Here is a 57,671-nt window from a genome sequence, read left to right on the forward strand (position 1 = left end):
CGGACGATCCCTCGTCCAGGCCCGCCACGACGCGGCACCACCACCCACCCCGCCCACCCAAGGCGACCACGCGCCGTCGGGCATGACCACGGCTCTACCCCGCGAAACCAGGGCTCTACTTCGCGCAACCACGGCTCGGCCTCGGCCGACCAGGGCTCTAACTCGCGCGACCAGGGCTCTAGCTCGGCACATCGTGCGGTCGGTGCGGGTCAGCGGTCGGGGGTCACCTCGGAGCGCCGGGCGGCCTGCTGGCCCGCGGAGCCCGCGGCGGTGGGGAGGGGGCGGGTGGCGCCGACGACCAGCAGGCCGACGACCACGGGCACGGCGATCACGAGGAGCGCGGCGCGGTAGCCGACGTGCTCGGCGAGGAACCCGATGAGGGGCGGGCCCATGAAGAACGCGGAGTAGCCGATGGTCGCGACGACGCTCACGCGCACGGCGGCGCGCGCCGGGTCGTCGGAGGCTGCGCTCATCCCGACGGGGAAGCCGAGCGCCGCGCCCATGCCCCACGCGACCACGCCGAGCAGCGCGAGCCAGATGCTCGGCGAGAGCGTGAAGAGGAGCAGCCCGACGAGGGCGAGCGCGGCGCCGAGCCGTAGCACGGTGACGCGCCCGTAGCGGTCGAGCAGGCCCGTGCCGAGGAGGCGCATCCCGGTCATGGCCGTGAGGAACACGGCGAGGCCGACGGCGCCCATCGCGTCGGACGTCTCGAAGCCGTCGACGACGGCGAGGCTGACCCAGTCGTTCGCGGCGCCCTCGGTGAGCGCGGCGGCGAGGACGACGAGCCCGATGAGGAGCGTGCGCGGCTCGGTCCACGCGCTGAGCGCGCCGCGCGCGTTCTCCGACGCGGTGAGTGGTGTGCCGCTCCCGGCCGCGGCGGCGGGGTCCGCGCCCGCGGCGTCCTCCGACGCGTCGACGACGGCGTGGTCCACCTGCCCGGCCGGGAGGAAGAACCGCACGCACCACAGCACGCCGAGGAGGCTCAGCACGACCGCGGCCGTGAGGTGCGCCTGGACCGGGACGTGGAGCGCGGCCATGAGGGCCCCGACGCCGGCGCCCGCCATGGTGCCGAACGAGAAGCCGGCGTGGAAGCGCGGCATGATCGCCTTGCCGAGCCGCTGCTCGACGGCGGCGCCCTCGAGGTTCATCGCGGCGTCCCACACGCCCGTGCCGATGCCGGCGAGGAAGAGCCCGGCGCGCACGACGACGTCCTCCCCCGCGGCCACGCCGGTGACGGCGGTGACGAGGCCGACGACGTTGGTCACGGCGAACAGCGTGACGGCCTTCGACGCGCCGAGCCGCTGCACGACCATGCCGGAGAGGGGCAGCGCGAGGAGCGACCCGACGGCCATGAAGAGCAGCAGGAGACCCATCTGCGCCTCGGTGAAGCCGAGCGAGTCCCGGACCGCGGGCAGGCGGGACGCCCAGGTCGCGAAGTTGAAGCCGTTGAGGAAGAAGACCGCGAACACGGCCCAGGTGGCGAGCGCGACGACGCGGCGGTCGGTGCGGGCGGTGGTCATGCGGAGGTCTCCTCGCGGCGGTGCGACGGGCGGGTTCGGGGGCGGCGTGCGGAGGCACGGTGGACGGTGGACGACCCGGTGCGGGACGTCGCGCGAGGTCGGCGGAGCCGGCGGGGGCGGCGTGCGTCGTCGGCCTCGTCCGGGACGGCGCCGGTCGTGCCGTCCTGGTCGGGGTCGCCCGTCCGCTCGGCGGCGTCCGCGGCGACCGCCGCGTCGGTCTCGGGACCATCCTCCACCCCGTGGGGCACGTCGTCGTCCGCACCCGCGGCGGGTCGCGGCGTCCGGGCGGCGAGCGCGGCCGGGGTGCGCAGGGGCGTGACCTGGCGCGCGAGGAGGACGCTGAGGACCATCGCGGCGACGATGAGCACGAGCGCGTGACGCGCACCCATGGCCTCGGCGGCGAGCCCGAGCAGGGGCGGTGCGGCGAGCGACGCCATCGACGCGAACGCGGAGACGACGGACACGCGGCTCGCGGCGCGCAGCGGCTCGTCGGACGCGGCCGCGATGCCGACGGGCACCGCGAGCGCCGCGCCGAAGCCCCAGAGCACGACCCCGGCCCCGGCGAGCGGGAGCGTCGGCGCGAACCCGAAGAGGAGCAGCCCGGCGATCGACGCGACGCCCGAGGCGCGGAGCACGGTGACGCGGCCGAAGCGGTCGATGAGGCGCGTGCCGGCGAGGCGCATGACGGTCATGGCCGCGACGAACGTGCCGAACACGACGGCGCCGACGGCCTCGGTCTGCGCGAACCCGTCGACGACGGCGAGCGAGAGCCAGTCGTTGGCGGACCCCTCGGACAGCGCGGCGGAGAGGATGACGAGGCCGATGAGCAGCGTGCGCGGCTCGCGCCACGCCGAGAGCGCCGCCCCGAGCCGGGCGCCGCGGCGGGCGAGGCGCGCGCGGAGCCCGGCCGTCTCGACGTCGACGACGGCGTCGCCGAGCGCCTCGACCGGTGCCGGGGCGTCCGTCGGCGCGCGCGTCGGGAGCGTGTCGTGGACCGTCGCGGGGATCGCGGCGAGACGCCAGACCATGGCGACCGTGCCCGTGGCGACGAACTGGACGAGCACGGGGACCTGCGCGTGGGCGCACGCGGCGCCGACGAGCGACCCGACGACGGCGCCGATGGAGAACGCGGCGTGGAACTGCGGCAGGATCGTGCGCCCGACCCGCCGTTCGATGCCCGCGCTCTCGACGTTCATCGGGACGTTGCCGAGCGAGAAGGCCATGCCGTTGACGAAGATGCCGGCGGCGAGCAGGGGGACGGAGCCGGTCGCGGGGCCGAGGCCGAGCAGGAGGAACGCGACGCCGAACAGGACCGCGGAGACGGCGAAGGCGACGCGGCCGCCGAAGCGCGTGACGAAGGGGCCGGCGGCGGTGACCGTGGCGAGGGCACCGACGGCGCCCGCGAGCAGCACGACGCCGAGGTCGGCGGGGGTGAGGTCGAGCGCGTCGCGCACCGAGGGGATGCGCGCGAGCCAGCTCGACATCATGACGCCGTTGAGCGCGAAGACGCCCAGCAGGACCCAGCGCGCCCGGGTCAGGGCGCGGGGGTCGGACAGGAGGTCGGTCGGTGACTGCGCAGCACCTCCTCGAATCGATTCGATCCGACGGCCGAGGGTGCGCTTCGAATCGATTCGACGCATGGTCACCAGTGTGCGGGTACGCTGGCCGCGCGTCAATCGAGAATCCCGCGCGCGCGGGAGGCAGGGAGCGTGATGAGCGACACCCCCGGAAGCCGGGAGCCCGCGGCGACCGCCGCGCCGGCCCACCGGCCCACGCTCGCCAAGGTCGCCGAGCTCGCGGGGGTCTCCGTCTCGACGGCGTCGCTCGCCTTCTCCGGTGCGGGGCCGATCACCCCGGAGACCCGGGCCCGCGTGCTCGACGCGGCGAAGGAGCTCGGGTACACGGGTCCCAACCCGCTCGGCCGCCAGCTCCGGTCGGGGCGGTCCGGAGTCGTGGGCGTCGTCGTCGGCGACCAGCTCCGCCGCGCGTTCCGGGACCCCGTCGCCGTCCAGGTGCTCGACGGCCTCGTCTCGACCCTCGGCGAGAACGGCCTCGGCGTGCTCCTCATCCCCGGCATCCCGTCGGACGACCCGGCCCGCGCCGTCGACCCGCTCGTCGAGAGCGCGGCCATGGACGTCGCCGTCCTCGTGTGGGGCGTGGGGTCCGACGACGCGACGCTCGCCGCGCTGCAGCGGCGCGGGGTGCCCGTGGTCATCGGGGAGGGGCGCGCGGTCGAGGGCACCCCGCTCGTCGCGATCCGCGACCGGGTCGGCACGGCCGACGCCGTGCGGCACCTCGTCGACCTCGGCCACACGCGCGTCGCGGAGGTCTCGCTCCCCCTCGACAACTCCGACCGCAGCGGGCCGATCGACGCGCGACGGCTCGCCCAGGTGGACCGCACGCCCACGGCGAACCGGCTCGCGGGCGTGCGGGACGTCGTCGAGCCCGTCGCGAGCTGGGAGACCGAGGCGTCGCTCGTCGAGCACGGCCGCTCCGCGACCCTGGCCCTCCTGGGACGCCCGGGCGCGGACGGGACGACCGAGCCCGCCGACCCCGCCACCCGCCCCACGGCGGTCATCGCCCACTCCGACCTGCTGGCGGCGGGCGCCCTGCTCGCCGCGCGCGAGCTCGGCCTGCGGGTGCCCGACGACGTCTCGGTCGCCGGGTTCGACGGGCTCGACCTGCCCTGGCTCGCCCCGGACGTCCTCACGAGCGTCCACCAGCCGCTCGCCCGCAAGGGCTCCGAGCTGGGTCTCGCCGTCATCCGCCAGCTCGCGGGCGAGAGCCCGACGACCGTCGAGCTCGACGTCGAGCTGGTGGTGGGGACGACGACGGGCCCCGCCCCCACCACCTGACACCGGCGCGTCAGCCGAGGCGACCGGGCTGCAGCGGGTTCGCCCGTGCGGCCGCCAGGAGGTACCAGGACGTCGCCCCGACGTGCTGGACCTGGAAGTACCCGAACCCGAAGCCCGAGTCGATCAGGCTCGACGCGGCGACGACGCCCGCGCGTTCCGGCAGCGCGGCGCCGCCGATCGTCTGACCGGCCCCGACGCCCTCCTGCACGCCCTGCACCTCGCGCAGCAGGCCGTCCGCGCGGACCCGGTCGTCGTCCCGCTCGCAGCCGCGGCGCCCCCGCCGGCGGTCGTCGCGGCCACCGCGCCCGCGCGCCCCGCGGTCCGCGAGCGCCGACGCGAGCTGCGCCGTCCCCTCCAGCCACACGCCCTGCTGGTGGACGGGCAGCCCGTTGTACGACGCCGTCGACGTCAGGCTCCCGCTCGAGAACGTCACGCCCTCGACGACCGCCCCCGCGGGGAGCTGTGACACGCCCTCGCCCGCGACGTCGCGCGCGGCCAGCGCATCGTCCGCCCAGTCGAGCGCGCGGGCGTAGCGCCGCTCGCGCAGCGCGAGCCAGCCCCACGTCTGCGGGTCGAGCGGGAGCGGGTCCCGGTTGATCTCGGTGCCGTCGTTCGTGCCGGTGTACAGGTAGCCGCCGTCGGGCTCCCACATGCGGTCGACGAACGCGCGGGCGTGCTCGGCGGCCCGATCCCAGCGCCGGTCGCGCGTCACGGACCCGAGCTGGCGGAAGAACGCGACGCAGTCGATGTTGTGCTCGGTCGAGCCGTTGGGGATCGGGACGTTCGCGCCGTCGACGCCGAACGAGAACCCGCCGAGGGGAGCCTGCGACCACGTGTTCGCGACGATCCACTCGCCGATCCGCAGCGCGGCGTCCCGGTAGCGCCGCTCGCGCGTCACCGCGTGCAGGTGCAGCAGCGCGATGCCCGGCCAGGCCATGTCCCCGACCGCCGTCCCGAGGAAGCCGAACTGCCACCCGACGTTCGCCGTGCCGTCGGGCAGCACGAGCCCGTGCTCCTGCGGCGTGCCGTCGTAGAAGGTGTACGGCCCGACGTTGTACGCCTGGCGCAGGCGGCCGTCGTCGTGGTCGGGGTCGTTCTCGAGCGCGAACACGAGGCCGTCGCCGAGCGCCCGCGCCCGGTCGAGGTGTCGCCGGCCGGCGGTGAGCGTCGCGAGGATCGCGAGGGCGTTGTCGTAGACGAACGCCGTGGAGAACAGGCCGAGCTGGTCGGCGTACGACTGGGCGATCCGCGGGCCGGGGTTGACGTCGGGGTACGCGTCGGTCGCCGCGGCGAGGAAGCCGTGGGCGCGCTGGACCGACGCCGCGCGGCCCCGCGCCGGGCTACCGGCTGTCTGCCCGACGGCGCCCGCCGCCGCAGGCAGGGTCGCGCCCGGGCGGGCTGCCGCCGGGGTCGCGGTGAGACCCGCGAGCGCGAGCGCACCGCCGAGCGCGAGGACGGCGCGGCGGTCGAGCCCGCGCGGAGGCGCGGGCGTGGGGTCGTGATCGCGAGGTTCGTGGGGTGCGGGTCGGCCACCGTGCTGGGTCATGAGCGTCTCCTTCGACGTCGTGAGGGGCGCGACCCACCGTAGTGGGAGCGTTCCCATGGCGAAAGGGGGCAGGCCGTGGCGAACGATGTCGAATCGTGCGCCCCACCGCCGCGCGAGACTCAACCTTCCGGGGGCGTCGTGCGTGTGACAGTCATGACCGTGGACGCGATCGCCCTCTCGGCCGACGACGAACCCGACGAGAGCCCACCCCCCGACGCCGTCCTCCCCGTGGTGCGGGCCGCCACGTCGCACGAGCAGGAGTTCAGCGACTTCATGGCGAGCGCCGCGCCCCGGCTCGCACGCACCGCGTGGCTGCTGTGCGGCGACGTGCACCTGGCCGACGAGCTCGTCCAGCAGGCCCTGACCCGCACGTACCTGCACTGGCGCGCGGCGCGGGAGCGCGACCCGTACGCCTACGCCCGCCGCACGCTCGCGAACCTGCGGGTCGACACGTGGCGGCGACGACGCCGGGAGGTGCTCGTCGCCCCGCCCGACCTCCCGGAGACCGCGAGCGACGCCCGGGCCGACCAGCACACCGAGCGGGACGTCCTCGTCCGCGCGCTCGCGACGCTCACGGCCCGCCAGCGCCGCATCGTCGTGCTGCGCCACCTCGTCGGGCTGAGCGAGAAGGAGGTCGCCGACGACCTCGGCGTCTCTGTCGGGACCGTGAAGTCCACAGCCTCGCGGGGGCTCGCCCAGCTGCGCTCGGTCCTCGGCGCCGCCGATCCCGCCGACGCACGGGGCCGCGCGCAGTGGCCTGCCCCCGCGCCGCACCCCCTCTCCACCGACCGGACCGACAGGAGGCAGCCATGACCGGCACCCTTCCGACCGACGACGAGACGTTCGCCCACGCGCTGCGCGCGCGGGTCGACGCGCTCGCCCCCCGCATCGACGTCGACACCGACCGCGTGCTCCCGACGGCCCGCCGCGGCCGACGACGGCGCCGCACCGTCGTCTCGGGCCTGTGCGCGCTCGCGGTCGTCGCCGGCGGGGTGGGCGCCGCGAGCTACTGGGCGGAACCCAGTCCCACCCACCCGTCGCAGCTCGCCCCGGCGAGCGGCGGCGACGCCACGGCCCTGGGTCCTGACGGGAGACCGCAGGGCAACGGCCCCTCCGACGGGCCGTACTGGCGCGTCCGGACCCTGACGACCACGACGAACACGACCATCGACGGACGGACGGAAGAGAGCACGCAGGGCATCACGTACTGGACCGCCCGCGACCCGGAGGGCGACTCGTACCGGGCCTTCGAAGGGGTCGAGGCCCTGGACCCCTGGCCCGGCTCGACGTTCGGGTCGCTCGTCGTCGACGGGGAGCTCGTCCGGCTCAGCTGGGACGCAGCCGCCACGCTCCCGACGGACCCTGCGGAGCTCGACGCGCTCCTGCGCGACAGCATCCGCGCGGAGCTCGGGTCGGTGAACGAGGACGCGCTCGCCCAGAAGACGTGGAACCTCCTCAAGAGCGGGCCCACGTCGCCCGCCGTGCGCGACGGGCTGTGGGCGACGCTGACCGGGCTGACGGGCAGCACCCCGCTGGGTGCCGTCCAGGACACGCTGGGTCGCGCCGGGGAGGGCCTCGAGTGGGTCGGCGAGGACCAGAGCAACCGGATCGTGCGCTTCGTCTACGACACCGCCGAGCACCGGCTCCTCGAGCTCACCTTCGACGTCGACCTCAGCGCGTTCGGCAACGAGCCCACCGACGACGACCCGACCGCGGGGACGAGTGACGAGGGTGCCGCGCTGCAGCACGTCGTGGATCGCACCACGTACCTCGACGAGGGCGAGGTTGCCGGGCCGCCCCCCGAGAGCGGCGGCCCCGACTGCTGGAAGACCTGCTGAGTCCGCGCGAGACGACGAGGGCGCCGTACCCGGCCGGGTGCGGCGCCCTCGTGGCGTCAGGAGCACGGTGTCGCCCGCCCGGGGCGACGCGGTCAGAGGCGGACGACGGCCTGCGTCTTGCCGAGCACGCGCGCGCCCTCGGACGTGACCGTGAGGTCGACGCGGACGGTGCCGGCGTCGGCGTCGATCACGCCGACGGTCCCGGTGACCTCGAGCGTCGCGACGCCGGGGTTCGGCACGGGCACGGGGCGCGTGAAGCGCGTCTGGTAGTCGACGACGGCGCCCGGGTCCCCGGCCCAGTCCTCGACCAGAGCGACGGCCGCGCCCATGGTGAACATGCCGTGCGCGATGACGCCCGGCAGGCCGACCTCGGCCGCGAAGGCGTCGTTCCAGTGGATCGGGTTGAAGTCGCCGCTCGCACCGGCGTAGCGGACGAGGCGCGCGCGGTCGACCTCGACCGTGCGCGTGCCGATCACGTCGCCGACGGAGAGGTCCGTGAGGACGGGGCGGGTGACGTCGGTGCTCATGCGCCCTCCCCACGGACGGCGAGGGTGGAGGTGACGGTCGAGACCGGCTCGGTGCCGCCGTCGGGCAGGACCGCGGCGATCTCGCAGCGCGTGGTGACCATGGCGAGGCCGGCCCGCTCGACGATCGAGTCCACGTGCAGCACGGTCACGAGCTCGTCGCCCGCGACGATCGGCCGGTGGTGCGTGAAGCGCTCGTCCGCGTGGACGACGCGCGAGAAGTCGATGCCCGCCTCGGGATCCTCGATGAGCTGCCCCTCCGCCCGCTGGGCGACGACGACCGCGAAGGTCGGAGGTGCGACGAGGTCCGGATAGCCCGCACCCCGCGCCGCCACGAGGTCGTGGTGCACGGGGTGGGTGGCGCCGACGGCGCCCGCGAACTCCCGCAGCTTCTCGCGTCCCACCGAGTACGGCGCGTTGGCGGGGTACTCGCGGCCGACGTAGGCCAGGTTGACGCTCACTGCGGTGCGCGGGCGCGGAGCCGGAGGCTCAGCGGGTCTCGCGGTGCGCGGTGTGCTTGCCGCAGCGCGGGCAGAACTTCGCGAGCTCCAGGCGGTCCGGGTCGTTGCGACGGTTCTTCTTCGTGATGTAGTTGCGCTCCTTGCAGTCCACGCAGGCCAGCGTGATCTTGGGGCGAACGTCAGCGCTCTTGCTTGCCACGGTAGTGAGCCACCTCTCGCGCCTCCGGAGGGCGCATGTGCTGTGCAGGTCGCACGACGCCGGCCGTCGTGCGAGGTTGTCGAAAGTGGTAGCGGAGGCGGGGATCGAACCCGCGACCTCACGATTATGAGTCGTGCGCTCTAACCATCTGAGCTACCCCGCCGCGTGACTGAACGCGAGGTCGTCTCGCCAGTATTCCAGCAAGACGACCCCGCGTCACCACAGAGCCCCGAAAGGGAATCGAACCCTTGACCTTCTCCTTACCATGGAGATGCTCTGCCGACTGAGCTATCGGGGCAGCGCGGAAAACTTTACACGGAACACGGCGTCGAACGAAATCGGCGCCGTTCCGCCGTTCCTGGGCCCTCCAGCACCGCTCGCCGCCGGCGTCGCACGCCGTCCGACGGCACCGGACGGCGCAGCGCGCCGGGAGAGCCGGTGCCGACGACGACTCCGGGCAGACGACGACGGGGCGCCACCCGTGGGTGGCGCCCCGTCGCTCCGGTGGCAGGTGAGGGATTCGAACCCCCGAAGGCTGAGCCGTCTGATTTACAGTCAGATCCCTTTGGCCGCTCGGGCAACCTGCCGTGTGGAGTTGTCGCACGCCGAGAGCGGCTGCACCAGGTGCAGCCCCTGCCGTGCGGGCGTGCCAACGATACAGCCCGACCGGACCAGGTGCGAAATCCGCGTGTGGGCACCCGTCCGTACAGTGATGCGGTGACCCACCCCGCCCCCGCGCCGGACCACCTCCCCGGCACCGGGACCCCCGGCCCCGCGCCCACCGGCGCACCGTCCTCGCCCGCCCCGGCCGCGCCGTCCGCCCGCCCGCCCGGCGCCCCCGCCCCGACCGACCGCTGGGGCCTCCTGCTCGGTGCCGGCGCGTTCTTCCTGTGGGGCGCGATGCCCCTGTACTTCCCGCTCCTGGTGCCCGCGGCGCCGCTCGAGATCATCGCGCACCGGGTCGTGTGGAGCCTGCTCTTCTGCCTCGTGCTCCTCGCCGCGACGCGCCAGCTCGGCGGGTTCGTCACCGCGCTGCGCACCCCACGCCCGCTCGGCGTGCTCGCCGTCGCGGCCGTCCTCATCGTCACCAACTGGACCGTCTACGTGTACGGCGTCCTCAGCGGCCACGTGCTCGACGCCGCGCTCGGGTACTTCATCAACCCGCTCGTCACGGTCCTGCTCGCCGTCGCCGTGCTGCGCGAGCGGCTGCGCCCCGCGCAGTGGGCGGCCGTCGGCATCGGCGTCGCCGCCGTCGTCGTCATCAGCACGGGCGCGGGCGGCCTGCCGTGGATCGCGCTCGCGCTCGCGGCCTCGTTCGGCCTTTACGGCCTCGTGAAGAACCGCGTGGGCCGCACGGTCGAGGCGCTCCCTGGCCTCGCCGTCGAGACGGCCGTGCTCACCCCCGTCGCCCTCGCGTACCTGGTCTGGCTGGGCACGACCGGCGCCGGCACGTTCGGCGCCGAGGGCACCGGCCACGCGCTCCTGCTCGCGTCCGCCGGGATCGTCACGGCCCTGCCGCTGCTCCTCTTCAGCGCCGCCGCGCGACGGCTCCCGCTGAGCGTCGTCGGGCTGCTGCAGTACCTCGGCCCGGCGCTGCAGTTCCTGGTCGGCCTCCTCGTCTTCCACGAGCCCATGTCGCCGACCCGGTGGGCCGGCTTCGCGCTCGTCTGGGCCGCGCTCGTCGTGCTCTCCGTCGACGGGCTGCGGGCGGCGCACGCGACGCGTCTCGCGACCCGAGCCTGAGCCCGCTCGACTACGGTGGGACCCAGCACCCGTTCCGGCCCGAGAGAGGACCACCCATGGCCGACTCCTCGTTCGACATCGTCAGCAAGGTCGACCGCCAGGAGGTCGACAACGCGCTGAACCAGGCCGCCAAGGAGGTCGCGCAGCGCTACGACTTCCGCAACGTCGGTGCCTCGATCGCGTGGAGCGGCGAGAGCATCGTCATGGTCGCCAACTCGGCGGAGCGCGTGCTCGCCATCCTCGACGTCTTCGAGACCAAGCTCATCAAGCGCGGCATCTCCTTGAAGTCGCTCGACACGGGCGACAAGGAGCCCAAGGCCTCGGGCAAGGAGTACCGCCTCGCGGCGACCCTCAAGGAGGGCCTGTCGAGCGAGAACGCGAAGAAGATCACCAAGATCATCCGCGACGAGGCGCCCAAGGCCGTCAAGACCCAGATCACGGGCGACGAGGTGCGCGTGACGAGCAAGTCGCGCGACGACCTGCAGACCGTCATCGCGCTGCTCAAGAGCGCCGACCTCGACGTCGCCCTGCAGTTCACCAATTACCGGTGAGCCTCCCGCGGGTCGTCGCGACGGACCTCGACGGCACGCTCCTGCGCTCCGACGGGACCGTCTCCGACCGTACGCGCGCCGCGCTGCGCGCCAGCGAGGACGCGGGCGTCGAGGTCGTGTTCGTCACGGCGCGCCCGCCCCGCTGGCTCGGTCAGCTCGCCGACGTCGTCGGCGGGCACGGGCACGTCATCTGTCTCGGCGGCGCGGCGGTGTGGGACCTGGCCACCGCGAACCCGCTCGACGTGTGCGGCTTCGCCGCGGACGAGGCGGCCGCGCTCGTCACCGACCTGCGGGCCGCCGTGCCGGGCGTCGCACTCGCGTTCGAGAGAGTCGACGGGCCGACGTTCGACCCGGGCTTCCGCTCCACCCCGGACGACGACGCGGACGTCGTCGCCGTGGTCGAGTCGACGCTCGCTGCGCCCGGTGCCGGCACCGGCACCCGGTGGCCCGTCGGCAAGATCCTCGCGCGGGATCCCGGCGCGCCGGTCGAGGACGCCCCCGCGACGCAGCCCGTGGTCGTCGCGGACGGGCAGACGACGGCGCAGGAGGGGTTCTTCGCGCGCGTGCGCGGGGCCGTCGGCGACCGCGCGCACCTCGCCTACTCGGGCGCCGCGGGCCTCGCCGAGCTGCTCGCCCCCGCCGTGACCAAGGACGCCGCGCTCGCGCGCTGGTGCGCCCGGCTCGGCGTCGACGCGCGGGACGTCTGGGCGTTCGGGGACATGCCCAACGACCTGCCCATGCTGCGCTGGGCGGGCCGCTCGTTCGCCGTCGCGAACGCGCACCCCGACGTCCTGGCCGCGGCGACCGACCGCACCGCCGCGAACGACGACGACGGCGTCGCCGCCGTCCTCCTCGACGCGCTGGGGGTCAGCGCGCCGGGCGGCGCCTCCGCGCCGTGACCGCCAGCCCGACGTGGAGGGCGACCGCGGCGTACGCGGCGAGCAGGCCGACCCAGCCCTGCGCGAGCGCCTGGTCGTCGAGGACGCGCCACGTGCCGACCCCCGCCCCGACGGCGGTGAAGACCCCCACGACGACGTAGAGCGCGGTCTCGCGCGCGACCGGGCCGGGCGCGCGCCGCGTCAGCGCGAGACCGACGGCCGCCGCCAGGCACACGAGCCCGGAGACCGTCACGGCCGTCACGACGTCGTCGACGATCCACCCCCGCCCGTGCCGCTGCCGCAGGACGAGCGCCGGGCCGCCGAGCGCGAGGAGCACGAGGGCGAGGTCGCGCGCGAGATGCGTTCGGCGGCGGGGCACGGGGTCATCGTGCCACCTGCCCCGCGCGTCGGCGCTGCGCGTCTGCCGCGCCCGTGGCCCCGCCCGGCACGCCAACCACGCGCCCGTCAGTGGTAGGTGATGCCGCCGTAGCCCGGGCCGTGCCCGGCCATCGTCTCGAGCCGCTTGATGCGCTCCGCCATCGGCGGGTGGGTCGCGAACATCTTGGCGACGCCGGCTCCCCGGAACGGGTTCGCGATCATGAGGTGCGAGACGTCCACGAGGTCGCGGTTCTGCGGGAGCGGGGCCCGTTGCGTGCCCGCGTCGAGCTTGCGCAGCGCGGACGCGAGGGCGAGCGGGTCGCCCGTGAGCTTCGCGCCGTCCTCGTCGGCGTCGTACTCGCGCGTGCGGGAGATGGCGAGCTGGATCAGCATCGCCGCGACGGGCGCGAGGACGACCATCGCGATCGCCGCGAGCGGGTTGCCGCCGCGGTCGCGGTCGCCCCCGAAGATCAGCAGGAACTGCGCGAGCGAGGTGATCACCCCGGCGAGCGCGCCCGCGACCGACGACGTGAGGATGTCGCGGTTGTACACGTGCATGAGCTCGTGCCCCAGCACGCCGCGCAGCTCGCGCTCGTCGAGGAGGCGCAGGATGCCCTCCGTGCAGCACACGGCCGCGTTCCTCGGGTTGCGGCCCGTCGCGAACGCGTTGGGCGCCTGCGTGGGCGAGACGTAGAGGCGCGGCATCGGCTGGCGCGCCTCCGTCGAGAGCTCGCGGACGATCCGGTACATGGCGGGCTGCTCGAGCTCGCTCACGGGGCGCGCGTGCATCGCGCGGATCGCGATCTTGTCGGAGTTCCAGTACCCGTAGAACGTCGTCACGAGCCCGATGCCGACGAACAGCCACAGCAGGTTCGCCCTGGCGCCGAACAGCGCCCAGAGGCCGAGGACGATGGCCCACATGACGCCGAACAGGCCGGCCGTCTTGAGACCGTTGAAGTGCTGACGCCCCACGCTGTGCTCCCTTCCGCGCCCCGGGCACCCGCGTGGTCCGCCGGGCACCCGACGGGCGCCGACCCCGTCGACGCCCACCTGATGAACGCCCGAGGCGACCGTCCCGTTCCCGGGCACGACGACGACGGCGCCCCACCCGGAGAGGGTGGGGCGCCGTCGTGCTCAGGGGCTCGGGCGCGACCGGCGGGTCAGCCGACCTGCGACTCGCCGCGCGCCACGCGGATCATGTCCTCGCGGGGCACGACCTTGATGCGCTCGCGCCCGTGCGGCTCGCCGAGGGAGCGCTCGTACGCGTCCAGCAGCTCCCAGCCCGACCACTCGATGTGGTCGACGCCGCGCTCGCGGAGGAACTCCACGACGGCCTCGGGGTCGCCGAGCGGGGCGACGCGCCCCGCGGAGAGGTCCGCGGCCGCCACGTCGCCGCCGTCGCCCGCACCGGTGACGTCCTCGACGAGGTGGCGGACCGTCTCGGAGGCGTCCGACTTGGTGTGGCCGATGAGGCCGACCGGCCCGCGCTTGATCCAGCCGGTCGCGTACACGCCGGGGATGTGCTCGCCGTCGATGTCGATGACCCGGCCCTCGCGGTTCGGGATGACGCCCTTGAGCTCGTCGAAGGGGATCTCCGGCAGCGGCGACCCGAAGTAGCCGACCGCGCGGTACACGGCCTGCACGGGCCACTCGTGGAACTCGCCCGTGCCGGAGACGGTGCCGTCGCCGTTGAGCTGCGTGCGCTCGGTGCGCAGCGCCTCGACCTTGCCGTCGCCGAGGACGGCTGCCGGGGCGTGGAGGAAGTGCAGGTGCAGGCGGCGCGAGGCCGTGTTCTCGCTCGGGTCCTTCAGCGTCCAGTCCGCGAGGGTCTTGACGACCTGCTTGGTCTGGTTCGACGAGCTGATCGCGGCCATCGAGCCCTCGTCGAACTCGAAGTCCTCCGGGTACACGATGACGTCGACGTCGGGGACGTGGCCCAGCTCGCGCAGCTCGAGCGGCGAGAACTTGGCCTGCGCCGGCCCGCGGCGGGCGAAGACGTGCACGTCCGTGACCGGCGAGGACTTGAGGATCTCGTAGACGTTGTGCGGGACCTCGGTCGGCAGCAGGTCGTCCGCGTGCTTGGCGAGCACGCGCGCGACGTCGAGCGCCACGTTGCCCGCGCCGAGGACGGCGACCTGCTGCGCCTCGAGCGGCCACGCGCGCGGGACGTCCGGGTGGCCGTCGTACCAGGACACGAAGTCGGCGGCGCCGTACGAGCCCGGCAGGTCGATGCCCTCGATCGGCAGAGCCGCGTCGCGGATCGATCCCGTGGAGAAGATCACCGCGTCGTAGTACTGGCGCAGGTCGTCCAGCTTGAGGTCGACGCCGTAGTCCACGTTCGCGAGCAGGCGGATGTCACCGCGGCTCAGCACCTTGTGGAGCGCCACGATGATCTGCTTGATGCGCGGGTGGTCCGGGGCGACGCCGTAGCGCACGAGGCCGAACGGCGCGGGCAGACGCTCGAACAGGTCGATGCTCACGTCGAGGTCGGTCTTGGACAGGATGTCCGCGGCGTAGATCCCGGCGGGACCAGCGCCGACGATCGCGACGCGCAGTGGACGGATGCTGCTCACAGGACGGTGCGCCTTCCGGTCGAGGACGGGGGTCTCTCCCGCGCGGCCGACGGGCCGTTCCGCGTCGACCGGTTCGGGTACCGGCCGCAGGAGACCTCTCGATTGTACGACTGGGGTGAGGGTTGCCTCACTCGGACCCTCTCCTCCATGACCAGGGTCTCACCGGTCTCGCCAGGTGGATACCTCGTCTTGTGATCCGGGCGAATGTAACGCTCGGATCAGCGGTCGATCCGGAGGCTGTCCTGCACCGCGCGGATCTCGTCGGCGGCCCACGGGTGCTGCAGGAGCGTGCACGTCCCCGTCGTCTGGACGAGGTCCGCCACCGGCCCGCGCGGGACGACGACCGTCCGCACCGACTGCACGAGCACCGCTCCCCCGCCGCCCTTGAAGGACGCCTCGACCCATCGCCCCGGCAGGCCGTCCACCTCCACGTCGCCGCCGTCGAGCTGGCGCAGCCGCGGCAGTGGCTTGAGCTTGCGCAGCACCTCGGCGTGCGCGTCGTCGAGCGTCTGCTCGGCCCGGATGCGCGAGACGACGACGATGACGTTCGGGTTGAACTCCCCCTCCTCCACCTCGCGCCCCAGCGCGAGCGGCAGGGCGACGTGCGGCAGCGGGACCCAGCGGTCCGGCGCGTCGACCCGCACCCCCACGCTCGCGGGGAAGTCGTCGCTCGGGTAGCGCAGCACGGCCATGCGTCAGGTCCTCTCGTCGCTCTCGTCGCGCTCCGACGGGGCGGGGGCGCGCCAGCAGTCTCGCAGACCCGTTGCGTCCGCGATCCCCGGCGGCCGCGGCCGTGACCGCCCGGCCCCGGACACACCGAGGGCGCGGGACCCGTCCTGGGTCCCGCGCCCTCGGTGGAGCTCAGCGGATCAGCTGTTCGAAGCCTGCTCCTGCTGCTGCGCGTTCTGCGTGGCCTTCTGGCCCGCGTCCGTCAGCGTCTGCGCGACGTTGTTGAGCTGCGTCTGCGCGGCCGGCCAGTCGCTGCCCTTGAACTGCTGGGCGTCGGGGCCCTCCCACGGCACGCTCTGGATCTGGGAGTTCAGGTTCTGCATGGTCGTGCGGATCTCGTCCGCCTTCTGCTGCAGCGTCTGACCGAGCCCACGCAGCTCCTCGACGTTCGCGCCCCACATGCCACCAGCCATGGTGTTCTCCTTCTGTGTCTCGACCCCCACCCTGCGTGGACGTCGTCCCGTTGTCGATGGCCTTACTCAACCATCGGCCCGCGAGCCCCGTCGATGGGGAGGTGTCCCCATGAGGTCCCCGCGGGCGTCACGTCGCTACCGCGGGAGCGCGACGTGCAGCTTGCGCGCCCTCCCGGAGACGACGAGGAAGCCTCGTCCCGGCGGGAAGTCCGCGCGCCGGATCCGGCCGAGACCGGTCCCGAGCAAGGTGTCGCCGTCGAGGTCGCCCGGCGTGAGGAGCAGGCCGCTGCGTCCGGCCTTGAACGGCTGCGCGATGGCCCACGCCTGCCCCCAGGTCGACGACTCGGCCTCGCCCACGACGAGCTGCTCGGCACGCGTGGCGGCCCGCACGAACGCGACGAGCGGCTGCTCGGCCGGCGTCCCCGTGAACTCCGTCACCGACTCGACGAGCACGGTGAGCGCACCGGGACGCAACGACCCGCCGTCGAGCGCCTGCGTGAGCGACTCGAGGAGCGTCACGACCTCCTCGGGCGACGTGGCCGCCGTGTCCCACACGTCGAGCGCCGAGATGCTGGTACGGCGCGGCGAGAGGTACACGACCCGGCCCGCGCGCGCCCGGCGCACGGCCTGGGCGATGGTGACGAGGGCCGTCGTGCGACCTCCCCCGGGCGGGCCCGAGAGCATGAACGTCCCCCGGGCGGGCAGCGCCACCGGGGCGATGTCGAGGTCGTCGAGGCCGATCGTCGGCCGACCCCCCGTGACCTCGGGCAGCGTGTCCAGCGCGAAGCCGTCGGGCAGCCGCTCGACGCCCGGCGCCTGCTGGATGCCGAGGCGCGTCATCGCGTCGCGCAGCTTGCCCAGCTCGCGCGCCTGCAGCGCCACGTTCGGGTCGCCGCCCAGGACCGCGATCTGGACCTCGTTCTCGTCGAGCACGCCGCGTCCGGGCGGGGACGTGAGCGACAGGACGTCCTTGGGGACACCGAGCGTCAGGTAGTCGTCCTCGCTCGCCAGGCGCAGCACGAGCCGCTTCTGGATCGTCGACCCCAGCGACGTCGGGACCGACGCCGCCCGGTCGCCCGCGACGACGACGTGCACGCCGACCTGGCGGCCGTCGGTCGCGATCGCCGTGAACGCGCCCCACACGGGGAACGCGTGCGCGGGCCGGAACTCGTAGGACTCGCGGAACGCGCCGATCCCGTCGACCAGCAGCAGGATGCGCGGCTCGTCGGGAGCGTTCGCGAGGCGGCGGTACTCGTCGAGGCTGCCCGCACGGACCGAGGCGTACCGGGCCGAGCGCTCGTCGACGAGGTCGCGCAGCGTGCGCAGCACGCGCTGGACGCGCTCCTCGTCGTCGCCCGTGATGACCGCGCCGACGTGGGGCAGGTCCTCGAGCATGCGCAGCCCGCTCGCGCCCGCGTCGATCGCGTAGACCTGGACGGGACCGCCGCGCGCCGTGATGGCCGCGGAGACCGCGATCGTCCGCAGGGTCGCGCTCTTGCCCGAGCCGCCGGTGCCGTAGATCGCCATGTTGCCGTCGCGGTCGGGCTCGTAGAAGACCGTGGGCTGCGCCTGGGTCGTCGGGTCGTCCTCCACCCCGAGCAGCAGCATGGTGTCGGTGCGGGGGTTGGGCAGGCGGGCGAGGTCGTACGTCGGGGCGAGCTCGGCCAGCCACGGCTTGCGCGGCATCGGGACCGCGGCCTCCGTCGCGGCCCGCGAGATCGTCGACACCACGCGGGCGATGTCGTTGGGGCCCGGGTCGGTGACCTCCTCGACCTCGGGCTCCGGCAGCTCCCAGCGGATGTCGGAGCCGAACGCCATCTCCTGGATGTCGATGCGCGACCGCTCGGGCTGCGACGTCGTCCAGCCGCCCGCGTAGCCGGTCTGGAACGGCGTGATGCGGCCGGGGCCGGTCTTCACCGCGCCGCGGCCCGGGATCGACGGGTCGAAGTGCGCGGCCATCGGGATGCCGAGGATGTCCGTCGAGTCGTCCTCGTCCGCCATGCGCAGCGCGACGCGCAGGTTCGTGTTCGCGCGCAGGTTGTCCTTGATGACGCCGGCGGGGCGCTGCGTCGCGAGGATGAGGTGCAGGCCGAGCGAGCGACCGCGCTGGGCGACGTCCACGACGCCGTCGACGAACTCCGGGACCTCGTTGACCAGGGCGGCGAACTCGTCGACCACGATGAGCAGGCTCGGCGGCGCGTCGGGGTCGCCGGTCCGCTCCAGCGAGGCCAGGTCCTTGGCCTTCTTCCGGTTGAGCAGGTGCTCGCGGTAGCGCAGCTCTGCGCGCAGCGACGTCAGGGCGCGGCGCACGAGGTGCGGCGACAGGTCGGTGACGAGGCCGACGGTGTGCGGCAGGTTGACGCAGTCGGCGAACGCCGCGCCGCCCTTGTAGTCGACGAACAGGAACGTCACGCGGTCCGGGCTGTGGGCGGCGGCCATGCCGAGCACCCACGACTGGAGGAACTCGGACTTGCCGGCGCCGGTCGTCCCGCCGACGAGCGCGTGCGGGCCCTGCGTGCGCAGGTCGAGGTAGAGCGGCTCGGTGCCCGAGTGCCCGACGAGCCCGCGCAGGTTCGTCGGCGCCTTGCGCCGCACGGGCGGGGACCCGTCGCGCGGGGTCAGGGAGCCGTTCTCGCGCCACGCGTCGATGAGGCGGGACGGGTCCTCCGCCAGCGCCGTGCCGGCGAGCGTGAGGTAGGAGACCGAGCGCGGGAGGTCGGAGTCGTCGTCGACGGGCGCGCCGACGTCGACCACCGGGGCCAGGATGCGCGCCACCTCGTGGGCCGTCGCGAGGTCCACCGTCTCGCACGCCACCGGGAACGACAGCCGGCCCACCCGGACCTCGCCGCTCGTCGCGCCCGCGGTGGCGCCCGGCGCGGCGCCCGCCGCGTCGACGGTGTCCACGAGGACGAACGTGCGGCACGCGGCAGGGAGCTGCTCGACCGAGGGGGCGACCCAGACGACGTGCACGCCCGCGTCCGCGCCGCGCTCCACGAGGCGCGTCAGGCGGGAGCGGTCCACCGGGGCGTCGTCCTCGACGAGCACGACGACGGTCGGCAGCACCGGCTTGGGCGTGTCCTCGCCCTCCTCGGGGTCGATCGGCCCGCGCAGCTCGGCGTGCGTGTCGAGGTCGGCCCCGCGCGCCTCGACGAGGTCCTCGAGCTGCGACAGCAGCGCCTGGGCCGCGCCGGGGTTGTCGGCGAGGTGGTCGCCGCCCAGCGGGCTGTGCGGCGACCCGGTGTGCGGCAGCCACTCGAGCCACTCCCAGTCGGCGCGCGAGCGCTGCGACGTCATGGCCGCGAGCACGAGCTCCGACGGCGAGTGCAGACCCGCGAGCTGGACGAGGATCCCGCGCGCGACGGCGTCGACCGCGGACCCCGCGCCGGCGACGCCGAGCGCGCCGTCCGTGCGCAGGCGCGCGACGACCGGGACGCCGGAGATCGTCGCGCACTGGGCGTGCAGCTTCTCCAGCTCGTTCCAGTACTCCGGCAGCGTGTTGTTCTCGCCCGGCTGCTCGAGCTGGGTGCGCGACGGCGCGGCGCCGAGCCCGATGCGGACGGAGAGGAACGCGTCGTGCTCCGGGCGGTGCGTCCACATCAGCCCGCCGAGCCGCCGGACCGCGTCGACCGTGTCGCCCACGGACGGGGCCTCCGAGAGGCGCACCGCGCGCTCGACGGCGTGCGTGCGGTCGATCGTCTCGCGCATCGCGACGACGCCCGCCTCGAACTGCTCGCGCTGCGCCTTGAGCTTGCGCTTGGCCTGGACCTTCTGGTCCAGGTAGTTGCCGAGCATGAGGATCGGGCTCAGCCCGACGAAGACGATGGACAGGATGTTGTGCGTGACGGAGTAGAGGATCGCGCCCATGAGCAGCGGCGCGACCATGGCCAGGTAGGGGAAGCGCTGCGGCTCCGGCGGCTGCGGCGGCTTGGGCGCCTTGAGCTTGCGCTCGGGGAAGCGGGCGACGACGCGCGGGGACCGGTTGAACTCCACGACCGGGCTCGTCGGCGCGAGGCTCGTCGTGCGGTGGAGCGCGACGACGGACACGACCGTGCTGCCGATCGTCACCGTGTCCGACGACGTGAGCGTCGAGCGCGTCATGCGCTGCCCGCCCATGACGAGGCCGTTGGCCGAGTTCGTGTCCGTGATCTCGATCGTCTCGCCGACCGTGAGGCGGGCGTGCCGCTTGGAGATCTGCGGGTCGCTCAGCCGGATGTCCATGTTGCGGTCGCGGCCGAGGTAGCTCGTCCCGACGGGCAGCGGGAACTCGCGCCCCGCGTCGGGACCCTCGAGCACGCGCAGGACGGCGACGGCCGCGCCGCGGTCCTGCCCGGGGGCGTCGAACTGCTCGGAGACGCGCACGATCGAGACCGTCGACCCGGACCGCAGCCCCGCCTCCGTGAGGTCGCTCGTCGGCGAGAGCACGCGACCCTGGCCCGAGCCCGACGGGGCGGTCCCGACCTGGAGCGTGAGCCGGTCCGGGACGGCGGTGCCCGACCGGGTGGGGTCGCCCGCGAACAGCGCCTCGGCGACGTCCCGCACGGTGGCCGTCGCGTCGGCAGTGACGGCGACGTTGGTCGTGCTGGCGTCGGGGCGGTGCAGCGTGAGCTTGATTCGCACGAAGTTTCCTGTTCAGGTCCGGGGAGAGGGACGGGCAGGTGGGAGGCCACGACGGTCCGGCGGCGCCGCGGAGGGCGCGACCGGGCGGGGCGCGCGTCGGGCGCGCCCGCCGGGACCCGCGGGGTCAGCCGTCGTCGGTGAGGTCGAGCAGGGGCAGGTCGGCCGAGGTCACGAGGCGCGACGCGACCGCGTACTCGACGAGGCGCGCACGGCGGTTCGTCGCCAGCGCTCCGGGGCCGCCGCGCAGACCCTTGACCCCGATCCGGTCGAGCTTGTCGCACACGTTGTCGAGCTTGCGGTTGAAGCGCGTCGTCGCCCAGCCCAGTCGGGCCGCGGCCGCCGCCGACGACGGGATCTCGGACAGGCCGGTGCCGTCGCGGCGCAGCATCGGCTCGGCCAGCGCCACGATGAGCTGCTTCTGGCTCGTGGTGAAGGTGATCATGCCGATGGTCGTCGCGCCGCCCGACTCCGTGTCCTCCGAGCGGATCTCCTGGTACGGCGCGCCGCGGAGCTGCGCGGTGAGCTCGTACGTCGTCGGCCCGGCGGTGAAGACGATCGACGTCGTCGGGAAGACGATCGGAAGGCGGTTGCCCGGCGAGAGCCAGGACTGCACCCCGCCGCCCGAGTCGCACACCGTCGCGGAGATGAGCGTCCCGACGTTGGCGAGCCACCAGATCCCGCCCTCGTGCGAGATGCGCAGGAAGCGGCGGTGCAGGTACGGGTTGTCCTCGATCGCGAGGTCGCCGTCCCGCCCGATGTCGAACGGGTCCCCGTCCACGGACGGGCGGAACCACTCCCCGCAGAACTCGACCGCGAGCTCGCTCACGCCGCTCCCTCCGCCGTCACGCACGCCTTCTGGGGCGACGCCGAGAACCTGCCGTCGCGGTCCACGATCACCTCGATGCAGACCTGCTCGCCCGGCTTCGCCCGGAGCTCGACGGTCGTCTCGTCGAAGATCTCCTTGTACGGGGTGTCCTTGATGGGGTCCAGCTTCTTCCAGGCGAACGAGTCGCCCTCCTGCGCCTTGTCGGAGTCGAACGCCCACGTGAACGTCGCGACCTCGCGCGCCGGGTCGTACGTGCCCACGAGGTCGTTCACCGGCGGGACGAGGTCGCCCAGGTTGTCCGACGGCACGAAGTCGTCGTCCACCTCGCTCGTCTCGTCGCCGTCCGGGGTCGGGCCGGGTTCCGCCTGGGTCGCGTCCGGCCGCAGCAGGAAGAACCCGCCGACCGCGACCGCGACCCCGACGACGCCGGCGAGCGTCGCCCACAGCGCACCGCGGCCCGACCGCTCCTCCGCGGGCGCGGCGGCCGGTCCGCCGTCCTCCGGCCCGGTGGGCCGGTGGACCGTGTCCTCGACGGGCGGCTGGCCCCAGGCGCCCGGGCGCCGGGCGCCTGGGTACATCCGGGACGGGTCCGTGAGCTCCGCGACCGGCGCGTGCCCGCCCGTACCGACGGCGGACGTCGGCGCAGTGCCCGCGGTGTGCGCGGGCGCACCCTGGCTCCAGGCCGCGGGAGCGTAGGGCTGCTGCGGGGCGCGCGGTCCCGGCTGCTGCTGCGGGGCGACCGGTCCGGGCGCGACGGTCTGGCCCGGCCACGGGGCGCCGGGCTGACCCGGCCGCAGCGGCGTCGTGGGCTGGGTGGGCCGGCTCGGTGCGACCGGTCCCGACGACGTCCCGCCGGGCCCCGACGGGTCGATCGACACGACCTGGCGCAGGCGGGTCCCGGCGTCGTCGTCCGGCTCCTCCTCCTGCACGTGCCCCGTGTCGTCGAGCAGGTCGATCGGCGTGACCGCGTACGACAGCTCGTTCTGCACCTGCTGGAGGGCGCGGGCGAACGCGAGGACCGTCGGGTAGCGCGACCCGGGGTTCTTCGCCATCGCCGTCGCGAGGACGCGCTCGAGCGAGGCCGGGACGTCCGTGCGGCCCGTCGGGGGCAGCGGCGAGGTCTCGATCCGCGAGATGAGGTTGGCGCTCGAGTTGGACCCGCCGGGCACCTCGAACGGCGTCCGGCCCGCGAGCAGCGTGTACGTGGTCGCGGCGAGCGCCCAGACGTCGGTCGCGATCCCGCTGCGCGGCGGCTCGGCGAACGACTCGGGCGGGGACCACGGGATCGACATGCCCTCGGCGCGCGCGGCGTCGTCGACCGTCGAGGAGATGCCGAAGTCCGTGAGCGCCGGGTGGCCGTACTCGGTGACGAGGATGTTCGCCGGCTTGATGTCGCGATGCAGGATGCCCGCGCGGTGCGCCGTCTCGACGGCGCCGGCGATCTGGACCGCCGTGCGCAGCGCCTCGGCGACCGAGAGCCGCTCGGTGCGGTACCGCGCGCCCAGGTTGGGGCGCGAGCAGTACTCCATGGCGAGGTACGGGCGACCGTCGTCGGCGATGTCCGCCTCGTACATCGTGACGATCGACGGGTGGGTCGAGAGCGTCGCCATGAGGTCGGCCTCGGCGTCGAACGCCGCGCGCTGCGAGTGGCTCGACCACTCGTGCAGCAGGACCTTGACCGCGACGCGCCGGCGAGGGCGCTGCTGCTGGTACAGGAAGACGTCGGAGAAACCGCCCGAGCCGACCAGCGAGACGTACTCGAAGCCCTTGATCTCCGGCGGTGGGGACGGCGCGCGCTTGGTGCTCACCGGATCCCCTCGAACACCAGGGTCACGCCGTCGCCGAGGTCCGCGACGTCGCCGTCGACGACCAGGACCGGCTCCGACGGGTGCAGGCGCCGCGGCGGCTGGCCCGCGCGCAGGAGCGTGGTCCCGTTCGTCGTCGCCATGTCGCTCACGAGCACGTGCCACCCCTCGAGCGTGATCTCGAGGTGCGAGCGCGAGATGTCCTGCTGCGGGCTGGGGACCGTCACCAGGCGGGGCAGCTCGGCCGCCTGCGACCGGGGCGTGCGCGGGCGCCGCCCCACGACGACGGGGCGGTCGAGCTCGACCGTCTGCCCCGTCGAGACGACGACGCGCCCGAGCGGCGGGCGGATCGCGAGCTCGGCGTCGCCCTCGAGCGGCCCGCCGCAGACCGCGCACGTGTCCCGCGACGGCGGGTTCGCGTGCCCCTGGGCGCAGGTGCGCGCCAGGATCTGCTGCTGTCCGGGCCCCGGCGGCGCGCTGAACGACGGCCGCGGCGGAACCGGGGCTGCCGCCCCGGCGTCCTGCGCGGCCGCGCGCAGGTCGGCGATGGCGGACGAGTGGACGGTGTGGCCGTCGTGGTCGAGCCCGGAGGCGGGCTCGGCCTCGGTGGGCTCGCCGTCCGGGTCGACGACGGTCGCGGCGCGGTGCGCCGCGGCGGGCGTCGCGCCCGTCCACTCCCGCGGGACACCCGCGATGAGCCCGTCGTCGGTCGGGGCCGGCGACGGCAGGGGCGGTTCCTCCGCGACGGGGGCCGGGGGGACGGGCGGGGTCACGAGAGCCGGGGCCGCGGGCTCGTCGTGCTCCTCCTCGTCCTCGGTGCGCACCGCCGCGTCCTCGACGGTCCGCAGGATGGTCGACCCCCACAGGTGGGAGTAGTCGTCGTCGGCGTCCTCCTCCGGCGACGCGGCGGCCTCGGGCTCCTCGGTCGCCGTCGCGGGCTCGTCCGCGAGGACCGGCGGGGCCGGGACGTCGGACTCCGGCTCGGGCGCGATGGTCTCCTCGGGGAGGCGGAGCGTCGCGCCGAGCGGTGGCGCGGCCACCACGGGGGCGGACGCGGGCTCCACGGCCGTGGGCGCGGCGGCCGAGCCCCAGGAGGGCCGGTCCGTGGGCGCGGGCTCGGCCACGGGTGCGTCGTCGTCCAGCACGTCCGCGGCAGCCGGCCGGGCGGGACGCTCGGCGAGGGGCCACGCGACGGCGCCCGCGAGGACCACGCCGGAGACGAGCGGCAGCGTGGCCGCGTCCCCGAGCAGGGGCTCGCCGGCGGGCGCCTCGTCGAGGGTGCCGACGACACCGGTCTCAGCGCGCACGAGCAGCTCGACGACGTCGTCCAGGACGCGCTCGGACCAGGTCGTGACGCCCTCGCCCTCGACCCGCACGCGCTCGCCGCCGTCGAGCTCGAGGGTCACGGTCACCCGCCCGCGCGCGGCGACGTGGACGCGACGGTCCGCGACCACCGCCACGACGAACGGCGGCACCGTCCGCAGGCTCGCGCCGAAGGCGCCCGTGAGGACCTGGAGCACCTCGACGACCCCCGCGTCGGTGCCGAGCTGGTCCCAGACCTGCTCGACGAGCGAGGCCTCCACCGGACCCGGCAGCACGACGACCGTGCCGCCTCGCACGACGGCGCGTGCGGTTCCCGTGACGTAGCGCAGCGTCACGTCAGACCCCCGATCTGCAGACGAACATCCCTGGGCAGCGTGTTCTCGTCGACGGCCGGACCCTGCGCCCCGGCGTGGTCGCGCGGTGTCGTGCTCCCACCGCCCGTGTCGTCGGACACGCCCGTCGCGTCGACGACGACGACTGTGATGTTATCCCGCCCCCCGGCAGCGATGGCCTCGTGGACCAGGCGCTCGGCAGCCGCCTGCGGGTCGGGCGTGGAGAGCAGGACCTCCGTGATCCGCTCGTCCGTGAGCTCGCCCGTCAGGCCGTCCGAGCAGACCAGGACGCGGTCGTGCCGCTCGATCGGCAGGTACCAGAAGTCCACCTGCGGGGCGTTGCGCGAGCCGAGCGCGCGCGTGACGACGTGCCGCCGCGGGTGCGTGAGGGCCTCCACGGGCGTCAGCAGCCCGGCGTCGACCATCTCCTGGACCTCCGAGTGGTCGACGCTCACCTGCTCGAGACGACCGCCGGCGAGGTGGTACGTGCGCGAGTCGCCGACGTTGACGACGAGCCAGTACGGGTTCCCGTCCTGCTCCGAGACGACGACCCCGGTGACGGTGGTGCCCGCACCCCGGCCGGGCTCGGTGACGATCGCCTGCACGTTCTCCTGCGCGACCGCGATCCGGTCGCGGACCTCGTCCGGCGTGACGACGTCGAGGTCGGCCAGGGGCCGGAGCGCCTCGACGGCCGTCGCGCTCGCGACCTCGCCCGCCTCGTGGCCGCCCATGCCGTCGGCCACGAAGAACACGGAGCGCGAGACGAGGAACCGGTCCTCGTTGAGGAGCCGGCGCGCGCCCCGGTGCGACGCCGCGCCCCAGGCGAGGTGGACCTCGGCCGGCAGCTCGGTCGTCATGCGGCACCGGGGTGGACGACGATGCGGCGGTCCCCGACGTGGATCGTCGCACCGACCGGGACGCGCACGCGCGTCCCCGGCTCGGCGACCCGCGGCGGGGAGCCCGGCACCGAGACGACCGTGCCGTTGGTGGAGCCGCGGTCCGTGAGCCACAGGCCGCTCGGGTCCGCCCGGAGCTCGGCGTGGGTCTTGGAGACGGACCGCGTCGGGTCGTCGACCGCGACGAGGTTCCACGGCCCGTCGTCGGGCGCCTGCGGGTTGCGGCCGAGCAGGGTCGGGCGGTCGACGGCGCGACGCTCTCCGGACTCGAGCTCGATGACGACCGAGACGTCGGGTGCGGGGTCCATGGCACGGACGTCCCGCGCCGTCATGCGCGTGCTGTCCCACTCCGCCTCGGCGGGCTCGGGCGTGGGCGCGGGGGCGGGCGCTGCGGCGGCGGGCGTCGCCACCGGGCCGGGGGTCACCGCGGCGGGCCGTGCAACGGGTGCGGGCGTGGCGGGGACCGGCGGCGCGGCCGGGGCCGGCCCGCTCCCGACGCCCGGGACGCCGGTGATCAGACCGTCGCCCGCGGGCGCCGGGGAGGACGGGAAGGCCCACGGGTCCGGGACGGGCGCGGCCGGTGCGGGACCCGCCGGGGCCGGTGCCGACGGGGCGAACGCGCCCGGACCGGCAGGTGCGGCCGGGGCCGCAGGACCCGGGCCGCCGACCGGGGTGGGCGGGTAGGGCGCGTACCCCGCCTGGGCCGGTGCGGGGGCGTACCCGGGCTGAGCCGGTGCGGGGGTGTATCCCGGCTGGGGCGTCGGGGCGTAGGCCCCGGCCGCGCCGTGGCCGGCGCCCGTGGGCGCACCGGCCATGAGCGAGGACACCCCCTCGTAGCCCGAGGACGACGAGGACGTGGGGGCGACGCCGCGCACGTCGAGCACGAGCGAGCGGCCGGCCTTGTCGTGCCAGCCCTGCGACCGGCCCGAGGAGTCGAAGCCCGGGCTGAGCAGGACGACGAGGATCCCGCCCGCCGGCACGACGCCGACGATGATCCAGCGCAGCGCGGCCCGGCCGAAGCCGATCGGCTCGCGCGTGCCGGCGTCGACCGTGCGGATGCCCGTGAGGAGGTTGCCGAGCGTCTTGCCCGTCGAGCCCTCCCAGAACCAGACGCCCACCCACCAGGCGAGGGCGAGCACGGCAGCCACGACGTAGACCACGAGCATCTTGCCGAGGAGCGCGGCGGCCTCGTCCTGCGTCACGACCTGGACGCTGCCGAGCGGCGTCCCGACGATCGCGAGACCCGCGACGACGACCACGAGCGCGACGAGGCCAGGGACCGCGACGTCGACCACGTAGGCGAGGAAGCGCCGTCCCCTCCCCGCGAACGGGGCGGTCGCGAGCGACGACGGCGACGGCGCCGCGACGGCCGGGCCGAACGCCTTCTGGGTCGCCGCGTAGACCTCGGGCTCCGTCGTGGTGTCCGGCGCCGAGTGGGGGGCGGCCGCGTACGGCAGGTCGCTCGCCGCGCGCGCGGCGACGGCCTGGACGCTCCCGACCGGGCCCGCGGCGGGCTCGGCGACCGGGCGCCCCGTCCGGGGGAAGGGCTGCCCGCACACCGCGCAGAACGCGGACCCCGAGGACTGCGCGGACCCGCACGCGGCGCACGTCACGTCGCTCATGACTCGTCTCCCTGTCGTCTCGTCGGCTCCGACGACGACCCTGCCGCCGGGGGCACGGCGCCACCCTTCGTGCCGGCGCGGCGGCCGGGCAGCCACCGGCGCAGGCCCGACGAACCGGAGGCTGCGCGGACGGACCGCAACGAGAGTGCGGCGCGGACGCGGGCCCGACGGTTCACGGAGGAGCGTAGCCCCCCGACGACGGTGTCCACGTCCGCCCAGAAGGCCTCGATCTCCTGCTCGGTCGGCTCGCCCTCGCCGAAGACCGTCGCGTCGGCACGGTGCGCGAGGGGGATCGTCGCCGTCGCACCGTAGGCCTGGGACAGGAGCCCGGCGCCCTCGCGCCGCGTGGAGCCCGCGGGGACCGGGGTCCCCAGGTCGGTCGCGGCGTCGAGGACCTCGCGCCACCCTCCGCTCACGCGGTCGACGGGTCGCGACGCCGCGCGGCGTCGGGCCCGCCGGCGCGCCTTGTAGGCGAGCACCAGGATCACCGGCAGGGCGAGCAGCGCGAGCGGCACCACCACGGCGACGGCGACGAGGGCCGCCTGGCCCCAGTCGAAGCCGTCGCTCTCGGCCTTCTCCTTCTCCTCGTCGTCGACCTTCCCGGCCTCGGCCTCGGCGGGCTCCTCCGGCGGCTCCGGGTCCTCGAGGATCGGGGGCTTGGGCACCTGGAGGCTCTTGGGCTCCGGCTGGATCTTGTTGTCCTCGTCGGGGATCGCCGTGATCGGCACCCACCCGTAGCCGACGAACGGCACCTCCGCCCACGCGTGCACGTCGGTCCCGGTCGCCGTGAACGGCTCGCCCGGCTCGAGCGGGTTCTTCTCCATGTCGGGGTAGAAGCCCATGACCACGCGCGCCGGGATGCCGGCCTGGTTCGCCATGAGTGCGAGCGCCACGGCGAACTGCTCGTCGTCGCCCACCATCTCCTCGTCCGCGAGGAGCGTGTCGATGCGCTCCGCGGAGTGGCCCGGACGCGACGGCGGCTGGGTGTCGAGCCCGCTGGAGAAGACGCCGCTGGCCACGAGGCCGTCTCGGAGCGCGAAGAGCTGGTCGACGGGCTCCGTCTCCTCCCCCATGAACTGCGCGGCCTTGCCCGCGAGCGACGCCGGCAGCGCGTCCTTGGGCGGCCTCGGCACCTCGATCGACTGGTCGATCGCGCCCGCCCGCAGGTCGTCCTCGGTGGGCTCGACCGTGACGAGCGTGTCGAGCGTGTACGAGTCGCCGGGTCGCAGCCCGGCGGTCGTCAGCGCCGTCCCCGTGGTCGAGTTGTAGTACGTCGTCTCGCCGAGCTCGCGCGCGCGGTCGCCCCCGTAGGTGATGCCCTCGAGCGTGCCGACGTCGGGCACCCACACGCCGGTGTAGTCCCCGACCTGGACGTCGACGCGCGTCGGCGTCCCGGACGCGACGGTCGCGATCTCCTCGCCCGCGCGCGTGTAGACGCCCGAGCCGGGCAGCCCGCTGGAGACGTCGTAGACGACGCCGTTGTACGTGTCGAGACCGGCGAGGCGGACCTTGGCGCCCGCCGGGAGCCCCTGCACGGTGAACAGCTCGTCCTCGCGCATGTCCTTGGCGTACTTGCGGAACGCCGTGAGCGGGCTCACGTACTCGTGCAGGTCCAGGGGCGGCACGACGGTCTCCCGCAGCACCGTGCGCGGCGCGTCCGGGAGCAGCACGGGGGCGGCGAACGCCGCGGCGACGCCGCCGACGACGAGCATCGCGGCACCGGTGCGCACCCGGTGCCACCAGAGCCGCCGCGTCGCGGCCTTGCTCGCCTCGGTCGTGATCTGGTGCGCGCCGAACCGTGCGGCCGTGACCCGCCACCCGGCCCACAGCAGGCCCACGCCGCCCGCGACGAGACCCTGCACCACCGGGAACGCCGCGATGACGGTCCCGAGGAGGATGACCCCGACGAACGCGACCACGACGGGCACGAGCGCCCACTCGGCGCGGCGCGCGCGCCACGCGATCGTCCCCGCGAGGAGCGCGGTGGCGAGCATGAGGAGGTACGGGACGACCGCGAGCTCCGGGAAGGAGTGCAGCGGCGGCACCGTGGTGACGAACTCCTTCCATCCCGTGACGGCGCCACGGAGCAGGTCGGTGATCGTCTGCAGCGACGGGAGCACCCCGCCGATCGCGTCGGCCGGCAGCGCGAGCGCGCCGCCGAGGAGCAGGTACGCGACGACCGCGACCACGAGGACCGTGGCGGCCGACCACCGGCGCCAGGCGCCGAGCCACGCGACCAGGAGCCCGACGACCGCTCCCCCGGCGGCCGGGACGAGGTAGCCCGTCGAGCCCCACACGGGCCCGAACCCGACGGCGACCGCGCCGAGGACGAGCACGAGCGCGAGCGCGTCGACGGCCCCCAGGGCCGTGAGCGCACGCGGGGTGTCGGCCCCGCGCAGCCGGGTCGTGTTGCGCTGCGAGGTGCCCGAGGACGGCGCGGGCGTGCCGACCGGGGTGGCGCGGCGCGAGCCGCGCGTCGTGGTGCTGGGAGCGCTCATCAGTCGTTCAGCCTCCGCAGGGCGAGGGGGAGCTCGCCGAGCTCGCCGATGGTGAGGACGACGAGCTCCGCGATCGCGTGCCGGCTGAGCGAGGCCCCGGGGACGCACTGGATCGCCATGACGCGGACGTCCTGGGGAAGCCGGGCGGACGCCGCCCGCAGCTCGGTGGGCGTGACCTTGCTGCCGACGATGAACGCCACGACCGACGCGTCGCTGATCGTCAGTCCCGCGACGCGCGCGACGTCCACGAGGGACGTCCGCTGCGCGCGCGTCTCGACGCGCGCGAGGTCGTCGAGCAGGCGGGTGCGGTGGTCGCCGCGCAGGTTGCCGTCGTTGACGAGGACCGTGACCCCGCGGTCCTCCTTGATCGCCTGGAGGCCGAGCGACCCGCACGCGCTCACGGCGAGCTCGAACTCGTCGTCGTGCGCGTAGTCCTCGGCACGCGTCGAGAGGAGCACCGCGAGGTGCGACCGGCGCGTCTCCTCGAACTGGCGGACCATGAGCTGCCCGGTGCGGGCCGTCGTCTTCCAGTGGATGTGACGACGGTCGTCGCCCGGGACGTAGTCGCGCAGCGCGTGGAACGAGACGTCCGAGTTGGAGATGTCCGTCGTGACGCGGCCCTCGAGGTCCTTGAGGAAGCCCGTGGACGAGCCCGAGAGGTTCTTCACGCGCGGGTGGACGAAGAGCTCCTCGGGCTCGGTCCAGACCACCTCGCGGCGCAGCAGCCCGAGCGGGTCCGCCCGCACCGAGCGCACGGGCCCCACGGAGATCACCGAGCGCCGGTGCGTCGGCACCGTGAAGATCTCCTCGTGGCTCGCCTGGGGGCGCAGGCGCGGGACGGGGAACGTCGCCATGCCCTGCCCCACCGGCAGCTCCATGACCGAGGGGAGCAGCGGCCGGCCCGAGTCGTTGCGCACGTCGAGCCGGCCGACGGCGCGGTCGCCGACCGTGACGCGCTGCTGCGCGAGGTCGAGCACGACGGCGTAGCGGAAGCGGCCCAGCACGAACGCCACCGCGGCGAGCAGCGACACCGTGAGCAGGATCGCCACCACCAGCAGCTCGAGCCACGAGAAGGCGAGCCCGGCCCACCACGCCCCGACGGTGACGACGAGCGCGGCCCAGCCGAACGGGCTGACCGCCGACGTCACCGGCTCGACCGCCCGCGTCACCGGCGCGAGCGCGCGCCCGATCGGCGCGGCGACCCGGGCGAGGGGCGCTGCGAGGGGTCGGAGCAGTCCGGCGAGGGCCGACGACGCGGGTGGCGTGCCGGCCCTGCCGCTCGGGCTGCTCGAGCGGGGGCTCGGGCGGCCGGTCGAGGGGCCGTGTGAGGCGTTCATGCGATGGGCTCTCGGTCGGTACGGGGGAGGACGGTCCGCCGGTCGGTGGTCCGCGCGGCGGCGGGACGGGCGGTGGGGGCGGGCGACGTGGGGAGCGCCGCGCGTCCGGTCAGGCGGAGCGTCGCTCCTGCGGCGCCGCGACGTCGGCGAGCAGGCGGCCGAGCACGGCCTCGTTCGTGGCGCCGGCGAACTCGGCCTCCGGGTCGAGCACGAGGCGGTGCGCCCACGCCGGCTGCGCGAGCTCCTTGATGTCGTCCGGCAGCACGTAGTTGCGGCCGTGGGCTGCGGCCCAGACCTTCGCGCAGCGCACGAGCGCGAGCGAGCCGCGGACGGAGACGCCGACGCGGACCTCGGGCGCGTTGCGCGTCTCCTCGGCGAGCCGGGAGACGTACTCCAGGACCGCGCCGTCGACGTGCACGCGCGCGCCGAGCTCGGCCATCTCCGTCACGGCCTGGGTCGTGATGAGCGGCTGGAGCGTCTTGCTCCGGTCGCGCACGGCGGCGCCCGACAGGATCTCGACCGTCGACGCGTGGTCCGGGTACCCGATCGACGCCTTCATGAGGAAGCGGTCGAGCTGGGCCTCGGGCAGCCGGTAGGTGCCGGCCTGCTCGATGGGGTTCTGCGTCGCGATGACCATGAACGGACGCCCGACGTCGTGGCCCACGCCGTCGACGGTGACCCGCCCCTCCTCCATGACCTCGAGGAGTGCCGACTGCGTCTTGGGCGACGCGCGGTTGATCTCGTCCGCGAGCACGATCGAGGCGAAGATCGGGCCCTGGTGGAACTCGAACTTCCCGGTCTTCTGGTCGTAGATCGTCACGCCGGTGACGTCCGAGGGGAGCAGGTCGGGCGTGAACTGGATGCGGTTGTTCGTGCCCTGGACGCTCGCCGCGAGGGCGCGGGCGAGCGACGTCTTGCCGGTGCCCGGCGCGTCCTCGAGGAGGATGTGGCCCTCGGAGAGCATGCACGTCAGGGTCAGGCGCACCACGTGCGCCTTGCCCAGGACGGCCTGGCCCACGTTGCCGACGAGGCGGTCGAAGGTCTGAGCGAACCAGGTGGCCTGCTCGGGGGTCATCGTGCTCATGAGTTTCCGTTTCTCGTTGCGTGCTGTGGAGAGGGCAGGCGTGGGGCTACCAGCCCATGACCGGTGTGCTCGTCCCGTCGGAGAACTTCACCTGGACCTGCTGGCCCGGCCAGCCGTAGTAGCACTGGAGCCGCTGGCGGCCGTTGCTGAGGTTGATCGTCCACCACTCGTTGGAGTAGCTCGACGACGGCGAGAACCGGTGCCAGCCGCCGTCCGAGCCCCAGCACTGGTACTGGACCGATCCGGTCGCGCCGTTGGGGTCGATGCCGAGCCAGCGGCACGAGTCGTCGCCGCAGCCGTCCTCACCCTTGGCGTTGGAGTGCTTGTAGAGCGTCGGGACCGGGCGCTCCTGGGTCTTGGCCGAGTCGCACGCCTCGGCGGACGTGTTGCCCTCGCTGTCCTTCGCGACGGCGCACAGCTTGGCGGTCTCGCCGTAGCCGAGCCCGCTCGCGGTGTACGTGTTCGACCCCGAGCCGGCCGACTGCGAGATGGTGAACGAGCCGGACTTCGCCCCGCTGACCGTGATCGTCACGTTGCGGCCGTTCGTCGAGCCGGAGACCTTGAAGGTCACCTGGCCCTTGCCGCCGCTCGCCGAGACGGACGGGCGCGGCGGCGGGCCGTACGGGGTGGCGGAGTTCGCGGTCGTCGCCGTGCCGGGTTCGTTCGCGCCGTCGACGCCCGCGACGGCGCGGACCTTGATCGAGTACGCCGTCCCGTTGGTGAGCCCGCCCACGATCTTGTTGTCGGCGAGCCTCGTCCAACCGCCGCCGGCGTCGTACTGGTAGAAGATCTCGCTCGCCTTCACGCCGTTGCCGGACGCCGCGCCGAACGAGAGCTGGACCTGCTTGTTCGTCCCGTTCGCCGTGGCCCTGAGGTTGCTCACCGTGCTCGGCTTGGCGAAGGCCCGCACCGGGTCGGACGCGGGCGAGAACTCGGCGTCGCCAAACTTGTCGGTCGCCTTGTTGTGCGCCCGCACGCGGAACGTGTAGCCGGTCGTGTCCGCGGAGACCCCGATCGTCGTCGAGGTCGCCCCCGCCCCGGCGGTGGCGGTCTTCACGACGGAGCCGCCCTGGAGCGCCTCGATCGTGTACTTCGAGATCGCCGCGCCGTTGTCGGACGGGGCGGCCCACGCGACCTGCATCTGCGACGTGTCGCCGACCGAGGTGCGCTTCGCGGTCGGCTTCGCCGGCGCGGCCGGCTTGCCCGCGGGCGTCTCTGCCGTCGAGTACTCGCCCCAGTCCGAGGGGTCGGGCGCGAGGTTGTTCGCCCGGACGCGCACCTTGTACGCGACGCCGTTCTTCAGCCCGTCCCAGGTCACCGAGGTTCCGACGAGCGCGGTCTTCTGGACCGCCCCGCCCGGCGGCGCCGGGGAGATCTCCAGGTCGACGGTCTCGATGGGCGAACGGTCGGTGTAGGCCTTGTTGGTCCAGGTGACGGTGAGGGACTGGTCGCCGAACTCGAGGGTGGGTGCGGCGGGCGGGTCGGGCTTCTCGTCGGGTCGGGCCTCGGCCGAGGGCGGGGAGGCGGGTCCGTCGCCGACGGCGTTGGTCGCGAACACGGTGAAGGTGTACTTGACGTTGTTGGTGAGGCCGTCGAGGGTGCAGGTGGTGGTGCCGCAGGCCTTCTCGTAGCCGTTCTGGGAGCGCACGGTGTAGCCGGTGATGTCGGCGCCGTTGTTGTTCGGCGGGTCCCAGGACAGCACGACCGTCTTGGACCGCACCTCCTCGACCTGCGGGGTCGCGGGAGCCTCCGGCTTGCCGAGGACCTTCATCTGGATCCGGCCCTCGACCTCGCGGTCGGGGTCCTTGGTCGCGTCCTGCACCCGGTACCGGACCACCATGACGCCCACGAAGTCGTCCTGCGGCGTGACGCTCACCTGGTCACCGGCCAGGTCGGCCGCACCCCGCCCGGTCTCCACGACGGCGTCGACGAGCTTCAGCGGTGTGTCCGGGAACGGGTTGGAGTCGTTCGCGAGCACGTCGATCTTCGTGGCCTTGCCCTGGTGGGCGTCGTCGACCGTGTCGGTGTTGGCGCGGACCAGGGGCCGGGTGGAGGCCACGACGGTCAGCGTCGCGGTCCCCTCGACCGGGGGGTGCTCGCCGTCGGTGACGGTGATCGGGACCTGCACGACCGAGCCCTTGGGCACCTCGGGCGTGGCCTGGGCGTGCAGCGTGCTGCCCTCGACCGAGACGGTGATGCCCTGTGCGCCGCCCGGGGACGCGGTGAACTTCAGCGGGTCGCCGTCGGCGTCCGTGGCGAAGCGTGCGAGGTCGACCGAGGCCTCCTCGCCCGCCGCCACGTCGACCGCCGGGGACCCGACGAGCTCGGGTGCGAGGTTCTCCGGAGGGAGGACCTGGACGGGGATGGTCAGGACGTTGGTGTGCCCCTCGGGGTCGTCGGGGCCGGAGCCGTCGGTCACCTCGAACGACACCGACGCCGGCCCGGTGTGGGCGGGGTCGGGCGTGTACACGATCTGGGTCACCGACGGGATCTCGCGCGAGCCCTCCGTGACCTTCACGGCGTCCTCGGTCGTCAGGCGCGGGGTCCTGCCCTCGACGACGAGCACGTGCTCGGTGATGTCGATGGGCAGGGACTCGCCGGCCAGCACCTCGAGCTGCGTCCCCGGTCGGAGCGTGGGCCTCTGGTCGGTGAGGCCGGGGACCTTGACGAAGGCCTTGGCGGTGAGGCCGTCGACGTCGGTCGCGGTGTAGGTCACGACCTGGCGGTTCTCGGTGAGGGTGATGACGAGCTCGCCGGCGTCGGTGACGGTGGCGGTGGTCGCGTCGGTGGTGACGGTGAGCTCGGTCGCGGCGCCGTCGGGGTCCTCGTCGTTGTCCAGGACGGGGACGGTGACCTCGGTCTTGCCGAGGATGTCCTCGACGGGCACGGTGTCGTCGCGGGCGACGGGGGGCAGCAGGGGTGCGTCGGCGGCGACGTTCACGGTGACGGCGCCGGTGGCGCGGGCGCCGTAGGTGTCCTGGACCTGGTAGTAGAAGGTGTAGGCGCCGTCGGCGTCGGGGGAGGTCAGGACGATGCGGTCGGTCACGACTTCGGCGTCCAGGTCGTGGGTGTCCTCGATGCCGCCGGGGACCAGGCCGACCTGGTCGCCGTCGGGGTCGGTGTCGTTGGCCAGGGCCGCGACCGAGACCGTGCGCCCGGGGCGCACCGTGATCTCGTCGTCCACCGCCACCGGAGGCTGGTTCGTCTCCCCCGGGCGCGCGATCCCCACGCGCACGGTGCCGGTCGCCGTCGCCCCGCGGGCGTCGAGCACCGTGTAGGTGAAGGCGTCGAGCCCCACCGCGTTCTTCGCGGCGGTGTACTCGAGGAAGCCGTCGACCACGCCGACCGTCCCCTTGCTCGCCGCGGACGCGATGCCGGTGACCTGGACGGAGTCGCCGTCGGGGTCGATCCCGTCCAGGGGCACCGCGATGCGCACGCTGGACCCGGACAGCACGCGCGCCTCGATCTCGCGCGGCTGCGGGGGTGCGTTGTCCTCCCCGTCGCGGATGCGGATCGTGACCTGGGCCGAGTCCTCCTGCCCGTTGACGTCGCGCACCCGGTAGATCGCGTACGCGGTCCCGGCCTCGGGGCCGGCCTTGAACCGCAGCGTGTCCTCGGAGACGAACGCCTCGCCCAGGGCGGGGTCCACGTCCTGCTCGAGCTCGGGCTGCAGGAACAGCTCCAGCCCGTCGGGGTGGGTGTCGTTCTTCAGCACCGGGACCGTCACCACGTCCCCCGCGTGCACCGTGACCTCGTCCGCGGCCGCCTGCGGCGGCTGCAACCGCGTCGGCGCCGGCACCGGGATGACCCGGACCTCCCCCGGGGCGGACTCCGTGCCGTTCGACACGGTGTACGTGACGGTGACGGGACCGTCGAGCTGCCGCAGCTCCGTGATGCGCAGCATCTGGTGCGCGAGCACGGCGACGGAGACGCCCGCGTCCGCGGGGACCTTGACCGACTGGACGACGAGGACGCCGCCGGCGGGGTCGGTGTCGTTGGCCAGCACGTCGACCAGGGTCGACCCGCCCGCGGGGAGCAGGGCGGTGTCGGTCACCACGATCGGGGCACCCGCAGCCTCCGACGGGGGCAGCACGTCCACCCGCACCAGACCCGTCGTCGCGTTCGGACCGTCCGTGACCTGGTACGTCAGGTCGTACGACCGCGGCTCCATCGACACGAACGTGAACGTCCCCGCGTCATAGTTCGGCGTGATCTCCGCCGGCGCGGACTCCGAGACCGACGCCAGCCGCAGCTCGTCGTCGTTCGGGTCGGTGTCGTTGCGCAACGGCTCCACCGTCACCGGCTGACCCGCCGGCACCACCACGTGGTCGTTCACCGCCACCGGCGGCTGCGGACCCGGCACCACGTCCACCAGGAGCTTGCCCTCGAAGACGCCGCCCTGCCCGTCCGCCACGGTGACCGTGACCACCTTGCGACCCGTCGAGCCGCCGCCGTCGCGGAACTCGACCGTGCCGTCCGGGCGCGAACGCACGTCGTCCCCGGCCACCGTCGCCGCGGCCGAGGCGAGGTAGAGGTCGTCGCCGTCGGGGTCCTTGAAGTACGGCAGCACCTTGATCGTCGCCCGACCACCCTGAGCCACCCGCAGCACCGGGTCACCCGTCTGCTCCGGCGGCGCGTTCTCCCCCCACGGCGACACCTTCAGCGTGACGCCGGCCTCGGCCACACCACCACGCCCGTCGGCCACCGAGTACCGGAACGTGCCCGTGCCCTGCGCGTCCTCGGGCACCACCGCCTGCAGCGCCGCACCACCCATGATCGCCTGCACCGTCGCGTTGCCCGGCGAGTCCCCCGCCAGCGACGCCGTCATCACGTCCCCGTCCGGGTCCACGTCGTTGCCCAGCACCGGCAAGATCGTCGTACGACCCGGACGCACCCCGAACGAGTCGTCCTGCGGCTGCGGCGGCTTGTTCGGCTGCGAACGGTCCGCGATGAACTGATCCACCTGCTCCGGGTTCGTCAGCTCCGCGTCAGACTCCTCCCCCTCGGCCTCCTCCGGCAACTGCACGTCCCAGTCGTCGACCTTCTGGTACTCGTCCGCCGCCATCCACAACGTCCCCGCCGACAGGTCGTTCAGCACGATCACGCGCCGGTTCACCCGGTACTCCAGGCGCGCCTGCGGGTCGATCCCCTCCAGGCGGGTGTCCAGGTCGCGGTCGGTGCCGTCGCAGTCGCGGACGACCTGACCCGTCGAGGCCCACGCCCCGTACGTGCAGCCGCCGAGCTGGACCGGCGCGCCGGGGCGTCCCTCGGCCGAGCGCCGCACGGCGTCCCCGCCCTTGAGCGGCTGCGTGACCAGTCCCCCGGTCGTCGCCACGACGACGTTCGCCGACCCCGCAGACGGCTGCTGGAGCCGCGCCTCGGCGCCGTCGTCCAGAGTCACCGTCTTGCCCCCCGGGAGCACGAGCTGCGAGCCCGACCGGTCGAGCACGACCGGCTTGTCGCCCACCGCGGTCACCTCGACCTCCGCGCCCTTGCCCACGGGCAGCGAGGAGGACGACGGGTCACCGTCAGCGGTGCCCTTGGACGTCGTCGCCACGGTCCACAACGTCCCCGTCGACGGGATCGCCGCGAAGACCGTCCCGTCCTGCGACACCGTGAGGGCTCCCCCGCCCTCGACCTCCGCGGTCGGGTCCGTCTTCTCCGCGTCGAACGAGGCCGCCCCGTCGAACGGCAGCACCCACAGCAGGCCCTCCTCACCGTCGAGGATCGCCGTCGTCGCACCACCGGAGACGACCTGCGCCCCCGCCGGCAGACGGACCTGCCCGTCCAGCTTCAGGTGCGCGACGTCGACCGGAGACGCCGTACCGGTGCTCGTGTCGTCGAGGAGCACACGGCCCGCGTCCTGCTGCACGTCGAACGACGCGCTGCCCGCGTTCAACGTCCCGTCCATCGCCTGGGACTCGTCGTTGAACCGACCCAGCAACCCGGCCGACGACTTCGTCACCCACACGCCCGAGTCGTTCAGGTCCACGTCCGCCGTGGCCTCGCCGTCGTACAAGAACGCCATCCCGACGAGCGCCGTCGAGAACACCGACACGGTGCTCACCGACGCGACGGTGCGGCGGTGCTCGTTCAGACGCGCCAGGAAACCCACAGGTCCTCCGAGGAGTTGGATCGGGAGACGACCGGCCCCCTTCTCCAGCCCCCTCGATCTCGCACGTACCAGGCGGCCCCACCGATCGCGCAACCGAGGATAGCGGGACACCGGGTGAAAACCGACACCCGTCCGATGGGGAGCACTCCCCACTCCGTGCTCCGTCGAGACGCGGTGGTGCCGGGCGGCCCCGCCCTACCGGGCACGTCCGAGCAGGTCAACTCGATGACGAAGGCAACGAAGTCGTCCCCGATCGACGCCGGTGCCGGCCACCGCGGACGGGGCGAAAGATCACCCCGGACGACGGTTCAGGAGGCGCGGTCGGCGAGCGCCTCCGCGAACGAGCGCAGCGAGTCGGCGACGGGCCCCGCGGGGAGCGCGTCGAGCTCCTCCACGGCGGCGCGCGCCCAGCGCACCGCCAGCGCGCGCGTCTCCCCGAGCACCTCGTGGCGTCGCAGCGCGGCCACGGCCGCGGCGAGCGCGGCGTCGTCGGTCAGGTCGGAGTCGAGCATCTCGACGAGCCGGGCGTCCGCCTCGCTCGCGGTGCCGTTCGCGATCCGGGCACGGAGCAGCAGGACCGGCATGGTCGGCACCTTCTCGCGCAGGTCCGTACCCGGCGTCTTGCCCGACTCGTCGCCCGACGACGCCAGGTCGAGCACGTCGTCGGCGAGCTGGAACGCGACCCCGAGCTTCTCCCCGTAGGCCGCGACCGTGTCGACGACGGCCGTCGGGCACCCGGCGAACAGCGCGCCGAGCCGCGCGGACGTCGACAGGAGCGACGCCGTCTTGTCCGCGAGCACCCCGAGGTAGTGCTCGACGGGGTCGTCGCCCTCGCCCGGGCCGATCGTCTCGTGGAGCTGGCCCAGGCACAGGCGCTCGAACGTGCGCGCCTGGATCAGCACGGCCTCGGGCCCGAGCGCCGCGACGGTCGACGCGGCACGCGCGAAGAGGAGGTCACCGACCATGATGGCGACCGAGTTCCCCCACACCGCGTGCGCGGACGGGGCACCCCGGCGCACCGGGGCGGAGTCCATCACGTCGTCGTGGTACAGCGACGCGAGGTGCGTGAGCTCGACGACGACCGCGGACTCCACGACCTCGGGACGCGTCCCGTCCCCGAGCTCGGCGGCGAGCAGGGTGAGCAGCGGCCGCAGCCGCTTGCCCCCCGCGTTGACGAGATGGCGGGACGCGGTGTCGGCGAGCGGGTCGGCGTGCGCGACGGCCTCGCGCAGCCGAGCCTCGACCCCCGCGAGCCGCTCGGTGAGGGCAGCGGCGAGCGCGGGGTCCGAGATCGGGATCGCGGTGGTCGTCACGGGCGCGGTCCGGTCGCGCGGGCCGCGGGGCCCGGCGGGCGCGGGCGGCACGGAAGGCACAGAGGTCACGGGACGAACTTAACCGCCTCGGCCGCCAGATCGAGAACCGGGGACGGGAACACACCGAGGAGGAGCACCCCGAGCGCGCACACGGCGATCGCGATCGTCGTCGGACCGGTCGACCGGACGACGGTCACGCCCGGCCCCTCGAGCGCGGCACCGTCGTCGTCCGTCCCGGCCGCGGACCCTCCGGAGGGCGCCGTGAAGAACATCAGCACGATGATCCGGACGTAGAAGAACACCGCGACGGCCGACGCGATGACACCGACGACGGCGAGCACCCACGTCGAGCCCCCGCCCTGGCCGTCGGGCCCGGCGATCGCCGCACCGAACGTCGTGAACTTCGCCACGAAGCCCGCCGTGAGCGGGATGCCCGCCATGGAGAGGAGGAAGAGGGAGAACACGCCCGCGAGCCAGGGGCTCCGGCGTCCGAGCCCGGCCCACTGGGCGAGGTGCGTCGCCTCGCCGAGCACGGCGACCGGCTGCTCCGCCGCCCCGTCGGTCACGTTGTCCGCGGGGTCGCCCGTCCCGCCGGCCGCGGCTCCCACCGTGGCCGGCACGCGCTCGCGCACCGGGGCGGTCTCGCGCACGAGCGTGACGACCGCGAACGCGCCGACCGTCGCGAGGCCGTAGACGAGCAGGTAGAAGACGGTCGCGCGCAGCGAGAGCTGCGAGAACCCGACGACGCCGACGAGGATGAAGCCCGCGTGCGCGATCGACGAGTAGGCGAGGAGACGCTTGACGTCGGTCTGCACGGCACCCACGACGGCGCCGACGACCATCGTCAGGAGCGTGACGATCCACAGCGCGACGAAGAGGTCCTCGCGCGAGGCGAGGGACGACTGCGCGAGGCCGAGGCTCACGACGTAGAGCACGCGCAGGAGCGCGCCGAACGCCGCCGCCTTGGTGCACGCGGCCATGAAGCCCGTGATCGGCGTCGGGGCGCCCTGGTACACGTCCGGGGTCCAGGCGTGGAACGGCGCGGCCCCGATCTTGAAGAGCAGGCCCGCGAGGATGAGCAGGACGCCGACGACGACGAGGCCGGGCATGGTCGCGAGCGGGCCCTCCGGCGTCGCGAGCGACTGGTACACCTCGACGAGGTCGACCGAGCCGGCGAAGCCGTAGACGAGCGCGACGCCGAACACGAACAGGGCGGACGCGAACGCCCCCAGGAGGAAGTACTTGAACGACGCCTCCTGCGACAGCAGACGGCGGCGGCGGGCCATCGCCGAGAGCACGTAGAGCGGGAGCGAGAGCACCTCGAGCGCGACGAACATCACGAGGAGGTTGCCGGTCGCGGGGAAGATCATCATGCCGCCGACGGCGAAGAGCACGAGCGGGTAGACCTCGGTCTGCTCGAGGCCCTTGCGCCGCGTGAGGCCCTCGTACGGCGAGCCGGGCACCGCCGCCGCGGACGGCGCGAACGCGTCCTGGCCGGTCGACGTCTTGTCGACGATCACGAGGATCGCCAGGAACGCGAGCAGGACGACGATCCCCTGGATCGCGAGACCGAACGGGTCGATCACCATCGACCCGCCGAGCACCCGCACCCCGTACGGTGCGCCGTCGGCGCCCTGCACGGCGGGGTCGCGCCACAGCACGACGACGAGCGCGAACGCCGCGGCCGTCGCGAGGAGCGCGAGGACGACCTGCGTCGTGCGCCGCACGCGCGCCGGGACGAAGGCCTCGATCAGCACGCCGACGACGCCGGCGCCCAGCACGACGAGGATCGGGGCGAGGTAGAGCCAGTCGACCGTGGGGGCCACGAAGGAGTCGTTCACGACTCGCTCCCTTCGTCGGAGCTACGAGTGACGGACGACCCCTGGCTCTCGAGGGCGGCCTGCTCGGCCCCCTCGGCGAACGGGTCGGAGCGCGGCGGGTCCTCGACGCCGGCGACCGCGAGGTCGGACAGGGTGACCTCCGCGGGCTCGCGCACGAGGTCGAGCGCGGGGGCCGGGTAGAAGCCGAGGACCAGGAGGACCGTGATCAGCGGCGCGACGACCCACCTCTCGCGCGCGTCGAGGTCGGGGAGCTGGTCGAGCCCCTCGCGGGTCCCGCCCGTGAAGATCCGCTGGTAGGTCAGCAGCACGTAGAGCGCGGCGAGCACGACGCCGAGCACGGCGAAGAGCGCGGCCCACGGGCTGCGCGCGAACGTGCCGACCAGCACCATGATCTCGCTGACGAACGTCGACAGGCCCGGCAGCGACAGCGCGGAGAGGCCGGCGACGAGGAACGTCCCCGCGAGCACGGGGACCACCTTCTGCAGGCCGCCGTAGTCTGCGATGCGCTGCGAGCGCTCCGGGTGCCGGGCGATGAGGAAGCCGGCGAGGAGGAACAGCGCCCCGGTCGAGATGCCGTGGTTCACCATGTACAGCGACGACCCGGACACGCTGAGCGACGTGAACGCGAAGATGCCGAGCACGATGAACCCGAAGTGGGACACCGACGTGTAGGCGATGAGGCGCATGAGGTCGCTCTGCCCGATCGCCATGAGCGCGCCGTAGAGGATCGACACGACCGCCAGCACGACCACGACCGGGGCCGCCCACGCGCTCGCGTGCGGGAAGAGCGGGAGGCACAGCGTGAGCATCCCGAACGTGCCGACCTTGTCGAGGACGCCGACGAGGAGCGTGGAGGTGCCCGCGGGCGCGTGCTGCGCGGCGTCGGGCAGCCAGGTGTGGACGGGGAAGAGCGGCGCCTTGATGGCGAACGCGAGGAAGAACCCGAGGAACAGCAGCCGCTCGGTGGTGACCGGCATCGGGTTCTCGGCGAAGTACCCCACGAGGTTCGACGTGAGGAACGCGTCCTCGGGGCGCGCGCCCGTCGTCGGGTCGATCGGCACCTGCACGTACAGCGCGATGACGGCCGCGAGCATGATGAGCCCGCCCGCGAGCGAGAACAGCAGGAACTTCACGGCCGCGTAGCGCCGCCGCGCCCCGACGCCGAACCCGCCGATCATGAAGTAGACCGGGATCAGCATCGCCTCGAAGAGGACGTAGAAGAGGAACACGTCGCGCGCGACGAACACCGCGACCATGAACGCCTCGAGCAGCAGCGCGAGCGCGAGGTAGTGGCGCAGCCGGCGCACGTCGCCGTCCTGCTCCTTCCACGCGGCCAGCACGACGAGCGGCACGAGCAGGACCGACAGCGCGACGAGCGCGAGCGCGACGCCGTCGGCGCCCACCGCGTAGCTCGCGCCGATCTGCGGGATCCAGCGGTACGTCTCGGCGAGCTGGTACGTGCCGGCCGCGGACGTGTCGAACGCGGTGAACGCGCCGACGAGGAGGCCGAGCTCGACGAGCGCGGCGCCGAGGGCGATGCCGCGCACGGTGCGCAGGGCGCCCGCACCGACGCCCCGCGTGCGGGCCGCGGCCGTGAGCCACACCGCTGCGGCCCCCACCAGGGGCCAGGCGACGAGCAGGGACAGCCAGGGGACGGAGGTAGTCATGGTTGTCTCCCTCTCAGCTCGCGGAGCCGGTGGTCAGGGCGAGGACGACGGCGACGATCACCACGAGGCCGCCGAGCATCGTCGCGCCGTACGAGCGCACGTAGCCGTTCTGCCACCCGCGCAGCCACTCCCCGATCCGGCCGACGAGGCCGGCGAGGCCCATCCAGCCGCCGTCGACCATCTCCTTGTCGGCGTAGACCAGCGAGCGCGTGAGGTACTGGCCGGGCCGCATGAACACGGCCTCGTTGACGTCGTCCTGGTACAGGTCGCGGCGGGCGGCACGCGTGAGCACGGAGCCCCGCGGCGCGCGGACCGGGACGCTCGACATCGCGTACTGCCGCCACGCGAGCGCCGCGCCCGCGAGGACCAGGAGGAGCGTCAGGGTGATGAGCGACCACACCGGCAGGACCGGCTCGTGGTGCTCGGCGTGCCCGGTGACGGGCTCGAGCCACGTGACGAACCGCGAGCCCGCGGCGAGGATGCCGCCGAGCGCCACCGAGCCGACCGCCAGGACGATCATGGGCCACGTCATGAGCCGCGGGGACTCGTGCGGGTGCTGGACCGGGCCGTCCTGCGGGCCGAGCCCGTCCGCCGACCCGCTGCCGTCGTTCCAGCGACGGCGTCCGGAGAACGTCATGAAGAACAGGCGCGACATGTAGAACGCGGTGATCCCGGCACCGAGCAGCGCGACGCCGCCGAAGACCCACGCCCGCCACGGCTCGCCGTCGACGGGGACGAACGCCGCCTCGATGATCTTGTCCTTGCTCCAGAAGCCGGAGAACGGCGGGATCCCGAGGATCGCGAGCCAGCCCATCATGAACGTGATCCAGGTGATCTTCATGTACCGCGCGAGGCCGCCGAACCGGCGCATGTCGACCTGGTCGTCCATGCCGTGCATGACGGAGCCCGCGCCGAGGAACATCCCGGCCTTGAAGAAGCCGTGCGTCACGAGGTGGAAGATCGCGAACGCGTACCCGATCGGCCCGAGCCCCGCGGCGAGGATCATGTACCCGATCTGGGACATGGTCGACGCGGCGAGCGCCTTCTTGATGTCGTCCTTGGCGCAGCCGACGATCGCCCCGAAGAGCAGCGTCACCGCGCCGACGATCACGACGACGAGCTGGGCGGTGGGCGCGCCCTCGAAGATCGGCGCCGACCGCACGACGAGGTAGACGCCCGCCGTGACCATGGTGGCCGCGTGGATGAGGGCGGAGACCGGCGTCGGGCCGGCCATCGCGTCCCCGAGCCACGCCTGGAGCGGGAACTGCGCCGACTTGCCGCACGCGGCGAGCAGGAGCGCGATGCTCGTCGCGGTGAGCACCGCGGTCGACGCCTCGGGCGCCTGCGCGAACACCGTGGTGAAGTCGACCGCGCCGAACGTCGCGAACATGAGCATGAGGGCCACGATCAGGCCGATGTCGCCCACGCGGTTCATGACGAACGCCTTCTTCGCCGCGACCGCGTACGCGCGGTTGTGGTTCCAGAACCCGATGAGCAGGTACGACGCCAGGCCCACCCCCTCCCAGCCGACGAACAGCAGGAGGTAGGAGTCGGCGAGGACGAGGACGAGCATCGCCGCGACGAACAGGTTGAGGTACGCGAAGAACCGGCGCCGGTCGCGGTCGTGCGCCATGTAGGCGACCGCGTAGACGTGGATGAGCGTGCCGACGAACGTCACGAGGAGCACGAACGTCAGCGACAGCGGGTCGATCCGCAGGCCCATCGCCAGGTCGAGACCACCGGAGACGATCCAGTCACCGATGCGGAAGTCGACCACGCGCTCGTCGACGGGCAGCCCGAGCATCACGAGGAAGAGGACCAGGCCCACCACGAACGCGGCGCCCGACATGAGGACGCCGAACCACGCGCCCCAGCGGTCGCTGCGGCGACCGGCGAGGAGGAGGACGGCCGCCCCGAGGAGCGGGAGCAGCACCAGGAACGGTGCCGCGAGGAACGCGCCCGGCACGGTCTCGGACGCAGGCACGACGTCGGTCGCGGCCAGCAGTCCGCTCGCCGTGGGCAGGGCGGGAAGGAGCGTCGTCATCGGTGCCGGCCCCTCAGCTCTTGAGCAGGTTGACGTCGTCGACCGAGGCGGACCGACGGGTGCGGAAGATGGACACGATGATCGCGAGGCCGACGACGACCTCCGCCGCCGCGACGACCATGACGAAGAACGCGAGCACCTGCCCGGTCACGTCACCGTGCATGCGGGCGAAGGTGACGAACGCGAGGTTCGTCGCGTTGAGCATGAGCTCGATGCCCATGAACACGATGATCGCGTTGCGCCGCAGCAGCACGGTCGCGGCGCCGATCGAGAACAGGATCGCCGCGAGCACGAGGTAGTTGGTGAGCTCCATCAGTCCTCTCCTCCCCGGGTCGCGGCGGGGTTCCCGTCGGGCACCGCGTCCGCGGTGCCGCCGGGCACGCGGGACCGGCCCGGGTCGTCCGGCCCGCCGACCTCGCCGGCGGGCGCCTCGCCCTGCGGCTGGTCGGCGGTCGCGGCCTGCACCGTGCGCTCGTTCGCGTCCTGGGCCCGCAGCGCGGGCAGCGCCCGCAGCGGCTCGTGCTCGACGAGCACCTCGCGCTCGGCCTCGAGGATCGCCCCGGCCGACCGCTCCTGACCGCGGATGCGCAGGATGCGGGAGACCGACTCCTCGATGGGCCGGCCCTGCGGGTCGAGCGCCGGGGTGTCCATGGCGTTGTTCTGCGCGTAGACGCCGGGCGCGGCGAGCGGCGTGAGCCGGCCGCCCGCGGGCAGCGCCGCGACCTTCGCGTCGGCCTGCTCGCGCTGCCCCACCTTCGGGGTGAGGCGCCGCCGGTGCGTCAGCACGAGCGCGGAGACCGCCGCGGTGATGAGCAGGATGCCCACGACCTCCATGGCGAACACGTAGTCCGCGAAGAGCACGCGGGCGAGCGCCACGGGGTTGGTCGCGGCGTTGGCGAGCTCGAGCCCGACCGACGGCGGGAACGTCGCCTGCGCGACCACGCCCACCAGCACGACCCCGAGACCGAGCCCGAGGAGCACGCCGACCCAGCGCTGCCCGCGGATCGTCTCCACGAGCGAGTCCGACGCGTCGACCCCGACGAGCATGAGGACGAAGAGGAACAGCATCATCACGGCGCCGGTGTAGACGACCACCTGGACGACGCCGAGGAACGACGCCTCCTGCGCGATGTAGAGGATCGCGAGGTCGACCATGACGAACATGACCGCGATGGCGGCGTGCACCGCCTTGCGCGCGAAGAGCAGCGAGAGCGCCGCGAGGACCATGAGGGGGGCGAGGACCCAGAAGAGGACCGCCTCGCCGCCGCTCGCGGTCACCGGGCGGCCTTCCGGGCCGACCGACCCGACGACTGCGCGACCCGCCGGACCTCCGGCGGCGGTCCCGTCGGCTCGGGCGGGAGGGTCGGGTCGTCCGGTCGGTGCTCGCGCACCCACTCCACCTGCTCGGCCACCGGGCCGCTCACCTCCCCGCGGTAGTACTCGGTGTCCGAGGTCCCGGGCACCATCGGGTGCGGCGCGGCGAGCATCCGCTCCTGGAGCGGCGCGAGCAGGTCCTGCTTCTCCCAGATCATGCCCTCGCGCGTCGGCCCGGCGAGCTCGTACTCGTTGGTCATCGTCAGCGCGCGCGTGGGGCACGCCTCGATGCACAGCCCGCAGAAGATGCAGCGCAGGTAGTTGATCTGGTAGACGCGGCCGTACCGCTCGCCCGGCGACATGTGGCCGCCGTCGGGCAGGTCCGCGTTGTCCGCGCCCTCGACGTAGATCGCGTCCGCGGGGCACGCCCACGCGCACAGCTCGCAGCCGATGCACTTCTCGAGCCCGTCGGGGTACCGGTTGAGCTGGTGCCGCCCGTGGTACCGCGGCTTCGTCGGCACCTTCTGGCGCGGGTACTGCTCGGTGACCGTCGGCCGGAACATCGAGGCGAAGGTCACGCCGAACCCGGCGACGGGCGCGAGCGCCTCGCGCAGTCCCTTCGCCTGGGGGCGCCGGACCTCGTACTCGCCGGGCCCGCCCGGCTTCTGGTCGTCAGCCACGGTCGACCTCCTTGTCGTGCGGTGTGTCTCGGGGGGCACCGGTGCCCGGCGAGCCGGACGCCCCGGGCGACCCCGCGTCGTCGGGCACGAGGGCACGACGGCGGGGCGAGGGCGGGAGCGACTGGCCCGGCAGCGGCGGGACGGGGAACCCGCCCGCGAACGCGTCGAACGGCTCGGGCCCGGTGCCCGCGGCGCGGGGCGTCGCTCCGGGTGGGGCCTTCTTCTCGGGCCAGAACCAGACGACCACCACGACCACCAGGGCCAGCGCGACGGCGATGCCGACGAAGACCCGGAGGTCGACGTCGAGGAACTGGCGCACGGCCTGCGCGACGGCGAGGAGCACGAGCCACGCGAGGGCGAACGGGATGAGGACCTTCCAGCCGAACCGCATGAACTGGTCGTAGCGCAGGCGCAGCAGCGTGCCGCGGACCCACACGAAGAAGAACATGACGGCCCAGACCTTGACGAGGAACCAGAGGATCGGCCACCAGCCCTCGTTGAACATGCCGTCGTTGATCGCCGAGAGCGGCCACGGGGCGCGCCACCCGCCGAGGAACAGCGTCGTCGCGACCGCGGAGACGTTGAGCATGTTGATGTACTCCGCGAGAAAGAACCACGCGAACTTCATGGACGAGTACTCGGTCATGTACCCGGACACGAGCTCGCCCTCGGCCTCGGGGAGGTCGAAGGGCAGACGGTTCGTCTCGCCGACCATCGAGATCACGTAGATGACGAACGCCGGCAGGAGCGGGAGGAACCACCACAGCTGCGTCTGCGAGTCGACGATGCGCGAGGTCGACATCGACCCCGCCATGAGGAAGACGGAGACGAGCGAGAGGCCCATCGCGAGCTCGTAGCTGATGACCTGGGCCGTCGAGCGGACCGCCCCGAGCAGCGGGTACGTCGACCCGGACGACCAGCCGCCGAGCACGATCCCGTACACGCCGAGCGACGCGCACGCGAGGATGTAGAGCGTCGCGACCGGGAAGTCGGTGAGCTGCGCCGGCGTCACGTAGTCCGTGAACGGGATCTGCACCTCGGGCCCGAACGGGACGACCGCGAACACCAGCAGCGCGCAGAACACGGAGATCATCGGCGCGAGCAGGTAGACGAACTTGTCCGCCGCCTTGACGGTGATGTCCTCCTTGAGCAGGAGCTTCATCGCGTCGGCGAGCGACTGGAGCAGGCCGAACGGGCCGTGCCAGTTGGGGCCTGGGCGCACCTGCATGCGCGCCACGACCTTGCGCTCGAACCAGATCGCGAACAGCACGCTCGTCAGCAGGAACACGAGGATGAGGACGGCCTTGACGAGGTACGTCCAGCCGTTGTCCTGCGAGAAGTTCGCGGTGATCCCGGGCACGCCCGGGGTCTCGGCCGCGAGCGCGTGGACCAGGTGCGCGCCGGTCATGCGTCCTCCCCTCCGTCGGTGCTCCCAGGCCCGAGCCGGACGACGTCGCCCGGCACGGCGCCGAGCGCCGCGTGCACGGACGACCCCGGCGACCGCAGCGGCAGCCACACCACGTGGTCGACCATGTCGGTCACCACCACCGGGAGCGTGACCGCTCCCCGGTCCGTCGAGACGCGCACGAGGTCGCCGTCGAACACGTCGACCGCAGCCGCCGTCGTCGCAGACAGCCGCGCGACCGGGCGCTTCGCCGTCCCCGCGAGGTAGCGCTCGCCGTCCTGGCCGCGCGCGTCGTCGAGCAGGAGCCGCCAGCTCGCGAGGACCGCGGTCCCGGGTGCGACGGCGGGCGGCTCGGTGGTCTCGACGGCCGGCGCGGCGGCGCGCTCGCCGTCCCACGCGCCGTCGCCCACGAGCTGGTCCAGCTCGGCGCGCACCGCGTCCACGGTGCCGAGGCCGAGGCTGACGCCCGCCGCGTCGGCGAGCGCGTCGAGCACGCGGTGGTCCGTCATCGCCGTCGAGGCGAGCGCCGCCGGGAACCGGCGCACGCGGCCCTCCCAGCTCACGAACGCCCCCTCGCGCTCGACGGGCGGCGCCACGGGGAGCACGACGTCCGCCAGCTCGGTCACCGCCGAACGCCGCACCTCGAGCGAGACGACGACGTCCGCCGCCTCGAGCGCGCGGCGCGCGTGCGCGGGGTCCGGCAGGTCGTCGAGCTCGAGGCCGCCGACGAGCACGCCCGCGAGCTGGCCGACGGACAGGGCGTCGAGCATCTCCCCGACGTCGCGGCCCGCCGTGGCGGGCAGACCCGTCGGCTGCGCGTCGGTGGCGGTCACGCCCCACACCGTCGCGACGTCGACGCGGGCCGCCGCGTCGGCGACAGGCCGTCCGCCCGGCAGGAGGTTCGGCAGGGTGCCGGCCTCGACGCCGCCGCGCTCGCCCGCGCGGCGCGGGACCCACGCGAGCCGCGCGCCCGTCGCGGCGACCGCGCGGAGCAGCGCGCTGTACCCGCCGCGCGTCGCGGCGAGCCGCTCGCCGACGAGGATCACGGCACCGGGTGCCCGCAGCGCGTCGCTGACCTCGGCGAGGAGGTCGGTGCCCTCGGCCTCGTCGAGCGTGCGGACCTGGTCGCCCGCGGCGATGCCGTCGAGCCACTCGGCCTCGGTGCCCGGCGCGGCCGGGAGCAGCGTGCCGTGCATGCGCTGCACGCCGCGCGTCGCGAACGGCGCGACGGAGAACACGCGCACCCCGTTCCGCACGGCGCCCTTGCGCAGGCGCAGGAAGGTCACGCCCGCCTCCTCCTCGGCCTCCAGGCCGACGAGGAGGACGGCGGGCGCCTTCTCGAGGTCGGTGAACGTCACCCCGCCGGCGTGGCCGACGGCGCGCCCCGCGACGGCGTGCGCGAGGAAGTCCGCCTCCTCCGCGCTGTGGGCGCGGGCGCGGTGGTCGACGTCGTTCGTGCGCAGCCAGGTCCGGGCGAGCTTCGCGTACGCGTACGCGTCCTCGACCGTGAGGCGCCCGCCCGGCAGGACGCCGACGCCTCCGGCGTCGCGTGCCCGGGTCAGGGCGTCGGCCGCGACCTCGAGCGCCTCCGCCCACGAGGCGGGGCGCAGCTCGCCGCGCGTCACCGACCCGTCCGGGGCGACCTCGCGGTCGCGCACGAGCGGGTGCGTGAGGCGGTCCGGCGCGGACTGCCACGTGAACGCGAAGCGGTCCCGGTCGGTGATCCACTCCTCGTTGACCAGCGGGTCCTCGCCCGCGAGGCGGCGCAGCACGACGCCGCGGCGGTGGTCGACGCGGATCGCGGAGCCCGACGAGTCGTGCTCCGCGACCGACGGCGTCGAGACGAGGTCGAACGGGCGCGACCGGAACCGGTACGCCGCTCCCGTGAGCGCGCCCACCGGGCAGATCTGCACCGTGTTGCCGGAGAAGTACGACGCGAACGGCAGCCCCGACTCGTCCTCGAGCGCGAGCCCGACCGGGCGGTCGCCCGGCGCCTGTCCCGCGGGCGGCGCGAAGTCGAGGACCGCCTCGTCGAACCGGCCGATCTGCTGCGCGGCCCCGCGCTTCTGCAGGTCGATGAAGACGTCGCCCGCGATCTCCTGGGAGAAGCGCGTGCACCGCTGGCACAGGACGCAGCGCTCGCGGTCGAGCAGGATCGTCGTCGAGACCGCGATCGGCTTGGGGAACGTGCGCTTGACGTCCACGAACCGGCTCGTCGCGCGACCGTTGCTCATCGCCTGGTTCTGCAGCGGGCACTCGCCGCCCTTGTCGCACACCGGGCAGTCGAGCGGGTGGTTGATGAGCAGCAGCTCCATGATCCCGTGCTGCGCCTTGTCGGCGACCGGGCTCGTGCGCTGCGTCTTGACCACCATGCCGGGCGTCGCCTCGAGCGTGCACGACGCCTGGGGCTTCGGCATGGGCCGGACGTTGCCCTCGCGGTCCGGCGTCGCCACCTCGACGAGGCACTGGCGGCACGCGCCCGCCGGCTCCAGCAGCGGGTGGTCGCAGAACCGCGGGATCTGGATCCCGATCTGCTCGGCCGCGCGGATCACGAGCGTGCCCTTGGGCACCGACATCTCGACGTCGTCGATCGTGAACGTCACGTGGTCCGCGGGGACCGGGGGCTTGGCCGCGCCACCCGTGGGAGCGGCGGCGGAGCCGGTGCCCGGGGCGGGGGTCGTGGTCGTCATCAGTGCACTCCTGCCGTCAGGACGCGGGCCGGGCGGGGCGTGTAGTCGAAGAGGGCCGCTGCGGCGGGGTCGAACGGGCAGCGGTGCTCCGTGATGTGCGCCTCGTACTCGTCGCGGAACAGCTCGATGCTGCTCGTCACCGGAGACGTGGCGCCGTCGCCGAGCGCGCAGAACGCGCGGCCCAGGATGTTGTCGCACGTGTCGAGGAGCAGGTCGAGGTCGGACTCCGTGCCCCGGCCCGCCTCGATGCGCGCCAGGACCTGCTTCATCCAGTACGTGCCCTCGCGGCACGGGGTGCACTTGCCGCACGACTCGTGCGCGTAGAAGTCCGTCCACCGGCTCACGGCCCGCACGACGCACGTCGTCTCGTCGAAGAGCTGCAGCGCGCGCGTGCCGAGCATCGAGCCCGCCGCCGCGACCGACTCGTAGTCGAGGGGCGTGTCGAGGTGCGCGTCCGTGAACAGCGGCGTCGACGAGCCGCCCGGCGTCCAGAACTTCAGCTTCTTGCCGCCCCGGATCCCGCCCGCCATGTCGAGCAGACCGCGCAGCGTGGTGCCCAGTGGCGCCTCGTACTGCCCCGGCCGCGTCACGTGGCCGGACAGCGAGAACAGCCCGAACCCGGCCGAGCGCTCGGTACCCATCGACGTGAACCAGTCGGCGCCGCGCGCGACGATCGACGGCACGCTCGCGATGGACTCGACGTTGTTGACGACCGTCGGGCGCGCGTACAGGCCCGCGACCGCCGGGAACGGCGGCTTGAGCCGCGGCTGCCCGCGGCGCCCCTCGAGCGAGTCGAGCAGCGCCGTCTCCTCGCCGCAGATGTACGCGCCGGCACCCGCGTGGACCGTCACGTCGAGGTCGAAGCCCGAGCCCTGGACGTCCTTGCCCAGGAATCCGGCCTCGTAGGCCTCCTCGACCGCGCGCAGCAGGCGGCGGTACACGTGCAGCACCTCGCCGCGCACGTAGATGAACGCGTGGTCGCAGCCGATCGCGTACGACGTGATCGCCACGCCCTCCACGAGCGCCTGCGGGCTCGCCAGCATCAGCGGGATGTCCTTGCACGTGCCCGGCTCGGACTCGTCCGCGTTGACGACGAGGTAGCGCGGCCCGCCGTCGGGCGCGGGCAGGAAGCCCCACTTCATGCCCGTCGGGAAGCCCGCGCCGCCGCGGCCGCGCAGGCCCGACGCCTTGACCGTCGCGACGACGTCCGCCGGGTCCTGGGCGAGCGCCGCACGCAGCCCGGCGTACCCGCCGCGGTCCACGTACGACGCCAGCGTCCAGGACCGGTCCGCGTCCCACGTGTCCGACAGGACGGGGGTCAGCGGGTCCGGGGTCGGCCGGGCCACGGTGCCCTGCTGCTCGCTCATGCGTCCGCTCCCTTCGACGGGTCGGGCTGGGTGCCGGGAGACTCGGCCTTGCCGCCGGGGTCGACGTCGGCGCCGGTCGTCGGCTTCCGCTCGGCGCTCGACTGCTCGCCGCCGGTGACCGGCTTCTCGGGCGTGCCCTCGCCTGCGGCGGAGGAGGCGGCGTCTGCCCCACCTGCCGAGGTAGAGGCCTGGTCCGGCGAGGTAGAGGCCTGGTCGGTACCGGGGGCGGTCCAGCCCTGCTCGCGCGCGAGGCGGAGGCCGGCGAGGGTGGGCTCGCCGGCGCCGACGCCCTCGTCGGCGCGACCGTCGGGGAAGCCCGCGAGGATGCGGCTCATCTGCTTGAAGGAGCACACGCTCGCGGCGCCGCGCGTCGGGGCGACGGCCTCGCCCGCCCGGAGACGGTCGACCACGTCGGTCGCCGAGCCGGGGGTCTGGTTGTCGAAGAACTCCCAGTTGACCATCATGACCGGCGCGTAGTCGCAGGCCGCGTTGCACTCGACGCGCTCGAGCGTGATCGCGCCGTCCTCGGTCGTCTCGTCGTGGCCGACGCCGAGGTGGTCGGAGAGCTCGTCGAAGATCGCGTCGCCGCCCATGATCGCGCACAGCGTGTTGGTGCAGACGCCCACGGTGTACGTCCCGTTGGGGTGGCGCTTGTACTGCGTGTAGAACGTCGCGACGGCGGAGACCTCGGCCGCGGTGAGGCCGAGCCGCTCCGCGCAGAACAGGATGCCGTCGCGCGAGACGTAGCCGTCCTCGGACTGCACGAGGTGCAGCATCGGCAGCAGCGCCGAGCGCGACTCGGGGTAGCGCGCGACGATCTGCGCGGCGTCGGCGGCGAGGCGCGCCGTCGTCTCCGCGTCGTACCCGGGGCGCGGCCCGCCGGCGGGCGCGCCGTTCGTCGCAGGTCCGGCGTCGATGGTCATCGGTCCACCCCTCCCAGCACGGGATCCAGCGACGCGACGGCGACCACGACGTCGGCCACCTGGCCGCCCTCGCACATCGCTGCCACGGCCTGGAGGTTGTTGAACGACGGGTCGCGGAAGTGCGCCCGGTAGGGGCGCGTGCCGCCGTCGGACACGACGTGCACCCCGAGCTCGCCGCGCGGGTGCTCCACGGTCTGCCACGCCTGGCCGACCGGGACGCGGAAGCCCTCGGTGACGAGCTTGAAGTGGTGGATCAGGGCCTCCATGGAGGTGCCCATGATCTCCTTGATGTGGTCGAGCGAGTTGCCCTGGCCGTCGCTGCCGATCGCGAGCTGCGCCGGCCACGCGATCTTGCGGTCGCCCACCATGACGGGCTGCCCGGCCGTCCTCTCGAGGCGCTCGAGGCACTGCTCGACGATGTGCAGCGACTGGTAGCACTCCTCGAGCCGCAGCACGACGCGGTCGTAGCTGTCGGCGCCGGTCGCGGTGGGGACGTCGAAGTCGTACGTCTCGTAGCCGCAGTACGGGTCGGACTTGCGCACGTCGTACGGGTGCCCGGTCGAGCGCAGCACCGGCCCGGTGATGCCGAGCGCCATGCAGCCCGCGAGGCTGAGGTGCCCGACCCCGACGAGGCGGCCCTTGAAGATCGGGTTGGCGAGCAGGAGGTCGCCGAGCTGGCCGAGGTACCGGCGGATGAGCGGGTCGGCCTCGCGGACCTGCTCGACGAGGTCCGGCGGCACGTCCTGCGCGACGCCGCCGGGACGCACGTAGGCGTTGTTCATGCGCAAGCCCGTGACCGCCTCGAAGATCCGCAGGATCTCCTCGCGCGCGGTGAACGCGATGGTCATGACGGTCGTCGCGCCCATCTCGTTGCCGCCGGTGCCCAGGCACACGAGGTGGGACGCGATGCGGTTGAGCTCCATCATGAGCACGCGGATGACGCTCGCCCGCTCGGGGACGTCGTCCGTGATGCCGAGCAGCTTCTCGACCGCGAGGCAGTACGCCGTCTCCTGGAACAGCGGCGCGAGGTAGTCCATGCGGGTGCAGAACGTGACGCCCTGCGTCCACGTCCGGTACTCCATGTTCTTCTCGATACCGGTGTGCAGGTAGCCGATGCCGCACCGTGCCTCGGTGACGGTCTCGCCGTCGATCTCGAGCATGAGGCGGAGCACGCCGTGCGTGGACGGGTGCTGCGGCCCCATGTTGACGACGATGCGCTCCTCGCCGAGCGCCGCCGCCGCGACGGCGCTCTCGGCGATGTCCGCCCAGTCGCCGCCCGACGCCTCGAAGCTCGGGACGCCCTCGTCGAAGTCCCCGACCGGCGGCCGGGTCGATCGCGGTGCGGCGCCGGGGGCGCCGGTGGTGTGCGTGCTCACGAGTACGACCTCCTCGTGTCGGGCGGGGGCACGGTCGCGCCCTTGTACTCGACGGGGATCCCGCCGAGCGGGTAGTCCTTGCGCTGGGGGTGGCCCGGCCAGTCGTCGGGCATCTCGATGCGCGCGAGCGACGGGTGGCCGTCGAAGACGATGCCGAAGAAGTCCCACGTCTCGCGCTCGTGCCAGTCGTTCGTCGGGTAGACGGACGTCGTGCTCGGCACGTGCGGGTCGGCGTCGGGCACCGACACCTCGAGGCGCAGCCGGCGCCCGTGCGTGATCGACGTGAGGTGGTACACGGCGTGCAGCTCGCGGCCGACGTCGTGCGGGAAGTGCACGCCGCTCACGCCCAGGCTCAGCTCGAACCGCAGGTCCTGGTCGTCGCGCAGCGCGCGGCACACGTCGACGAGGTGGTCGCGGTGCACGTGGAGCGTCAGCTCGGCGTGCGCACCCGGCGGGTCCACCACGACGCGCTCCACCGCGGCCTCGAACCGCGTGCCGCCCTCGGCGAGGACCTCCGCGAGGACGTCGACGACCTCGTCGAACCAGCCGCCGTACGGCCGCGGGCTCGCGCCGGGCATCGCGACGGGCTGGACGAGCCCGCCGTACCCCGACGTGTCGCCCGAGCCGTGCACGCCGAACATGCCCTCGCGCACCTCGACGACCTCGAGCGTGCGCGGCGCGCCCGCCCCGGTCACCAGGTCGCCCGACCGCGGTCCGGAGACCTCCTCGGGCTGCGGCACCGGCGTGCCGCCGCCCGTCTTCTCGTCCGTCACCGCAGCAGCCCCTTCATCTGGAACGTGGGCGTCGCCTCGAGCGCGGCCGCCTCGGCGGCGCGCGCCGCCTCCTTGCGGTTCACGCCGAGCGGCTCGTGCTGGATCTGGTCGTGCAGCGCCAGGATCGCGTTGATGAGCATCTCCGGCCGCGGCGGGCAGCCGGGCAGGTAGATGTCCACGGGCACGATGTGGTCGACGCCCTGCACGATCGCGTAGTTGTTGAACATGCCGCCGCTGGACGCGCACACGCCCATCGAGAGCACCCACTTGGGCTCGCTCATCTGGTCGTAGACCTGCCGCACGACCGGCGCCATCTTCTGGCTCACGCGCCCGGCCACGATCATGAGGTCCGCCTGGCGCGGCGAGGCCCGGAAGACCTCCATGCCGAAGCGCGACAGGTCGAACCGCGACGCGCCGGCGGCCATCATCTCGATGGCGCAGCACGCGAGCCCGAACGTCACGGGCCACAGCGACGCCTTGCGCAGGTACCCCGCGAGGTCCTCGATCGTGGTGAGCAAGAAGCCCGAGGGAGCCTCCTCGATCCCCATGGTGTTCTCCTAGTTCTCTCGCCGGTGCCCGCTGGCGCGAACGATCGGTCGCCTGCTCAGTCCCACTCGAGACCACCCCGGCGCCACTCGTAGACGAACGGGACCGTGATGAGCGCGAGGAACGCGAGCATCGCGACGAGGCCGAAGGTCGCGAGCGTCGCGAAGTCGACCGCCCACGGGTAGAGGAAGACGACCTCGATGTCGAAGACGATGAACGTCATGGCGACGAGGTAGTACTTGATCGGGAAGCGCCCGCCGCCGATCGCGTGGGGCGTGGGCTCGATGCCGCACTCGTAGGCGTCGAGCTTGGCGCGGTTGTACCGCTTGGGGCCGATGACCGCGCTCGCGGCGACACCGCCGAGAGCCAGCACGGCGGCCACGCCCATGAGGACGAGAAGCGGTACGTACGGGTTGGTCATCGCGTACTCCTCGAGTGGGGGCTCGGGACGGGGACGCCCGGGCGGTGCCCGGGAAGACCTGCAGGTGGTGCGAGCGCCCGCGTCGTTGCGGGCCCACCTCGTGGGCTCATGACGAGGGCACCACCCTCGTCAGCCCCGCGATGACGCGGTCGACCCAGTCGCCGCCGCGGGGCTCGTAGCAGTCGGACAGGAGCTTGAGCACGAACCGCATGACGACCGGGCGCGGGAGCCCGTAGCGCGTGCAGATCCGCATGATCTCGGGGTGCTCGATGAGCTTCACGAAGTACCGGCCGAGCGTGTAGTAGCCGCCCAGCTCGCGGCGCATGATCCGCGGGTAGGTCTGCAGCGCGCGCTCGCGGCCGCCGTCGGTGAGCCGCACGCGCGACTGGGCGACGACGTCGGCCGCCGCCCGCCCGGCCTGCATCGCGTACGCGATGCCCTCGCCGTTGAACGGGCTGACCATGCCGCCCGAGTCGCCCACGAGGAGCACGCCGCGCGTGTACAGCGGCGTGCGGTTGAAGCCCATGGGGAGCGCCGCGCCGCGCACGGGGGCGAGCCGGTTCTCCTCCGTGAACTCCCACTCCTCGGGCGCGTTGCGCATCCAGGTGGCGAAGAGGTCCTTGTAGTCGACGTTCGCGGCCGACTGGC

Annotated in this window: 43 protein-coding genes and 3 tRNA genes (1 of these 46 only partly in view); 6 read left to right on the forward strand and 40 right to left on the reverse strand. The window is 73.8% G+C overall.

Translation table 11 applies throughout. The annotated features are described in order from the left end of the window. Window positions 1-209: 209 nt before the first annotated feature. Together ACFC2L_RS00450 and ACFC2L_RS00455 are read right to left on the reverse strand one after the other, a co-directional pair. A complete protein-coding gene (locus ACFC2L_RS00450; protein ID WP_375822289.1) occupies window positions 210-1,520 on the reverse strand; it encodes an MFS transporter in 1,311 nt (436 codons plus the stop codon). Next, window positions 1,517-3,160 (reverse strand): MFS transporter, encoded by a 1,644-nt coding sequence (locus tag ACFC2L_RS00455; protein ID WP_375822290.1) that lies wholly within the window; start codon window positions 3,158-3,160, stop codon window positions 1,517-1,519. The genes ACFC2L_RS00450 and ACFC2L_RS00455 overlap by 4 nt, the downstream gene beginning before the upstream one ends. A 72-nt stretch (window positions 3,161-3,232) precedes the next feature. Between ACFC2L_RS00455 and ACFC2L_RS00460 the strand changes: the two genes are divergently transcribed. After that, the gene (locus tag ACFC2L_RS00460; RefSeq protein ID WP_375822291.1) at window positions 3,233-4,375 is read left to right on the forward strand and encodes a LacI family DNA-binding transcriptional regulator; all 1,143 of its coding nucleotides are present in this window, start codon (window positions 3,233-3,235) and stop codon (window positions 4,373-4,375) included. Window positions 4,376-4,385: 10 nt separating this feature from the next. Here ACFC2L_RS00460 and ACFC2L_RS00465 read toward each other — a convergent pair whose 3' ends face one another. Next, window positions 4,386-5,921 carry a Tat pathway signal sequence domain protein gene (locus ACFC2L_RS00465; RefSeq protein WP_375822292.1) on the reverse strand — a complete coding sequence of 512 codons (1,536 nt, stop codon included), beginning with the start codon at window positions 5,919-5,921 and terminating at the stop codon, window positions 4,386-4,388. Window positions 5,922-6,080: 159 nt separating this feature from the next. Between ACFC2L_RS00465 and ACFC2L_RS00470 the strand changes: the two genes are divergently transcribed. Together ACFC2L_RS00470 and ACFC2L_RS00475 are read left to right on the forward strand one after the other, a co-directional pair. Continuing rightward, window positions 6,081-6,734 (forward strand): SigE family RNA polymerase sigma factor, encoded by a 654-nt coding sequence (locus tag ACFC2L_RS00470; RefSeq protein WP_375822293.1) that lies wholly within the window; start codon window positions 6,081-6,083, stop codon window positions 6,732-6,734. Then, window positions 6,731-7,759, forward strand: coding sequence for a hypothetical protein (locus ACFC2L_RS00475; RefSeq protein WP_375822294.1), 1,029 nt, complete (start codon window positions 6,731-6,733; stop codon window positions 7,757-7,759). The genes ACFC2L_RS00470 and ACFC2L_RS00475 overlap by 4 nt, the downstream gene beginning before the upstream one ends. Window positions 7,760-7,851: 92 nt before the next feature. Here the strand turns inward: ACFC2L_RS00475 and ACFC2L_RS00480 are convergent, their stop codons facing one another. From ACFC2L_RS00480 to ACFC2L_RS00505, 6 genes are all read right to left on the reverse strand, one after another. Then, entirely contained in the window at window positions 7,852-8,286 is a 435-nt protein-coding gene (locus ACFC2L_RS00480; RefSeq protein ID WP_375822295.1) for a MaoC family dehydratase, read from the reverse strand. After that, complete coding sequence (locus ACFC2L_RS00485) at window positions 8,283-8,744, reverse strand: MaoC family dehydratase N-terminal domain-containing protein (protein WP_375822296.1); 462 nt, start codon at window positions 8,742-8,744, stop codon at window positions 8,283-8,285. Before ACFC2L_RS00485 ends, ACFC2L_RS00480 begins: the two co-directional genes overlap by 4 nt. Before the next feature lie 28 nt (window positions 8,745-8,772). Then, window positions 8,773-8,943, reverse strand: a complete 171-nt coding sequence (gene rpmG / locus ACFC2L_RS00490; protein WP_021482899.1) for a 50S ribosomal protein L33 — start codon at window positions 8,941-8,943, stop codon at window positions 8,773-8,775. Between the two features lie 86 nt (window positions 8,944-9,029). After that, window positions 9,030-9,106: transfer RNA gene (locus ACFC2L_RS00495), tRNA-Met, on the reverse strand. Between the two features lie 62 nt (window positions 9,107-9,168). Continuing rightward, window positions 9,169-9,241 (reverse strand) — tRNA-Thr (locus tag ACFC2L_RS00500). A gap of 207 nt (window positions 9,242-9,448) precedes the next feature. Further along, window positions 9,449-9,530, reverse strand: a tRNA-Tyr gene (locus tag ACFC2L_RS00505). Between the two features lie 130 nt (window positions 9,531-9,660). Here ACFC2L_RS00505 and rarD point away from each other — a divergent pair. Genes rarD through ACFC2L_RS00520 form a run of 3 tightly spaced genes read left to right on the forward strand, consistent with a single transcriptional unit; the run spans window position 9,661 to window position 12,136 of the window. Further along, the gene (rarD, locus tag ACFC2L_RS00510) at window positions 9,661-10,686 is read left to right on the forward strand and encodes an EamA family transporter RarD (RefSeq protein WP_375822297.1); all 1,026 of its coding nucleotides are present in this window, start codon (window positions 9,661-9,663) and stop codon (window positions 10,684-10,686) included. Window positions 10,687-10,742: 56 nt separating this feature from the next. Further along, on the forward strand, window positions 10,743-11,237 hold the full coding sequence (locus ACFC2L_RS00515; protein WP_375822298.1) for a YajQ family cyclic di-GMP-binding protein: 495 nt from the start codon (window positions 10,743-10,745) through the stop codon (window positions 11,235-11,237). Next, a complete protein-coding gene (locus tag ACFC2L_RS00520) occupies window positions 11,234-12,136 on the forward strand; it encodes an HAD family hydrolase (protein WP_375822299.1) in 903 nt (300 codons plus the stop codon). The genes ACFC2L_RS00515 and ACFC2L_RS00520 overlap by 4 nt, the downstream gene beginning before the upstream one ends. Here the strand turns inward: ACFC2L_RS00520 and ACFC2L_RS00525 are convergent. The 31 genes from ACFC2L_RS00525 to ACFC2L_RS00675 all read right to left on the reverse strand — a co-directional run. Then, complete coding sequence (locus ACFC2L_RS00525) at window positions 12,105-12,494, reverse strand: hypothetical protein (RefSeq protein ID WP_375822300.1); 390 nt, start codon at window positions 12,492-12,494, stop codon at window positions 12,105-12,107. The genes ACFC2L_RS00520 and ACFC2L_RS00525 overlap by 32 nt on opposite strands. Window positions 12,495-12,580: 86 nt before the next feature. Next, a complete protein-coding gene (gene htpX, locus ACFC2L_RS00530; RefSeq protein ID WP_353707777.1) occupies window positions 12,581-13,465 on the reverse strand; it encodes a zinc metalloprotease HtpX in 885 nt (294 codons plus the stop codon). Window positions 13,466-13,653: 188 nt separating this feature from the next. After that, on the reverse strand, window positions 13,654-15,066 hold the full coding sequence (locus ACFC2L_RS00535; RefSeq protein WP_375822301.1) for an FAD-dependent oxidoreductase: 1,413 nt from the start codon (window positions 15,064-15,066) through the stop codon (window positions 13,654-13,656). A gap of 218 nt (window positions 15,067-15,284) precedes the next feature. Next, complete coding sequence (locus ACFC2L_RS00540; RefSeq protein ID WP_375822302.1) at window positions 15,285-15,758, reverse strand: LpqN/LpqT family lipoprotein; 474 nt, start codon at window positions 15,756-15,758, stop codon at window positions 15,285-15,287. A 177-nt stretch (window positions 15,759-15,935) separates the two neighbouring features. Further along, window positions 15,936-16,208 (reverse strand): WXG100 family type VII secretion target, encoded by a 273-nt coding sequence (locus ACFC2L_RS00545; protein ID WP_021482523.1) that lies wholly within the window; start codon window positions 16,206-16,208, stop codon window positions 15,936-15,938. A gap of 135 nt (window positions 16,209-16,343) precedes the next feature. Next, on the reverse strand, window positions 16,344-20,825 hold the full coding sequence (locus tag ACFC2L_RS00550) for an FtsK/SpoIIIE domain-containing protein (RefSeq protein ID WP_375822303.1): 4,482 nt from the start codon (window positions 20,823-20,825) through the stop codon (window positions 16,344-16,346). A 124-nt stretch (window positions 20,826-20,949) separates the two neighbouring features. Further along, window positions 20,950-21,651 (reverse strand): hypothetical protein, encoded by a 702-nt coding sequence (locus tag ACFC2L_RS00555; protein ID WP_141388447.1) that lies wholly within the window; start codon window positions 21,649-21,651, stop codon window positions 20,950-20,952. Further along, window positions 21,648-23,459: a protein kinase gene (locus tag ACFC2L_RS00560; RefSeq protein ID WP_375822304.1), complete on the reverse strand. Its 1,812-nt coding sequence runs from the start codon at window positions 23,457-23,459 to the stop codon at window positions 21,648-21,650. Before ACFC2L_RS00560 ends, ACFC2L_RS00555 begins: the two co-directional genes overlap by 4 nt. Then, a complete protein-coding gene (locus ACFC2L_RS00565) occupies window positions 23,456-25,114 on the reverse strand; it encodes an FHA domain-containing protein (RefSeq protein ID WP_375822305.1) in 1,659 nt (552 codons plus the stop codon). Before ACFC2L_RS00565 ends, ACFC2L_RS00560 begins: the two co-directional genes overlap by 4 nt. Next, window positions 25,111-25,968, reverse strand: coding sequence for a PP2C family protein-serine/threonine phosphatase (locus tag ACFC2L_RS00570; RefSeq protein ID WP_375822306.1), 858 nt, complete (start codon window positions 25,966-25,968; stop codon window positions 25,111-25,113). Before ACFC2L_RS00570 ends, ACFC2L_RS00565 begins: the two co-directional genes overlap by 4 nt. Continuing rightward, window positions 25,965-27,629: an RDD family protein gene (locus ACFC2L_RS00575; RefSeq protein WP_375822307.1), complete on the reverse strand. Its 1,665-nt coding sequence runs from the start codon at window positions 27,627-27,629 to the stop codon at window positions 25,965-25,967. The genes ACFC2L_RS00570 and ACFC2L_RS00575 overlap by 4 nt, the downstream gene beginning before the upstream one ends. After that, window positions 27,626-30,127, reverse strand: coding sequence for a transglutaminase family protein (locus ACFC2L_RS00580; protein ID WP_375822308.1), 2,502 nt, complete (start codon window positions 30,125-30,127; stop codon window positions 27,626-27,628). The genes ACFC2L_RS00575 and ACFC2L_RS00580 overlap by 4 nt, the downstream gene beginning before the upstream one ends. Further along, a complete protein-coding gene (locus ACFC2L_RS00585) occupies window positions 30,127-31,464 on the reverse strand; it encodes a DUF58 domain-containing protein (RefSeq protein ID WP_375822309.1) in 1,338 nt (445 codons plus the stop codon). The genes ACFC2L_RS00580 and ACFC2L_RS00585 overlap by 1 nt, the downstream gene beginning before the upstream one ends. Window positions 31,465-31,573: 109 nt before the next feature. Further along, on the reverse strand, window positions 31,574-32,548 hold the full coding sequence (locus tag ACFC2L_RS00590) for an AAA family ATPase (protein ID WP_375822310.1): 975 nt from the start codon (window positions 32,546-32,548) through the stop codon (window positions 31,574-31,576). Window positions 32,549-32,594: 46 nt separating this feature from the next. After that, window positions 32,595-38,615, reverse strand: a complete 6,021-nt coding sequence (locus tag ACFC2L_RS00595) for an Ig-like domain-containing protein (protein WP_375822311.1) — start codon at window positions 38,613-38,615, stop codon at window positions 32,595-32,597. 356 nt (window positions 38,616-38,971) lie between these two features. Continuing rightward, window positions 38,972-39,976 carry a polyprenyl synthetase family protein gene (locus ACFC2L_RS00600; protein WP_375822740.1) on the reverse strand — a complete coding sequence of 335 codons (1,005 nt, stop codon included), beginning with the start codon at window positions 39,974-39,976 and terminating at the stop codon, window positions 38,972-38,974. Between the two features lie 65 nt (window positions 39,977-40,041). Beyond that, the gene (gene nuoN / locus ACFC2L_RS00605) at window positions 40,042-41,817 is read right to left on the reverse strand and encodes an NADH-quinone oxidoreductase subunit NuoN (protein WP_375822312.1); all 1,776 of its coding nucleotides are present in this window, start codon (window positions 41,815-41,817) and stop codon (window positions 40,042-40,044) included. Further along, on the reverse strand, window positions 41,814-43,484 hold the full coding sequence (locus tag ACFC2L_RS00610; protein ID WP_375822313.1) for an NADH-quinone oxidoreductase subunit M: 1,671 nt from the start codon (window positions 43,482-43,484) through the stop codon (window positions 41,814-41,816). Before ACFC2L_RS00610 ends, nuoN begins: the two co-directional genes overlap by 4 nt. A 13-nt stretch (window positions 43,485-43,497) precedes the next feature. Continuing rightward, a complete protein-coding gene (gene nuoL, locus ACFC2L_RS00615) occupies window positions 43,498-45,528 on the reverse strand; it encodes an NADH-quinone oxidoreductase subunit L (protein WP_375822314.1) in 2,031 nt (676 codons plus the stop codon). 13 nt (window positions 45,529-45,541) lie between these two features. After that, window positions 45,542-45,841 carry an NADH-quinone oxidoreductase subunit NuoK gene (gene nuoK / locus ACFC2L_RS00620; RefSeq protein ID WP_047234414.1) on the reverse strand — a complete coding sequence of 100 codons (300 nt, stop codon included), beginning with the start codon at window positions 45,839-45,841 and terminating at the stop codon, window positions 45,542-45,544. Continuing rightward, window positions 45,841-46,806: an NADH-quinone oxidoreductase subunit J gene (locus tag ACFC2L_RS00625; protein WP_375822315.1), complete on the reverse strand. Its 966-nt coding sequence runs from the start codon at window positions 46,804-46,806 to the stop codon at window positions 45,841-45,843. The genes nuoK and ACFC2L_RS00625 overlap by 1 nt, the downstream gene beginning before the upstream one ends. Further along, window positions 46,803-47,522 (reverse strand): NADH-quinone oxidoreductase subunit NuoI, encoded by a 720-nt coding sequence (gene nuoI, locus ACFC2L_RS00630; protein WP_375822316.1) that lies wholly within the window; start codon window positions 47,520-47,522, stop codon window positions 46,803-46,805. The genes ACFC2L_RS00625 and nuoI overlap by 4 nt, the downstream gene beginning before the upstream one ends. Beyond that, window positions 47,515-48,930: an NADH-quinone oxidoreductase subunit NuoH gene (gene nuoH / locus ACFC2L_RS00635; protein ID WP_375822317.1), complete on the reverse strand. Its 1,416-nt coding sequence runs from the start codon at window positions 48,928-48,930 to the stop codon at window positions 47,515-47,517. Before nuoH ends, nuoI begins: the two co-directional genes overlap by 8 nt. Then, on the reverse strand, window positions 48,927-51,617 hold the full coding sequence (locus ACFC2L_RS00640; protein ID WP_375822318.1) for an NADH-quinone oxidoreductase subunit G: 2,691 nt from the start codon (window positions 51,615-51,617) through the stop codon (window positions 48,927-48,929). Before ACFC2L_RS00640 ends, nuoH begins: the two co-directional genes overlap by 4 nt. Further along, window positions 51,617-52,984 carry an NADH-quinone oxidoreductase subunit NuoF gene (gene nuoF / locus ACFC2L_RS00645; protein ID WP_375822319.1) on the reverse strand — a complete coding sequence of 456 codons (1,368 nt, stop codon included), beginning with the start codon at window positions 52,982-52,984 and terminating at the stop codon, window positions 51,617-51,619. The genes ACFC2L_RS00640 and nuoF overlap by 1 nt, the downstream gene beginning before the upstream one ends. After that, window positions 52,981-53,907, reverse strand: coding sequence for an NADH-quinone oxidoreductase subunit NuoE (gene nuoE, locus ACFC2L_RS00650; RefSeq protein WP_375822320.1), 927 nt, complete (start codon window positions 53,905-53,907; stop codon window positions 52,981-52,983). The genes nuoF and nuoE overlap by 4 nt, the downstream gene beginning before the upstream one ends. Continuing rightward, window positions 53,904-55,283 carry an NADH-quinone oxidoreductase subunit D gene (locus ACFC2L_RS00655; RefSeq protein WP_375822321.1) on the reverse strand — a complete coding sequence of 460 codons (1,380 nt, stop codon included), beginning with the start codon at window positions 55,281-55,283 and terminating at the stop codon, window positions 53,904-53,906. The genes nuoE and ACFC2L_RS00655 overlap by 4 nt, the downstream gene beginning before the upstream one ends. Beyond that, the gene (locus tag ACFC2L_RS00660) at window positions 55,280-55,981 is read right to left on the reverse strand and encodes an NADH-quinone oxidoreductase subunit C (RefSeq protein WP_375822742.1); all 702 of its coding nucleotides are present in this window, start codon (window positions 55,979-55,981) and stop codon (window positions 55,280-55,282) included. The genes ACFC2L_RS00655 and ACFC2L_RS00660 overlap by 4 nt, the downstream gene beginning before the upstream one ends. 71 nt (window positions 55,982-56,052) lie before the next feature. Beyond that, complete coding sequence (locus ACFC2L_RS00665; RefSeq protein WP_047234408.1) at window positions 56,053-56,604, reverse strand: NADH-quinone oxidoreductase subunit B family protein; 552 nt, start codon at window positions 56,602-56,604, stop codon at window positions 56,053-56,055. 56 nt (window positions 56,605-56,660) lie between these two features. Then, window positions 56,661-57,023, reverse strand: coding sequence for an NADH-quinone oxidoreductase subunit A (locus ACFC2L_RS00670; RefSeq protein WP_047234407.1), 363 nt, complete (start codon window positions 57,021-57,023; stop codon window positions 56,661-56,663). Window positions 57,024-57,129: 106 nt separating this feature from the next. Then, a protein-coding gene (locus tag ACFC2L_RS00675) for a geranylgeranyl reductase family protein (RefSeq protein WP_375822322.1) crosses the window boundary here: on the reverse strand, window positions 57,130-57,671 show its final stretch. The gene runs 793 nt beyond the window's last position; only the last 542 of its 1,335 coding nucleotides appear in the window; its start codon lies off the right edge, out of view; its stop codon occupies window positions 57,130-57,132.

Origin of the sequence: Cellulosimicrobium sp. NPDC055967 (assembly GCF_042269845.1) — a bacterium.
In the GTDB taxonomy this organism is placed as follows: domain Bacteria; phylum Actinomycetota; class Actinomycetes; order Actinomycetales; family Cellulomonadaceae; genus Cellulosimicrobium.

Excerpts from the sequence above, each read along its gene's own strand:
- ACFC2L_RS00450 (WP_375822289.1), bottom strand. The coding sequence starts at position 1,520 with ATGACCACCGCCCGCACCGACCGCCGCGTCGTCGCGCTCGCCACCTGG.
- ACFC2L_RS00455 (WP_375822290.1), bottom strand. The coding sequence starts at position 3,160 with ATGCGTCGAATCGATTCGAAGCGCACCCTCGGCCGTCGGATCGAATCG.
- ACFC2L_RS00460 (WP_375822291.1), top strand. The coding sequence starts at position 3,233 with ATGAGCGACACCCCCGGAAGCCGGGAGCCCGCGGCGACCGCCGCGCCG.
- ACFC2L_RS00465 (WP_375822292.1), bottom strand. The coding sequence starts at position 5,921 with ATGACCCAGCACGGTGGCCGACCCGCACCCCACGAACCTCGCGATCAC.
- ACFC2L_RS00475 (WP_375822294.1), top strand. The coding sequence starts at position 6,731 with ATGACCGGCACCCTTCCGACCGACGACGAGACGTTCGCCCACGCGCTG.
- ACFC2L_RS00480 (WP_375822295.1), bottom strand. The coding sequence starts at position 8,286 with ATGAGCACCGACGTCACCCGCCCCGTCCTCACGGACCTCTCCGTCGGC.
- ACFC2L_RS00515 (WP_375822298.1), top strand. The coding sequence starts at position 10,743 with ATGGCCGACTCCTCGTTCGACATCGTCAGCAAGGTCGACCGCCAGGAG.
- ACFC2L_RS00540 (WP_375822302.1), bottom strand. The coding sequence starts at position 15,758 with ATGGCCGTGCTGCGCTACCCGAGCGACGACTTCCCCGCGAGCGTGGGG.
- ACFC2L_RS00545 (WP_021482523.1), bottom strand. The coding sequence starts at position 16,208 with ATGGCTGGTGGCATGTGGGGCGCGAACGTCGAGGAGCTGCGTGGGCTC.
- ACFC2L_RS00570 (WP_375822306.1), bottom strand. The coding sequence starts at position 25,968 with ATGACGACCGAGCTGCCGGCCGAGGTCCACCTCGCCTGGGGCGCGGCG.
- ACFC2L_RS00575 (WP_375822307.1), bottom strand. The coding sequence starts at position 27,629 with ATGAGCGACGTGACGTGCGCCGCGTGCGGGTCCGCGCAGTCCTCGGGG.
- ACFC2L_RS00580 (WP_375822308.1), bottom strand. The coding sequence starts at position 30,127 with ATGAGCGCTCCCAGCACCACGACGCGCGGCTCGCGCCGCGCCACCCCG.
- ACFC2L_RS00585 (WP_375822309.1), bottom strand. The coding sequence starts at position 31,464 with ATGAACGCCTCACACGGCCCCTCGACCGGCCGCCCGAGCCCCCGCTCG.
- ACFC2L_RS00590 (WP_375822310.1), bottom strand. The coding sequence starts at position 32,548 with ATGAGCACGATGACCCCCGAGCAGGCCACCTGGTTCGCTCAGACCTTC.
- ACFC2L_RS00610 (WP_375822313.1), bottom strand. The coding sequence starts at position 43,484 with ATGACTACCTCCGTCCCCTGGCTGTCCCTGCTCGTCGCCTGGCCCCTG.
- nuoL (WP_375822314.1), bottom strand. The coding sequence starts at position 45,528 with ATGACGACGCTCCTTCCCGCCCTGCCCACGGCGAGCGGACTGCTGGCC.
- nuoK (WP_047234414.1), bottom strand. The coding sequence starts at position 45,841 with ATGGAGCTCACCAACTACCTCGTGCTCGCGGCGATCCTGTTCTCGATC.
- nuoH (WP_375822317.1), bottom strand. The coding sequence starts at position 48,930 with ATGACCGGCGCGCACCTGGTCCACGCGCTCGCGGCCGAGACCCCGGGC.
- ACFC2L_RS00640 (WP_375822318.1), bottom strand. The coding sequence starts at position 51,617 with ATGACGACCACGACCCCCGCCCCGGGCACCGGCTCCGCCGCCGCTCCC.
- nuoF (WP_375822319.1), bottom strand. The coding sequence starts at position 52,984 with ATGAGCGAGCAGCAGGGCACCGTGGCCCGGCCGACCCCGGACCCGCTG.
- nuoE (WP_375822320.1), bottom strand. The coding sequence starts at position 53,907 with ATGACCATCGACGCCGGACCTGCGACGAACGGCGCGCCCGCCGGCGGG.
- ACFC2L_RS00665 (WP_047234408.1), bottom strand. The coding sequence starts at position 56,604 with ATGGGGATCGAGGAGGCTCCCTCGGGCTTCTTGCTCACCACGATCGAG.
- ACFC2L_RS00670 (WP_047234407.1), bottom strand. The coding sequence starts at position 57,023 with ATGACCAACCCGTACGTACCGCTTCTCGTCCTCATGGGCGTGGCCGCC.